Source organism: Pseudomonas sp. LBUM1662 (assembly GCF_059695915.1).
The window spans coordinates 4,526,906-4,583,520 of sequence record NZ_CP166793.1 but is presented as its reverse complement, the minus strand read 5'-3'; the positions used below and the strand labels follow the sequence as shown (position 1 = coordinate 4,583,520).

Genomic DNA, 56,615 nt, shown 5'->3' with positions numbered 1-56,615 from the left:
TGTCGCGTTTGATCGCCCCGCGAATATAAGCCGGCACGATCGCCCGCTGAATGTAGTCGGGCAGTCCACTGAACGCTGTTTCATGCTGGCGAACGTGCTGCACGAACGGCGAACCCCAGGGTGTCAGCGCCACCGGATCGATCAGGGTCAGGCTGCGGTAATCCTTGCCGTTGAGCAGGTGCGCGCGCAGCGCGGTGGCACCGCCGAAATCGTGAGCCACCACGTCCGGCCGCTCCAGGCCCCAGTGGTCGAGCAGGTTCGCCAGCAGGTCGTTCTGCACCCCCAGTGACACATCGCCGGCGATTTTCTCGGATTGCCCATAGCCCAGCAGGTCGAAGTAATGCACCCGGTGGGTGGTGATGAAATGCGGGGCGATGCGATGCCACACGTAAGACGAAAAGGGCGTGCCGTGCACAAACACCAGCGGCGGGCCGTCGCCCCGTACGGCGTAGCGAACGGAATGCCCGTTGAAGCGATAGGTCTGAGCCAGCGGCCAGTCAGTCCTCATGGGGATGTACTCTTGGCGTGTTCGAGCCAAAAAGCATAGGCATAAAAAAACAGCCGATGAAGGCTGTTTTTTGTATCGCTGACGAAACGCAGTACCCCTGTGGGAGCGGGCTTGCTCGCGAAAGCGGTGTGTCAGTCAATATAGATGTCGACTGACACACCGCTTTCGCGAGCAAGCCCGCTCCCACAGGGGTTATGTGGTGTTCTTTAGGGCGGGTTACTCGCCGTGATAGATGCAGCCGCTGGTGCACGTCTCGTGGATACGGATCGCGCTGAGTTCCGGCAGCAGTGGCTTCAGCTCCTTCCAGATAAACTTGGCCAGCACTTCGCTGGTCGGGTTTTCCAGGCCGGGGATGTCGTTCAGGTAGTTGTGGTCCAGGCGCTCGTACAGCGGCTTGAAGATCGCCTTGATTTCCGAGAAGTCGCGGATCCAGCCGGTGTGCGGATCGAGGTCGCCGCTCAAGTGGATCGCCACTTTGAACGAGTGACCGTGCAGGCGGCCGCACTTGTGGCCTTCCGGTACGTGAGGCAGGCGGTGGGCGGATTCGAACGTAAACTCTTTGAAGATTTCCACAGTGATTTTCAGCTCTGTCAGGTGGCGATCGCCGCGGCGATGTGGGCAGGCGGCGAGTTTACCAGAGCGCCGGACAAAACACTGACTAAAGGGTCAGCAAGCGCTCGCCGAGGCGACCATTGGCGGCCAGCTCCAGGAACTCGTCACCCAGGCGGCGGCTTTCGTCCATCGTCGTACGCCAGTATTTCTGCCGGCTCGGGGCATCGCCCATGAAGCGTTTAAAGTCGTTGCGGTCCGGCAGCTTGCCGTAGGGCAGACGCGCCAGGTAGTCCTTCGACGGCGCCAGCAACAGAACGTCCTGCAACCGTTCAGGGCAGGCTCGGCGCCATGGCAGGGCCTTGTCGAACCAGCCGGGAATGACCCGGTCGGTGAAGTGCGGATAGAGCACGATGTCGTTGCCGCTGTAGGGCAGGTCGAGGTGATAGTCCAGCAGACCGCCATCGCGGAACGTCCCCGCGCCTGCGCCCGGCAGATCGCGCACGCCTTCCATCACCATCGGGATCGAGCCCGAGGCGAGCAGGGCCTGGCGCAGGTTGCCGGCATTCAGCGCGACAAAGCGCGACGGGAAATCGTTGAGCGCATGGACCGGCGGGGCCAGGCGCGGGTCGTGAATGATCAGCCGTTCGAAGTGTCGCGAAAGCCGCGCGCGACCGCGCAGGTTATCGGCGATCACCGACGACAGGCCCAGCCCGAGAAGACCGCGATGATCGTCCGCGAGCAGGCCGTGGCTTTTGACCACCATGATGTTCAGGCGGTAATGGGCGTTGTCCAGAATCGACGCATCGCGACCGTCGAGCAGTTCATCGAGCATGCGCTGCGAACTCTGGCTGATCTGCGCCATGGTCACGCCCTTGTCGAAATTCTGCTCGGTGTAGAGGTGACCGAGACGCCGGATGCCTTCGGCGGCGTCCGGCAGACAGGCGCTGGCGAAGCGCCAGGAGCCGACCGATGCGCCAATCAAAGAACGCTCCCGTGGCGCGGCCGGCAGCCATTCGCCGAACAGCGCCAGGTCCAGACCTTGAATCCCCAAGGCTTTCGGCCCACCGGCAGCACCCGGCAGCGTGCCGACATCGGCGGCGCTCAAGCCGTTTTCACGAATGCGCGCGAAGGCACGAGGGCCGGCCTTGAGGGTCAGGGAAGGGAACTTGATGTGGATGGCGGGCATACCGGTCTCGATGTCTGGCAAGCGGGGGATTATAAACAGGTGAGTGATGCAAAACCTTCTGGATGAATGCAAACCCTGTGGGAGCCAGGCTTGCCGGCGAAGGCAATTTCAAGGACGCCTTCGCCGGCAAGCCTGGCTCCTACAGGATTTTGTGCAGGCCGGTGATGTCGCGTTGTCATTACCAATGATGGCAATTCAGTTTCAGTTAAGTTGTGATCGCTAAGGTGCCCCTCGTACGCAACACATAAAAATACGGAGACACCCCATGAAAACCCTGACTGCCCTGTTCACCGCGTCCATCCTCACCCTGACCGCCAGCCTCGCCCATGCCCGTGACCTGGGCCCCGATGAAGCCCTGCGGCTGCGCGACGCTGGTACCATTGTGTCTTTCGAGAAGCTCAACGCCACCGCTCTGGCCAAACACCCCGGTGCCAAGATCACCGAAACCGAGCTGGAAGAAGAGTACGGCAAGTACATCTATCAGGTTGAGCTGCGCGACCCACAAGGCATTGAGTGGGATCTGGAATTAGACGCTGTCAGCGGACAGGTTCTCAAGGATCATCAGGATACGTAATGAAGGTGTGTTCATTTTCACGCATGACGCTGGTGCTGCTGGCGTTCTGCTCAGTCGTCATGGCCCGCGACCTCGATCAGGACGAAGCCCTGCGCTTGCGCCAGCAGGGCGTGATCCTGCCGCTGGAGCAACTGTTGAAACAGGCGCTGGATCGCTACCCAGGCTCCAAACTGCTGGAAGCCGAGCTTGAAGAAAAACACGACGTCTACATTTATGAAGTCGAGTTGCTGACCGCCGAAGGGGTGGTCCGTGAACTGGACCTCGACGCCGCCACTGGCCAGTTACTGAAAGACAAGGAAGATTGATCGATGCGTTTGCTTCTGGTGGAAGACCACGTGCCGCTGGCCGACGAATTGATGGCCGGCCTCAACCGGCAGGGTTACGCCGTGGACTGGCTGGCCGATGGCCGCGACGCGGTGTATCAGGGCAGCAGCGAGCCTTATGATCTGATCATCCTCGACCTCGGCCTGCCGGGGTTGCCGGGGCTCGACGTGTTGGCGCAATGGCGGGCCGGTGGCCTGATGACCCCTGTGCTGATCCTCACGGCGCGCGGTTCCTGGGCCGAGCGCATCGAAGGCCTGAAGGCCGGCGCCGACGATTACCTGACCAAACCGTTCCACCCCGAAGAGCTGCACCTGCGGGTCCAGGCGTTGTTGCGTCGCTCCCATGGCCAGGCCAACCAGCCGACGCTCAAGGCCGCCGGGCTGCACCTGGATGAAGGCCGTCAGTGCGTGACCCGCGACGGTGCCGACATCCAGCTGACGGCGGCCGAGTTTCGCCTGCTGCGCTATTTCATGCTGCACCCCGAGCAGATCCTTTCCAAAAGCCACCTCGCCGAACACCTCTACGACGGTGAAACCGAGCGCGATTCCAACGTACTCGAAGTTCACGTCAACCACTTGCGACGCAAGCTTGGCAAAAGCGTGATCGAAACCCGTCGCGGCCAGGGTTACCTGTTCGGCGGACAAGCCCAGTGAGGTCGATTCAGCGCCGCTTGAGTCTGGGGCTGATCAGCGTGATGGTGGTCGTCGGCCTGGTGCTGGCGCAAACCAGCCTGTGGTTGTTCGAAAAGGGGCTGCAGCGCTACCTCGAAGACGGTTTGCGCAACGACAGTGAAAACCTGCTGGTGGCGCTGGTGCGCGGGCCGGCGGGGTTGCAACTGGATGAGAGGCACCTGTCACCGGCTTACCAACGGCCGTTTTCCGGGCATTACTTCCGTATCGATTTTGCCGACAAACATTGGCGCTCCCGCTCGTTGTGGGATCAGGAGCTGCCGCCACTCGATCATCCCGGCCTGCACAGCAACCTGCAACTGGGCCCGGAAGGCCAGCAATTGCTGGTGCTGCGTTCGGACTATCGACGGCTCGGGCAATCGATTTCGATCAGCGTGGCGCAGGACTACACGCCGGTGCGCGAGAGCTTCCGGCGCATGCAACAGGTCGGCCTGGGCCTCGGGCTGGCGGGGTTGCTGCTGATTCTGCTGCTGCAACGGATCACCGTGCGCCGCGCCTTGCGTCCACTGGAAAAGGCCCGTGAACAGATCGCCCAGTTGCAACAGGGCCAACGCTCGCAACTCGATGATCAAGTGCCGGTGGAACTGGAGCCGCTGGTGGCACAGATCAACCATTTGCTTGCGCACACCGAAGACAGCCTCAAGCGTTCGCGCAACGCCTTGGGTAACCTTGGGCATGCGCTGAAAACGCCGTTGGCGGTGCTGTTGAGCGTGGCTTCAAGCGAAAAGCTCGACGCTCACCCCGAGTTGCGCAAGCTGCTCAAGACGCAACTGGAACAGGTTCAGCAACGACTCAATCGCGAACTCAATCGCGCCCGGTTGTCCGGCGATGCGCTGCCGGGGGCGCTGTTTGATTGCGATGGGGAACTGCCGGGGTTGTTGGCGACGTTGAACATGATTCACGGCGAACACCTGAACCTGAGCTATCGCGCACCGGCCGGGCTGCAACTGCCGTGGGATCGCGAGGATCTGCTCGAATTGCTGGGCAATCTGCTGGACAACGCCTGCAAATGGGCGGATGCCGAGGTGCGGTTGAGCGTGGTCGAGACGGCTGAGGGGTTTGAGTTAAGCGTGGAAGATGACGGGCCGGGGATTCCCGAAGCGCAGCGTGATCAGGTGTTGAACCGGGGGACAAGACTGGATGAGCAGACGGATGGGCACGGGTTGGGGCTGGGGATTGTGCGCGACATCGTCGATACGTGGGGCGGGGTGATGAAGCTGGAGGAGAGCGAGTGGGGCGGCCTCAAGGTAGCCATCCAGTTACCCAAACGCTGACACCGATCTAAAGCCAAACCTGAAACGCTGTGGGAGCGGGCTTGCTCGCGAATGCGGTGTGTCAGTCGACATCTCTTCTGCTGAAACACCGCATTCGCGAGCAAGCCCGCTCCCACATTTTGATCGTCAGTGGGCGCGAAAACTGCGTTAAACCCTGAACTGATCCATCAAACTCTGCTGCTGATTCGCCAGGCTATTGAGCGACTGGCTCACCCGCGCCGACTCGTTCGCCTGCCCCGACAGCGACTCCGTCACATCGCGAATCGTCGCCACGTTGCTGTTGATCTCCTCGGCCACCGCGCTCTGCTCTTCAGCCGCAGACGCGATCTGCAGGTTCATGTCGCTGATCACCGTCACCGCCTCGCCAATCTGGCGCAGCGCCGTCACCGCTTGGCCCACTTGTTCGACGCTGCCTTGGGCCTGGCGATGGCTGTTGTTCATCGAGCCGACCACATCCTGCGTGCCGCTCTGTAACTGCTCGATCACCAGGCGGGTTTCTTCAACCGATTCCTGAGTACGTCGCGCCAGATTGCGCACCTCATCGGCGACCACGGCAAATCCACGTCCGGCCTCACCGGCACGGGCCGCTTCAATGGCCGCGTTGAGCGCCAGCAGGTTGGTCTGCTCGGCGATGGCGCGAATCACTTCCAGCACCGAGCCGATTTTCTCGCTGTTGGCCGCCAGGCCTTCCACTTGCACCATGGCCGCGCTCATGTCGGCGGCGAGGTTGTCGATGCTGGTTGTGGTCTGGTCGATCACGGTCAGGCCTCGGCGAGTCGCCTGGTCGGCATCCTTCGCCGCCTGGGCGGCTTGCGCGGCACTTCGGGCGACGTCCTGGGCGGTGGCGCTCATTTCGTGGGACGCGGTGGCGACTTGATCGACCTGACGGTATTGCTGCTCCATGCCGGCGCTGGTCTGCGTGGCGATGGCGGAGGATTGATCCGCAGTGCTGCGGGCGTCCTGCACCGAGCGTTTCACTTCGGCGATGATCGGTTGCAGCTTGTCGAGGAAGCGGTTGAACCAGCCGGCCAACTGGCCCAGTTCGTCCTGCTTGTCGTAAGCCAGACGCCGGGTCAGGTCACCTTCGCCGCTGGCGATGTCTTCGAGCATGTGCGCCACGCCGAGGATCGGCTTGGTCACGCTGCGCGCCATCAGCCACACCAGCAGCAAGCCAATCAGCGCGGCCAGCACACCGAGGCCGAGTTCCACCAGGGTGCCGCTACGGTTGCTGTCATCGAGTTGGTTTTTCAGGGCCTCGGCGGGGCCGACCAGGACTTTTTCCGGCACGTCGAGCAACACGCCCCAGGATTTTCCGCCGGGAATCGGCTGGAACGGCGACAGCACTTTCAGTTGCTGGTTGCTGTGCAGGCTTTCGGTTTTGCTACTGGCGGCGAGCATGCGAATCAACTCGGCGCCGTTGGTCTTGTCCACGGCGTCCAGGCGTTGGCTGAGTTTGCTGGCGTCCGGACTGTAACCGGCGAGCAAGCCGACCGGGCTGATGATGCTGACATTGGTCTGGCCGTCATAGAGCTTTTTGCTCGCGCCCTGACTCATGGCCTGCAGGCTGTTGAGGTTGATGTCCACCGACAGCGAGGCGATGACTTTGCCGTTGACCATCAGCGGGAACACGATGCTGGTCATCAGCACGTTCTGACCGTCGATCACATAGAAGTACGGTTCGATCACACATGGCTTGAGCGTGGTGCGCGGGCAGGTGAACCAGGCGTTGGCCGGCTCGCCGCTGGGGCCGGCGTTGGTGTCGGCCATGTCGCTTTCCGGCAGCGCCATCGACGTCACTTTGCCAGGCGTCGGTTGCGACCAGTACAGGGCAAACCGCCCCTTGTCGTTGCTGCCCAGCTCGGCCTGGCCGGCGAACAGATCGTCCTTGCCGTCCAGTGCGTTGGCTTCAAACACCAGCGACAGGCCAAGCAATTCCGGGTTGGCTTGCAGCGCCGACTTGACCTGGCGGGTCAGGTCTTCACGCAGGTCGAAGGCGTCCAGAAAACGTTTTTCCGCCTGATCGCGCAGGAACAGCACCTGACGCGAAAAACCGTGGCCGTATTGATAGGCGTCCATGAACTGCTGACGAATCACCAGCGCCTGGTTTTCACCCTGGGATTCGATCCGGGCCTGGGCGGCTTCGGTGAGCATCTCCATGCTCGAGGCTTTCACCATCTCGGAGCTGTGCTCCATGCGATAGAGCGAAAGACCCACCAGCAGGGTCACGATGCCCGCCAGGCATAGCCCGGCCAGCAGGGTGATTTTCCATTGGATGGAAAGTTGTCTGAGCGACATGGAGAGACGTCCTTATTCGATATTTATCTGAGACTTTGCACTGTAACGGCCGTGAATCCGCTTTCTTTAAACCCCGTGATATCCCCACGTATAACCCCTGCAGGAGCTGTGTAGGAGCTGTCGAGTGAAACGAGGCTGCGATCTTTTGATCTTGCTTTTAAGAAACCAAAGTCAAAAGATCGCAGCCTCGTTTCACTCGACAGCTCCTACACAGCTCCTCACAGCTCCTACAGAGGACCGTGTTGGCTTTGACAAGGCATGGCTGCTGCGGCACAGTGCGCGCCCTCTAATAAAACCCATTCTTCAATCCGCTGGCGGTTCTTCGCAGACTGCCGGCTGAGCTCATTTCGCTTGCCCTGAGGTAACGATGATTAATGCTGTAATTGCCGCGGTCGGCGTCATGCTGGTCCTCAGTCTGTCCCGCGTGCACGTAGTGATCGCGCTGATTGTCGGCGCCCTGGTGGGCGGCTTGACCGGTGGCCTGGGCATCGATGCCACCCTTAAAGCCTTTAATAGCGGCCTCGGCGGCGGCGCGACGGTCGCGTTGTCTTACGCCTTGCTCGGCGCGTTCGCCGTGGCGATTGCCAAGTCGGGCCTGGCCCATGCCCTGGCGGACAAAGCCCTGTTGATGGTTGATCGCCAACACGCCAGCGGCGGCCGTCAGGTCAAGTGGCTGCTGATCGGCTTGCTGTGGGTGGTGGCCATCGCTTCGCAGAATATTCTGCCGATACATATCGCCTTTATTCCGCTGCTGGTGCCGCCGCTTTTATATGTGCTGACCAAGCTGCAACTGGATCGCCGCTTGATCGCCTGCGTCATGACCTTCGGCCTGATCACACCGTACATGTTCCTGCCGGTGGGCTTCGGCAACATCTTCCTGAATGAAATCCTGCTGGCCAACGTTGCGCGCAGCGGCGTCGATATCAGCGGCATCAACGTCACCCATGCCATGGGCATTCCGGCCCTGGGCATGGTCGTCGGCCTCGCGGTCGCGTTTATCAGCTACCGCAAGAAACGCGTCTACGACCTGGAAAAGATCGAGAAAGTCGAGCAAGTCGCGGTGGAATACAACCCGCTGAGCCTGATGGTGGCTGGCGTGGCGATCGCGGCGGCGTTCATCATTCAGTTGCTGCTGGACTCAATGATCATTGGTGCGCTGGCGGGTTTCCTGATCTTTTCGGTGTCGGGCATCGTGAAGTGGCGCGACACCGACGACCTGTTCACTGAAGGCATGAAGATGATGGCGATGATCGGCTTCATCATGATCGCCGCCTCGGGTTTCGCTGAAGTGATGAAAGCCACCGGTGAGGTGCAAACGCTGGTTGAGGCGTCGGCGGCGTGGATCGGCCACAGCAAAGGTATCGGCGCGTTGTTGATGCTGCTGGTCGGCCTGCTGGTGACCATGGGCATCGGCTCGTCGTTTTCCACCGTGCCGATCCTGGCAGCGATTTTCGTACCGTTGTGCGTGCAGCTGGGGTTTAGCCCGATCGCGATCGTGTGCATCGTCGGCACGGCCGGCGCCCTGGGTGACGCCGGTTCGCCGGCCTCGGACTCGACGCTGGGCCCGACCTCCGGCCTGAACATCGATGGCCAGCATCACCACATCTGGGACACCGTGGTCCCGACCTTCCTGCACTACAACCTGCCGCTGCTGGCGTTCGGCTGGGTCGCCGCGATGGTTCTCTGACTTCACTTTCGTAGGAGCCAGGCTTGCCGGCGAAGGCGTCTTCAAAATCGCCTTCGCCGGCAAGTCGGATCGCCGCACCGCTGGCTCCTACAGTTTTTCGTTGGCGTGCCGTTAAAGCCTTTAACCACGCCAACAAAATCAAAAGAGTGAACCGTCATGCGCATGAGCCTGAAGGCTAAAGTCCTGTCCCTTGCCGTCCTCCCGGTGTTGCTCTTCGCGCTGGTCATCAGCCTGACCACGCTGTTCATTCTGCAGGAGCAGGCGCACAAGGAAGTCGAGGAAACCCGCCAGCGTCTGCTCAGCGATGCCAAGGCCACTCTGCAAAGCTACGTCGCCGTGGCCATGACCACGATCAAACCGCTTTACGACGCGGCCGCCCCTGGCGATGACGCGGCGCGGGCGCAGGTGATCAAGCTGCTGTCGAGCATCACCTACGGCAAGGACGGCTACTTCTTCGGCTACGACTCCAACACCGTGCGCCTGTTCAAGGCCAACAGTCCCGATGGCGTGGGCCAGAGCTTCAAGGACAACCGCGATCCGAACGGCGTCTACGTCAACCGCGACCTGGTGAAAGTCGCCAAAGACGGCACTCACTACCTGCAATACAGCTCGCCGTTGCCCGGCAACACCCAAGTGCTGGTGCCGAAACTGGGTTACACCGAATACCTGTCGAAGTGGGACATGGCGGTGGGTACGTCGGTGAACCTTGACGGTATCGAAGCGCAAGTCGCGCTGGTCGAAGCCAAGGTGCAAGAGCGGATGGAAGGCGTGGTGCTGACCATCGCCGGTATTGCGGTGGTGATGTTGCTGGTGATCGCGGCGGTCGGGCTGCTGCTGGCCAATACCATCCTGCGTCCGCTGAACCTGATGAAAGCCAACCTCGATGACATCGCGGCGGGCGAGGGCGACCTGACCCGTCGCCTGACCATCACCAGCCAGGACGAACTCGGCGAACTGGCCGGCTCGTTCAACCGCTTCGTCGACAAGATCCACAGCCTGGTGCGCCAGATCACCGAAATGACTTCGCAACTGACCGGCCTGGTGAATCAGGTTTCCGATCAGGCCCAGCGTTCGGATCAGGCCATGGAGCGTCAGCGTCACGAGACCGATCAGGTCGCCACGGCAATCAACGAAATGTCCGCCGCCGCTCAGGAAGTGGCGAAAAGTGCACAAAACGCGGCGGTGGCGGCTCAGCAGACCGACGAAGAAGGCCAGGCCGCCAAGCGTGTGGTGGCCGGCAGCATCGTGAAGATTCATGCATTGGTGGACGACATTCGTAGCAGCGGCGTGTCCCTCGACAGCCTGCAAAAAGACGTGTCATCGATTGTCAGCGTGCTGGGGGTGATTCGTTCGATTGCCGAACAGACCAACTTGCTGGCGCTGAACGCCGCCATTGAAGCCGCGCGTGCCGGTGAAGCAGGTCGTGGTTTTGCGGTGGTCGCCGACGAAGTGCGGGCGCTGGCCAGTCGCACGCAGATCAGTACTCAGGAAATCCAGGGCATGATCGACCGCTTGCAGGCCGGGACCCAATCGGCTGTGGAAGCGATGCGTCGTTCCAGCGAAGCAGGCGATGGCACCTCGGCCCAGGCCAATGAGGCGGGTGCATCGCTGGACACCATGGCTCAGTTGATCGGCACCATCAACTCGATGAACGCGCAAATCGCCAGTGCGGCTGAAGAGCAGACTGCCGTGGCCGAAGAGATCAACCGCAGCGTGCACCAGATCGCCGTGGCCGTGGACAACGTCGCCGACGAAACCCAACTCGGCGCCCAGACCTCACGCAGCCTCGCCGACCTCGGTCAGCGCCTGGGCAAACTGGTCGGGCAGTTCCGAATCTGACACCCCGAAAAACCTGTAGGAGCTGTGTAGGAGCTGTCGAGTGAAACGAGGCTGCGATCTTTTGACTTTGATTTTTTAGAAGCAAGATCAAAAGATCGCAGCCTCGTTTCACTCGACAGCTCCTACAGGGCCCGCGCTGTGTCAGGGGCGGTCCCAGTAGGGCACCGGGCCAAAGCATTCGACGAAGAAATCAATCACCGTCCTTACCTTCACCGATAACCGTCGGCTACCCGGCCATAGCACCGCAATCTGCTGCGGCTCAAGGCTGTTGGACACCTGATAGTCACCCAGCACCGGCACCAGCGTGCCGTTGCGCACCGCCTCACCAATCAGCCATGACGGAAACATCACCAGCCCCAAACCCTGTTCGGCGGCTTGCGTGAGCGTGTCGGCGTGGTTGCCGGTGATCGGCCCTTTGACTGAGTAGGGCGTCCAGTCCTGCTGCTCCTTGCGGAAAAACCAGCGTTGCTGACCGGTCACGCCCTTGTAGGCCAGGCACTGATGCACCGCCAGTTCTTCGGGATGTTGCGGCGTGCCATGGCGTTCGAGGTAAGCCGGGCTGGCGGCGACTTGAAAGCGATGGGGCGCCAGGATCCGTGCCTGCATGCTCGAATCGTGCAGCGGGCCGATGCGGAACAGCAAGTCGGCGCCTTCCTGCAACGGGTCGACGTAGCTGTCGGTTTGCTGGATATCCAGTTGCAGTTTCGGATAGCGCGCGCACAACTGGCCGAGCCACGGCGTCAGATGGCGTTGGCCGAAGACCACCGGCGCGTTGATCCGCACCAGTCCGCTGGGTTCGCTTTGCTGTTCCTGCAGGGCCTGTTCGGCTTCCTCCAGTTGCACCAGCACGAGCCGCGCATGGTGGCCGAGCATGCGTCCCGCTTCGGTGGGCGTGACGGCGCGCGTGTGGCGGTAGAGCAGTTGCTGATTCAGGGCTTGTTCCATCAACTGGATCTGCCGGGAAATCGAAGAGGGCGCCAGGCCCTCGCGGCGGGCGACTTCGGAAAAGCTGCCATGGTCGAGCACGGCGACAAACAGCCGAAGTGCCTTGAATCCCAGCTCATTGAGGCCGTGCATGATCATTCCTGCTGTGCGATTTGCGCAAAAGTGTTGTCAGGATGCTCCCATTTATCGCAAAGCAGCGCCAGCCGATAATGCGCGCCACAACGACTCCCTTGTAGGAGCGAAGCTTGCTCGCGAAGGCGGCGTGTCAGATGCCGAAAACGTCGACTGATACGACGCCTTCGCGAGCAAGCTTCGCTCCTACACGGGGCGTGTTCAACTGACTGGCAGGTTTTCCTTATGCAATCCTCTTCAATCGACATCGCTGCAGCGCCAGCGACCAAACCAGGGCTGCGGCTGTTGCTGCTGCCTCTGGTCATCCTCGCCGGCATGGGCCTTTCCGTGGAGGCTGGTTTGCTCGGGCCGCTCGGGGTTCAGGTCGGGCACTTGTGGGCGACGTTCAGCATCTTCGGTGTCGGCTCGGCGATTCTGTTTCTGCTGCTGTTGTTCAGCGGCAAGCAACAAGGTCCGGCGTTGAACACCTTGCCGCGCTGGCAGTTGATCGGCGGTTTCCTCGGGCCGATCTACGTGGTGGTGCTGACCCTGGCTACGCCGCACATCGGCATCGCAATGACGATGATCGCGATCCTCTCCGGGCAGGTCGGCAAAAGCGTGCTGATCGACCACTTCGGCTGGTTCGGCGCCACCCGCAAAAAGGTCAACGGTGAGCGTTGGCTGGCGTTGCTGCTGATTGTCGCGGCACTTGTTCTGATTGCTCGGGGTTGATGATGAATCTGATTATTTTGTTGGCCGTGGTCGTGGCTGCCGGTGCGGTGTTGAGTATTCAGGCGGCGATCAACGGGCGCCTGGGGGAAACCGTCGGCGTGTTGCGCAGCAGTCTGCTGACCTTCGCGGTGGGCGCGGTGGTCACCGGGTTGCTGATCCTGTTTTTCGAGCCGGCCCATGCCGTGAGCCTGCTGGATGTGCCGAAATGGCAGCTCAGCGGCGCCTTGTTCGGCGTGGTCTACATGATGGTCATGGTCGGCGCGGTGCCGCGGGTCGGCACGGCGGTGGCGACCGTGGCCGTGATCGTCGGGCAGTTGGGCATGGGGATGTTGATCGACAACTTCGGCTGGCTGGGTAACCCGGCGATCGAGTTGTCGAGCAGCCGGATGCTGGCGATGGTGTGCCTGGCGCTGGCGTTGTTCTTCATGTACCGCAGCAACACCCGCCAGGCATAACTCGCACTCCTGTAGGAGCTCCTACACTGGTATGACGGTGTCACAAATTCCGTATCCGACGACCACAACCCTGGAGTCAGACTCATGATCAGCAGTGACAGTAAATGCGACTGCCCCAAATGCGACTGCAAACTGGGCGAACACCCGATAGCGCGTCACGGCAAACACTATTGCTGTGAAGCCTGCGCCAAGCACCACGAACATGGCGAAGAGTGTGCGAGCAAGGGCTGCAAGTGCGCGCACGCCAAATAGGTCATCAATAGGAAGTGGAGCCACTCGGGCTCCACTTTTTATGTCTGGTACTTCCTCCCTGTGATCCTTAGCCAGCCGGTCGCCACGTCACATTTTCGATGCCGAATTTCTCCGCCAGCGGCTTGCTGGTTTTTTGCACCTTCTCTCGGCCAAAGCGGGGGATTCGTCCGACCCCTGCATCACAACTGGCCCAGTGCCAAGCCTCCGCGTTGTCCATTTTGTCCAGGCGGATAATGAAAGACTTCGGCGCGCCATGAAGGGTGTATTCAATGACGAAAAGTTTTGCGTTGTTCATAAAGCCCGTTTTCCTCCCTGTGGTAATACAAGGATCGTCGGGGTTACGGAAAATTCAGTTGGATTGTCAGACGGTTGCCGCCCGTAGCGACAAGGTCGCTGCCCCGTTACCATGCAAGACCTGAAAACCCCAATGATCATTGACCATGGCCCTTGCCGCCCCTCCAGACCTGAGTGACACCGATGTGCCCGTGCAACCGCTGGCGCGCACGTACCCGCGCGGCTTGTATATCGAGCCGCACGAGCATGTCTGGGGACAATTGCTGTACGCGATGAGCGGGGTGATGTGGGTCGAAACGCCCCACGAGGCGCTGGTCGTACCGCCGCAACGGGCGGTGTGGCTGCCGCCGGGCGTGCCGCACGGCATTCGTGTGGTCTCGGACCTGCAGATGCGCAACATCTACCTGCGGCCCTCGTTGGCGGCCACGCTGGATGACAGTGTTCAGGTGATCGAGGTAGGCGGACTGCTGCGTGAGTTGATTGTCGGGCTGGTGGAGCAGGGCGATGATGGCGCGCCCGAGTATTACGAAGCGTTGGTCGGTCTGGCGTTGCTGGAGCTTCGGCGAGCCAGGCGATCGCTGTTGAAAATCCCGTTGCCGGATGATTCCGACCGGCGCCTGATGAACCTGTGTCAGGCGGTCATGGCCGCGCCCTCGCTGGACATTCCCTTCGAGCAGCATGCGGAAAATGCCGGTGCCAGCGTGCGCACCCTGGCGCGGCTGTTCAAGGATGGCTTGGGCATGGGCTTCGCCGAATGGCGGCGACAGGTGCAACTGGCGACCGCGGCGGCGGAGTTGATTCAGGGTGTGCCCGTCAGCACGATTGCCCGTGAACTGGGTTATTCGCCGAGCAGCTTCAGCGACATGTTCCGCCGGGAACTGGGTGTCGCGCCTTCGCAGTTTTCGACGGGCCAACGCCACGTCCAGCCATAACGCAAACCTGTAGCAGAGCGAAACCCTGTGGGAGCGGGCTTGCTCGCGAAGGCGGTGTGTCAGACGCCGAAGATGTCGACTGGTACTCCGCCTTCGCGAGCAAGCCCGCTCCCACAGGGTTGCTACACAAATCGCATTGCATTCCGGTATCAGCGCTTTGGCCGATATTCAGAAGCACTTGGCCGATGCCCGCCGTCACCGCTCTCTAGACTTCAGGCATACCATGTTTGCCCACGGAGTCTGCCATGAGCTACCTCATCTCGCTGGTCATCGGTCTGGGCGTCGGCCTGCTCTACGGCGCACTGGATATTCGTTCTCCCGCCCCACCGGCCATTGCCCTGGTGGGCTTGCTGGGCATGCTCGCCGGCGAAAAGTTGTGGCCCATGGGCCGGCAGCTGGTGGCGGGCTGGGTCTCCTGAAACCCCTTTTTTATGCGATGGAAATTCCCATGAAAGCACTGCAATTCGACCAGACCGGCGACCTCTCGGCCCTGCGCTATGTTGATGTTCCAACCCCCGTAGCCGGTGCCGATGAAGTGCTGGTCCAGATCAAGGCAGCCGGCCTCAACCCCAGCGATGTAAAGAACGTGCTGGGGCGTTTTCCCTACACCACCTTGCCGCGGATTCCCGGTCGGGATTTCGCCGGTGTGGTGGTTGAAGGGCCACAGGCGCTGATCGGCCAGGAGGTCTGGGGCACCGGTCGTGAGCTGGGCTTTTTTGCCGACGGCTCCCATGCTCAATTCGTCAAACTGCCGGCCAATGGCGTGGCGCTCAAGCCCACCCATCTGAGTTTCGCCCAGGCCGCCAGCCTCGGTGTGCCGTACACCACGGCGTGGGATGCGCTGGAACGCAGTCTGGTGACGGCCGGAACGCGGCTGCTGGTGATCGGTGGCGGGGCGGTCGGCAGTGCCGCATTGGCGTTGGCCAAAGTGCGGGGTGCCCAGGTACTGGCGGCGGCGCGGCGGCCCGAGCAGGTCAAGGATTTGCAGGCGCAGGGGTATCAGACGCTGCAACTGGATAAACCGGACGAACTGGGTGCGCAGGTGAACGCGGTGTATGCCGGCGGCGCCGATGTGATTTTCGACACCACCGGTTTTTGGCTGCCTGAGTCGGTCCCGGCTTTGGCCGCTTTCGGTCGCATCGCGATCATTGCCGCGCCGGTAGACGGCTTGGTGCAACTGCCGGCGCTGGCGTTGTATCGCAAGGGTGGTTCGGTGGTGGGGATCAATTCGCTGTTGTACGGCGTGCAGGCGTGTGCGGCGATGCTTGATCAATTTGGCAAGTTCTTTGATCAAGGGTTGTTGCCGTTGCCGCAAGGGTTGTTTGAATCACCGTTGGCGCAGGGGTTGGAGCGGTATGCCGAGGTGAATCAAGGGGCTGGCGACAAGGTGATCTTGTTGCCGTAACCGGCATTGAGGGTGGGTGGCCTGGCTTCTTCGCGAGCAGGCCCGCACAGTCGTTCGAGGTGTCAGCGAAGGTTGTACTGGGTCAGTTTTTGCTCGAGATTTTCCCGCACCGACGGCCACTCCTCATCAATGATGCTGAACCGCACCGAATTACGCTTGCGCCCATCCGGCATGATCCGTTCGTGGCGCACGATGCCTTCCTGCTGCGCGCCAAGCCGCAAGATCGCATTGCGCGACTTCTGGTTGTTTTCATCAGTGGTGAATTGCACCCGCACGCAGTCCAGCACCTCGAAGGCGAAACGCAGCATCAGGTATTTGGCCTCGGTGTTGACGAAGGTTTTCTGCCAGCGCGCAGAGATCCAGCTGCTGCCGATTTCGAGCTTGCGGTTGAGGCGGTCGATTTTCCAGAAGCGTGTCGAACCAATGACCTCTCCCGTGTCCTTGAGCACGATAACGAAGGGCAGCACCGTGCCTGCCTCGCGGCCATCAAGGGCTTTTTTCAGGTAGCTGTCGACGGTGGTCGGGGAGGGCACGACGGTGACCGTCAGGTTCCACAGTTCGCCATCGCGCGCGGCATTCACCAGGGCGTCGGCATCGCTGGCTTGCAAGGCGCGCAGGGTGATTCGTTGACCGTCCAGGGTGTCCATGAGCGAGAGGTTCTCGGCATAAGAAGGTTGCAGGTGATGCGCGCCATTACAGGGGAGCGGCCGCCGATTGGCAATAGTGTGGCGCGATGAAGGACCATGGCTGCTATGGTCAATGGACGCTTGCCTGTGATGTACCCGATCAGGCAATCGATTGACAGGATCCCATGCATGGAATTGAGCGCCACGACCACCGCCGCCCCTGGGCGCCATACGCCGATCACACGGAGCCTGGTCTGGTCCGTCGGACTGGTATTTGTATTGGGGGTGCTGATCGCCCTCGTTGCCTTGTTCAGCATTGCCGGCCGGCTCGATGCCCAGGACCTGGCCAAAACCACGTTCTACACTCAGCGCGCGCTGGAAAATCGTATTTCAGCCTCGAAAAACTACGTCGCCAGTTATGCGACCTGGACGACTGCTTACGACCATCTCAACGGTGAAGTCGATGTGAAGTGGGCTTACGTCGAGCAGAACATGGGTAAAACCTTGTTCACCATGGATCATTACGACGGCGTCTTCGTGGTCGATCACCAGCGAACCAAATACGCCACGGTGCGTGGCCTTCAGGTGCAGGATGACGCGGCGGCCCTCCTTTCGATATCGATGCCGGCACTGATCGAGGAGGTTCGGGGGCAGGAAAGCCTGCTCGTCCCCATCAGCCGCTTCACGCTGTTCGAAGGCCAGCCCGCGCTGTTGACGGCTGCCGCCATCGTGCCCAACGACGAACGGCCTGCGGTCGATCCCAAAAGCACCTCGGTGCTGGTGTTCGTCGATCAATTAAGTCCGGAAAAGCTCAGCGCCTTGAGTGCCGACTACGGTTTGCATGACTTGAGCCTCACACCCGACAACACTCTCGCCCCCGGTCAGCCTGCGGTGGCACTCACGGACACCGGTTATAGCCTGGTGTCGCGGCTCGAACAGCCAGGTCATCAGTTGCTCTGGTCGCTGCTGCCGCCACTGGGCGGCGCGCTGTTGATTCTGACGTTGTTGACGGCGTGGTTCTTTCGTTATGTGTTGCGCACGTCCGGGCATGTGGATGCCAGTTACATCAACCTCGATTTGTCGAACCAGGCGCTGGAAGCCAGTGAAGAGCGTTTTCGTGCAGTGGCCGAGGCCGCTTCTGACTGGATCTGGGAAATAGACGACAAGCATCGCATCACGTACCTGTCAGGGCGCTTCGGCGCCGTCACCGGTTTTTCCGATCAGCAATGGCTGGGGCAGGACATCGAACAGTTGCTGTATTGCGATACCACGCCGTTGTCACTGTGGCTGAACAAACTCAACGAAGACCACAACGTCAGTCATCTGCGTTGTTCCTATCGCGACCAGTCGGGACAGCAACGTGTCTGCCGGGTGTCGGCACGACCGATCCACAGCAAAGGCGCGGTGCTGGGTTATCGCGGAACGGCCAGTGACATCACCGATGAAGTCGCCGCCCATGCGCAGATCCAGCATCTGTCGTTGCACGACGCACTCACCGGCTTGCCCAATCGCAACAAACTGGCGCGTTACCTCGAAGACGCGTTGGTGCTGAAGGAACATTCGGCACCGCTGACGTTGTTGATGCTCGACCTGGACAACTTCAAGCCGATCAATGATTCCCTCGGCCACCCGGCCGGCGATGCGGTGTTGCTGGAGGTGGCCTCCCGCTTGCGCGAGTGCACGCGGGACATAGACCTGGTTGCTCGACTGGGCGGCGACGAGTTTGTGCTGGTGCTCAACGGCATGGACATCCACACGGAAATCGACCGGATTTGCGAACGCATCCTCGAAAGCCTGCAGCAGCCGATTCACTATGACCATCACACGCTGCACATCGGCGCCAGCATTGGTATTGCCTTGAGCCGGCGTCAGGGGCACATGCCGGAGGAACTGATCCGCTGTGCCGACATCGCGCTGTATCAGGCCAAATCCGATGGCAAGAAAACCTGGTGCTACTTTGCGCCGCACATGAACGATCAGATCCAGCACCGCCGCAAACTCGAAAACGACCTGCGCCAGGCGATCAAGAACAACGAGTTCGTGATGCACTATCAGCCGCGTTATCACGTCGATGGCAAACAGATTGTCTCGGTCGAAGCGTTACTGCGCTGGCAGCATCCGGTGCAGGGGTTGCTGAGCCCTGACTCGTTTATTCCGTTGGCCGAGCAGACCGATCTGATCGTGCCCTTGGGGCGTTGGGTACTGCGCGAAGCGTGCGAGACAGCACTGACCTGGCCGGGTGAGTTGATGGTGTCGGTCAACCTGTCGCCCGTGCAGTTCATGCGCAGTGACGTGGTGGAGGATGTCAGGGAGGCGTTGATCCATAGCCGCTTGCCCGCCAGTCGACTGGAGCTGGAGATCACCGAGAACGTGATGCTCAACGACGTCGACGGCGCTCTCGCGACCATGAACTCGCTGAAGGAGCTGGGTGTGCGGCTGAACATGGACGACTTCGGCACCGGTTATTCGTCGCTGGGTTACCTGCGCACGTATCCGTTCGACGGGATCAAGATCGACAAGCGCTTCATCTCCTCCATGGGCGGCACCGGCAACGACCGCGCGGTGGTGCAGGCGATCATCAACCTGGGCAAGGCCATGGGCCTGACCGTGACCGCAGAGGGCGTCGAGACGCTGGAGCAACTGGATTTTCTGATCTCTGACGAGTGCCATGAGGTGCAGGGTTTCTACCTCAGCCGGCCGATGGAAAAACAGGCGCTGTTGCCGTTGCTCAAGGCGTCGCATGACGAGCATCCGGTGTAAGGGGTGGACCTTTAGTCGCCTGTTTTGTTTGTTATGGCAACTGAGATGGCGCCCCTCGGTCACAACTGGATATTGTCCATCCGTTGCGAGCCTCGGCCCATGAAAAATCTGAAAATCGCCACCTTCAACGTCAACGGCATGCGTGCCCGGCTGCCGAATCTGCTCGCCTGGCTTGAGCGAGAAAAACCGGACATTGCCTGCTTGCAGGAGCTCAAGTCGGTGGACAGCGCGTTCCCCGCCGCCGAGCTTGAAGCCATTGGCTACGGCGCTATCTGGCAAGGTCAGTCGTCGTGGAACGGGGTGGCGATTCTGGCGCGGGACGCGCAACCTCTGGAAAGCCGGCGCGGGCTGCCGGGTGATGACGCCGACACCCATAGCCGCTACATGGAAGCCGCGGTGCACGGGATTCTGGTGGGCTGCCTGTATTTGCCCAACGGCAATCCGCAGCCCGGGCCGAAGTTCGACTACAAACTGGCGTGGTTCGAGCGGTTGATCGCCTATGCCAAGGACCTGCAAAGCAGCGAACACCCGGTGGTGTTGGCCGGTGACTACAACGTGGTGCCCACCGACCTCGATATCTACAACCCGCGCTCATGGCTCAAGGACGCCTTGCTGCAACCGGAAAGTCGCGAGTGCTACCAGCGTTTGCTGGATCAAGGCTGGACCGATTCCCTGCGCCATCTCTACCCGGAAGATCGGCTCTACACCTTCTGGGATTATTTCCGGCAGCACTGGCAGAAAAACTCGGGGTTGCGTATCGATCATCTGTTGCTCAACCCGGCCCTGAGTCCTTATCTGCACGAGGCCGGGGTCGATGCCTGGGTGCGCAACGAACCGCACGCCAGCGATCACGCGCCGACGTGGATCCGCTTGAGTTCGCGTAAACGGCGTTGATCTTCAGGTGGCGGGCGATTGGCTAAATCAATTGTCAGTCCGACCGCTTTATCCCTTATACATGGCGCCCATCGGCGGAGAGATCCGCGGCCCCATGCATAAGGACCGAGCAATGAGCGAGCCACGCCTGACGAATACAGGGTCATATCTGCAACGACTGGGTTTCGACGCGCCCCCGGCGCCAACCCTGGACACCCTGCGCCAACTTCAACTGCGCCACACCGGGGCTTTCCCGTTCGAAAACCTCACCACGCTGTCCGGCGAGCCGGTACTCATCGATTTGCCATCCATCGAACAGAAAATCCTGCACGAGGGTCGAGGAGGGTACTGCTACGAACTTAACTGCGCGTTTCTGGCGTTGCTTCAAGAGCTGGGCTTCGACGCACGGGGCATCACCGGTCGGGTCGTGATGGGCCAGCCCGAAGGCGCCTGGACTGCCCGCACGCACCGCTTGAGCCTGGTCACGCTGGATGGCGTGCGCTACATCACCGATGTCGGCTTCGGCGGCATGGTGCCCACCGCACCGCTCCTGCTCGACAGCGATGCTGCACAACCCACACCCCACGAACCGTATCGCATCGAGCGCCATGCAGACGGCTACACCCTGCGCGCCAATGTCGGCGGCGAGTGGCGGCCGATGTACATCTTCGACCTGCAACGCCAGGAAGACATCGATTACGCCGTCGGCAACTGGTACGTCTCGACCCACCCCGAGTCATCGTTTGCCAAGCAACTGATGGTCGCGCGCACCGGAGATGGCTGGAGGCGCACGTTGAACAACGGCAGTTTTGCGATTCATCGGGTGGGCGCCGAGAGCGAACGGCGGCAGGTCACGGATGTGGCGGAGTTGATTGAGGTGCTGGCGCGTGAGTTCGGGATTCGCGTGCCGGAGCATGCGGGGTTGAGGAAAGTGCTTGGGCAGTTGATTCAGGCGATATAGCCGTCGTCCAGGAGGGCAGAGTCAAATCATCTGCCCTTTTCCTTTGAATAGGGACCAGGCTCCGTCCCTCCCTCGGATTTGGAGCCAGCACATACTCAAGGCTCAATCACACGATGGATTTCGCTCAAGACCTCTGACAGTTTTTTCTCCAGGGTCTTCAGTTCAGATGCGGTTACACCTTCTTTGAAATGCCCGGCACTCGCCACCGCGGCGTACTGATCGTGACCGGTGGTTTTTTCTCTATTGTTGAGCAGCGCCTGGCGCAGCGTGTTGTTGATCACCGTCTGATAGCCATACCCCTCGCTCTCGGCCACGGCGCGCGCCGCCTCAATGACGACGTCATCGAGCATGATGGTGATTCGGGTTTTGCCTTTGCTGGAGGCAACCGCTCCCCGCTTGGCATTGCTGAAGTCGTATTCATCTTTCATCGGTCAATCCTCCATATAACGACGACGCTCGTTTTTGCTGGCGAGGCGCGCGGAAATGATTCGTACGAAATTCGGATCGCGATAGGTGTACGCAACGACCAGCAATCGAGCCTTGGCATCCATTCCCATGACGATCCACCGCTGTTCATCGTGATGGTTGTCCTGAATCGTCAGTGCTCGTTCGTCATAAAACACCGGTTCTGTTTCGGCCAGACTGATGCCGCGATGCTTTAATTTGTTGGCCGCGTTTTTTGCCTTGTGATACTGAATTTCGAATGACTTCATTATGCATACTTTATATGTATAAGCGAGAGGCGTCCGTGCCGGCGGTCGCTTGGAATTCAGAAGGCTAGCGGGCGGGGGAGAGCTCGGATGAAGGATGTATTTCAAGATTTTTTCAGGGGGCAAACGGCGTAGCCACAGGGCAGGATGGACACATGTCCATAATCTGACTGGTGAGTTGTATACAACTCTATAGACATTTGTCCTGAGTCTTGCATACAGTGTGCGCATAACAAAAAACCAGGGAACCCCCCAACCATGAAAACGCCCCATGTTTCACACCAACGGCCTGAGGACGAAAACCTCGGGGTCGGCGCGAATATGGCTTACGGCCTGCAACATGTTCTGACCATGTACGGCGGCATCGTCGCGGTGCCTTTGATCATCGGCCAGGCGGCCGGGCTCTCGCCAGCGGACATCGGTTTGTTGATTGCTGCTTCATTGTTTGCGGGGGGCTTGGCGACATTGCTGCAGACCCTCGGTTTACCGTTTTTCGGGTGTCAGTTGCCGCTGGTACAGGGCGTGTCCTTCTCGGGCGTCGCGACGATGGTGGCAATTGTCAGCAGCGGCGGGGAGGGTGGCTTTCAATCGATTCTCGGGGCGGTGATTGCCGCGTCGTTGATCGGGTTATTGATCACGCCGGTGTTCTCGCGAATCACCAAGTTCTTCCCGCCGCTGGTGACGGGCATCGTGATCACCACCATCGGCCTGACGCTGATGCCGGTGGCCGCACGCTGGGCCATGGGTGGCAACAGCCACGCCCCGGACTTCGGCAGCATGGCCAATATCGGTCTGGCAGCGGTGACGCTGGTGCTGGTGCTGCTGCTGAGCAAGATCGGCAGCGCGACCATCTCCCGCTTGTCGATCCTGCTGGCGATGGTCATCGGCACGGTCATCGCGGTGTTCCTCGGCATGGCGGACTTCTCGTCAGTCACGCAAGGCCCGATGTTCGGCTTCCCGACACCGTTCCATTTCGGCATGCCAACGTTCCACTTCGCCGCGATCCTGTCGATGTGCATCGTGGTCATGGTGACCCTGGTGGAAACCTCGGCGGACATCCTCGCCGTCGGTGAAATCATCGACACCAAAGTTGACTCCAAACGCCTGGGCAACGGCCTGCGGGCCGACATGCTGTCGAGCATGATCGCGCCGATCTTCGGCTCCTTTACCCAAAGCGCCTTCGCCCAGAACGTCGGGCTGGTGGCGGTGACCGGCATCAAGAGCCGTTTCGTGGTCGCCACCGGCGGCTTGTTCCTGGTGATCCTCGGTCTGCTGCCGTTCATGGGCCGGGTTATCGCCGCAGTACCGACCTCGGTACTCGGCGGCGCCGGCATCGTGCTATTCGGCACCGTGGCAGCCAGCGGTATTCGCACGCTGTCCAAGGTTGATTACCGCAACAACGTCAACCTGATCATCGTCGCCACCTCCATCGGCTTTGGCATGATCCCGATCGCCGCACCCAACTTCTACGACCACTTCCCAAGCTGGTTCGCGACCATCTTCCACTCGGGCATCAGCTCCTCGGCGATCATGGCCATCGTGCTCAACCTGGCCTTCAACCATCTCACTGCCGGTAACTCGGATCAGCAATCGGTGTTCGCGGCCGGTACTGAACGGGTTCTGCGTTACCAGGACCTGGCGGCGTTGCGTGAAGGGGATTACTTCAGCGAAGGCAAACTGCGTGACTGCGACGGGAATGAAATTCCGGTGGTGGAAGCGGCGCATGATTCGGGCGAGCATCGAGCGGCTCACGCTAAAAGTGGTGAGCATGTTTGATCGTTGTATTGCTTAAAAGCGGGTAGATCCAAAGATCGCAGCCTCGTTTCACTCGACAGCTCCTACAGAAATACGCGATCCCCTGTAGGAGCTGTCGAGTGAAGCGAGGCTGCGATCTTTTCTTTCGGCCACAAAAAAGCCCCTGAACCTTTCGATTCAGGGGCTTTTCGATGTTTCTGTCTGGCTCCACGACCTGGACTCGAACCAGGGACCCAGTGATTAACAGTCACTTGCTCTACCAACTGAGCTATCGCGGAATGGCGTGTATGTTACTGATTCAAAAAGAGAAGTCAAGCGTCTGTTAACAACTTGATGGATTCATCGAGACGGACGGTGGTTTATCGGTCGTGGGCGGTTACCAGAATCGCCTCAGAGGTCTACCATGGCCGCCCGGAAGTGGTTACACGCGCTGCCGGCCATTCGCCGAAAAGGTACGTGCCATGAATCACCCAATCCTCACCCCTCAAAACAACGGGGTGTTCGCATGAGCATCGCTCAGATCAGCCTGCCCAAAGGTGTCGGCCCGCATGCCGAGAAGCTGTTTGACGCGATCACTCAGGCCAGCACCGCTGACGATCTGAACCGCGCGGGCGGCAAGGCTGAAGGCTTCGTCCTCGGCCTGGAAAGCGCCAAAGCGATCAAGAGTCAGGTCGCTGAAGCGCTCTACGTCGCCTATGACGACGCCGCCAGTCAGCGTGCGACCGAACTGGCTTAACCGCCGAAGGTCACCGTGGCGAGCATCAGTTTGGCGTATAGCATCGTGGCGCCCAGTTGCACCAGCCACAAGGCCAGGCCGCCGAGAAATACGCCAGCAGCCACTTGCAGCACCAGGTTATTGCTGCGTTTGGCCGGGACGCGGGGAGTGAAGTCATTCAGATCGTCCAGGTCATCACGCTCAGCGCGCAGGTCATCGTTTTTCATGTGGGCTCTCTTCAGAATGCTCGGGTGTACACATAATCTGTAGGAGCGAGGCTTGCCCGCGAAGGCGTCAGCACTGACGCTAAAAGCTTCGCGGGCAAGCCTCTCTCCTACAGGTGCATCGTTGTGTGGAGTTTAGAGGGCGCCGATAGCGCTTTGACACTTATCTGCGACAAATAAAAAACGGGAAGCCCCAAGGCTTCCCGTTTTTCGTATCACGCAACGACTCAGATCACCGCAACGATGGCCTTGGTCACCGCATCAATGTTGCTCTGGTTCAGCGCGGCCACGCAGATGCGGCCGGTGTCCAGGGCGTAGATGCCGAACTCGCTGCGCAGACGGGTGACTTGTTCAACCGTCAGACCGGAGTAGGAGAACATGCCGCGCTGACGACCGACGAAGCTGAAATCACGCTGCGGCGCGTTTTTCGCCAGCAGGTCGACCATCTGGGTGCGCATGCCGCGAATCCGCAGGCGCATTTCCGCCAGTTCTTCTTCCCACTGGGCGCGCAGTTCCGGGCTGTTCAACACAGCGGCGACGATGCTTGCACCGTGGGTCGGCGGGTTGGAGTAGTTGGTGCGGATCACGCGTTTGACTTGCGACAGCACGCGCGCACTTTCTTCTTTCGATTCGCTGACGATCGACAGGGCGCCAACGCGCTCGCCGTACAGCGAGAAGGATTTGGAGAACGAGCTTGAGACGAAGAACGTCAGGCCCGACTCAGCGAACAGACGCACGGCAGCGGCGTCTTCGTCGATGCCATCACCGAAACCCTGGTAGGCCATGTCGAGGAACGGCACGTGACCTTTGGCTTTCACCACGTCGAGGACGTTTTTCCAGTCTGCCGGGCTCAGGTCCACGCCAGTCGGGTTGTGGCAGCAGGCGTGCAGCACAACGATCGAGCCGGACGGCAGGGCGTTCAAGTCTTCGAGCAGGCCGGCACGGTTAACGTCGTGGGTTGCGGCGTCGTAATAGCGATAGTTCTGAACCGGGAAACCGGCGGTTTCGAACAGGGCGCGGTGGTTTTCCCAGCTCGGGTCACTGATCGCCACGACAGCGTTCGGCAGCAGTTGCTTGAGGAAGTCGGCACCGATTTTCAGGGCGCCCGTGCCGCCAACGGCCTGGGTGGTGATAACGCGGCCAGCGGCAATCAGTGGCGAGTCATTGCCAAACAGCAGTTTCTGCACAGCCTGGTCGTAGGCGGCAATGCCGTCGATCGGCAAGTAGCCACGGGACGCGTGTTGAGCGACGCGAATCGTCTCGGCTTCGACAACGGCGCGCAGGAGTGGAATTCGCCCCTCCTCGTTGCAGTAAACACCGACCCCCAGGTTGACCTTGGTGGTACGTGTATCGGCGTTGAATGCTTCGTTGAGGCCCAGGATTGGATCGCGTGGTGCCATTTCGACAGCGGAGAACAGGCTCATTTTTGCGGCGGCTCTGAATGGAGAGTGGAGGGACGTGTCGCGCTCCAGCCGAATGCACTAGAGCGGTGCACAAACGGGGAGCTAGTATAGAGGCCATCTGCGATTGATGGCGACAGACGATTCGGCTTTTAGGCTAAGTTTTTTCGATTATTTTTCGACCGTTAGTCGAATGGCGGCATCAAAGACTTCAAGGGATGTAGGACGTTTGCCTTGAAAGCGCAGGCAATCGGCACCACATTGAGCACAATCCAGTTTTTTCCTCGGGCGACGTGAGTCGTTTGCGGCCTATCTCGTTGCTGCCGGTTTGACCGCGCTGGCGCGATACCCTGCTTCGAGAATCGAGAGGTATGCATGTCTGAATTCCAGCTAGTCACCCGCTTCGAGCCCGCCGGCGATCAGCCGGAAGCCATCCGCCTGATGGTCGAGGGCATCGAAGCCGGGCTGGCGCACCAGACGTTGCTCGGTGTGACCGGCTCGGGCAAGACCTTCAGCATTGCCAACGTGATCGCCCAGGTGCAGCGTCCGACCCTGGTGCTGGCGCCGAACAAGACCCTCGCCGCGCAGTTGTACGGCGAGTTCAAGGCGTTCTTCCCGAACAACGCCGTCGAATACTTCGTTTCCTACTACGACTACTACCAGCCTGAAGCCTACGTGCCGTCGTCGGACACCTTCATCGAGAAAGACGCCTCGATCAACGACCACATCGAGCAGATGCGGCTGTCCGCGACCAAAGCGTTGCTGGAGCGCAAGGACGCGATCATCGTCACCACGGTGTCGTGCATCTACGGTTTGGGCAGTCCGGAAACCTATCTGAAGATGGTGTTGCACGTGGATCGCGGCGACAAGCTCGACCAACGTGCGTTGCTGCGCCGCCTCGCAGACCTGCAATACACCCGCAACGACATGGAATTTGCCCGGGCAACTTTTCGGGTGCGCGGCGATGTCATCGATATCCACCCGGCGGAATCCGATTTCGAAGCGATCCGCATCGAGCTGTTCGATGACGAAGTCGAGAGCCTGTCGGCCTTCGATCCGCTGACCGGCGAAGTGATTCGCAAGCTGCCGCGCTTCACCTTCTACCCGAAAAGCCACTATGTGACGCCTCGGGAAACCTTGTTGGGCGCCGTCGAAGGAATCAAGGTCGAATTGCAGGAACGCCTGGACTACTTGCGCACCAACAACAAACTGGTGGAAGCCCAGCGCCTGGAACAGCGCACCCGTTTCGACCTGGAGATGATCCTCGAGCTGGGTTATTGCAACGGCATCGAAAACTACTCGCGCTATCTGTCGGGCCGCGAATCAGGCCAGGCACCACCAACGTTGTTCGACTACCTGCCGGCTGATGCCTTGCTGGTGATCGACGAATCCCACGTCAGCGTGCCGCAGGTCGGCGCCATGTATAAGGGCGACCGTTCCCGTAAAGAAACGCTGGTGGAATACGGCTTCCGCCTGCCGTCAGCGCTGGATAACCGGCCGATGCGTTTCGACGAGTTCGAAAGCATCAGTCCGCAGACCATTTTTGTTTCGGCAACGCCGGGCAATTACGAGGCGGAACACGCCGGTCGCGTGGTCGAGCAACTGGTGCGCCCGACCGGCCTGGTGGACCCGCAAATCGAAATCCGCCCGGCGCTGACCCAGGTCGACGATCTGCTCTCGGAAATCGGCAAGCGCGTGGCGCTGGAAGAGCGGGTGCTGGTCACCACGCTGACCAAGCGCATGTCCGAAGACTTGACCGATTACCTTGCCGACCACGGCGTGCGCGTGCGTTACCTGCACTCGGACATCGACACCGTGGAACGGGTCGAAATCATCCGTGATTTGCGTCTGGGCACGTTCGATGTGCTGGTGGGGATCAACCTGCTGCGCGAAGGCCTGGACATGCCGGAAGTCTCGCTGGTGGCGATTCTCGATGCGGACAAGGAAGGTTTCCTGCGTTCCGAGCGTTCGCTGATCCAGACCATTGGCCGGGCGGCGCGTAACCTCAATGGCCGGGCGATTCTCTATGCGGATCGCATCACCGGCTCCATGGAGCGGGCGATCGGCGAGACCGAGCGTCGTCGCGACAAGCAGATTGCCTTCAACCTGGCCAATGGCATCACACCGAAGGGTGTGTTCAAGGACGTGGCCGACATCATGGAAGGCGCCACCGTGCCCGGTTCGCGCAGCAAGAAGCGCAAAGGCATGGCCAAGGCCGCCGAAGAGAGCGCCAAGTACGAAGCCGAATTGCGCTCGCCGGGCGAGATTGCCAAGCGCATTAAAGGCCTGGAAGAGAAGATGTATCAGCTGGCCCGCGACCTGGAATTTGAAGCAGCGGCGCAGATGCGTGATGAGATCAGCAAGTTGCGGGAGCGGTTGATTACTGTCTGATATTTGCAGCGAATGTATGGGCCTCTTCGCGGGCAAGCCTCGCTCCTACGAGTTTTGCGGCGCTCACATTTTTGGTGCGGCGCCACAAAACCTGTAGGAGCGAGGCTTGTCCGCGAAGGCGTCTGAAAGAACACCGCAGCCAGGGGCTAGTGCGCCTCGCCAGCCTTCAACCCCGCCGGTAACTTCTTGGTCAACAGCACCGCCAACATGCTCACCCCCAACGCAATCCCGACAAAGTGAAACGCATCGTTGTACGCCATGATCGACGCCTGCTGATGTGCAATCTCGCTTAGCTTGCCCAGCGCCGCCGTCTCACTGCCAAACCGGTCCGTCATCGACGCCATCCGCTCCGCCACCTGCGGATTGCTCGGCACGATGGATTCACGCAGATAATCAAAATAGGTCTTGGTCCGCGCATCCAGCAACGTCGCGAGGAGGGCGATGCCGATCGCGCCACCGAGGTTGCGCAGGATGTTGAACAGGCTCGATGCCGACCCCGCGTCCTGCGGCAGGATGTAAGCGGTGGCGATCAGCGAGATCGTCACCATGATCAGCGGCTGGCCCAGCGCCCGGATAATCTGGATCTGGTTGAATTGCGGCCCGGCAAAGTCCGGGTTCAGCACCCCCGACGAAAAACTCGCCAACCCGAACAGGCCGAAGCCCAGCGTGCACAGCCATTTCGGCGACACGTATTTCATCAACTTCGGGACCAGCGGAATCAGAAACAGCTGCGGCACGCCCATCCACATGATCACTTCACCGATCTGCAGGGCGTTGTAGTTCTGGATCTGCGCCAGGTACAGCGGCAACAGGAAGATCGAGCCGTACAAGCCGACGCCCATCCCGAGGCTGGAAATACTCGATAAACCAAAGTTGCGATTACCCAGGATGCTGAGGTTGATCAGCGGATTGGGTTTGGAGAACTGCACGATCACAAACGTAATCAGACTGACCAGCGCGATGCTGCCCAGGGTCACGATCAGGTTCGATTCCAGCCAGTCCTTGCGATGACCTTCCTCCAGAAACACCTGCAAACAACCGAGGCCGACGCCGAGCGTGAGGATGCCCATGTAGTCGGTGCTTTTGAGCAATTCCCAGTGCGCTTCTTTCTTCTCCAGACCGTACATCAGGCCGGCGATCATGATCAGGCCCGGCGGAATGTTGATGTAGAAGATGTATTCCCAGCCCCAGTTTTCCGTCAGCCAGCCGCCCAGCGTCGGGCCGATAGAGGGCGCGAACGTCGCGGTCATGGCAAACATCGCCATGCCTTTGGCGCGGTGGTGTTCCGGGAGTTTGATCAGGGTGAGAGTGAATGCCAGCGGGATCAGCGCGCCGCCGGTGAAGCCCTGCAAGGCGCGGAAAATGATCATGCTCTCAAGGCTCCAGGCCATTGAGCAGAGCAAGGAGGCAACGAGAAATCCCAAAGAAACCCAGACCGCCAGACGTCGTGCCGACAGCAACTGCACCAGCCACGCCGTCAGCGGAATCATGATGATTTCCGCCACCAGATACGAGGTGGAAATCCACGAGCCTTCTTCCAGCGTCGCCGACAGTGCGCCCTGAATGTCCTTGAGCGACGAGTTGGTAATCTGGATATCCAGCACGGCCATGAAGGCGCCGAGCATCACGCTCATCACCGCAATCCAGTCCCGCCGGGTCGGTTCGCCGACCGGGCGGATCAGTTGATCACCGGCCATCGTCAGGGGTGTCTTTGATGTTCACTTTGGCGGTGACCGACATGCCCGGGCGGATCTTGCCGTGCAGCGGGTTGTCCGCGGCGAAGGTCAGTTTGACCGGAATCCGTTGCACGACTTTGGTGAAGTTGCCCGTGGCATTGTCCGGGGGCAACAGACTGAACTGTGCGCCCGAGGCGGCGAACAGGCTGTCGACCCGCGCATCGATGGGCGTGTCGCTGTAGGCGTCGAAGGTCAGCTTGGCCTTCTGGCCGGGCTGCATGTGACCGATCTGGGTTTCCTTGAAGTTGGCCTGAATCCAGATGTCCTGATCCGGGACGATCGACATCAGGTAAGCGCCGGCCTGCACGTATTGGCCTTCGCGAGCCGCACGCTGGCCGATCAAGCCGCTGATGGGCGCGTGGATTTCGCTGCGGGTCAGGTTCAGTTCGGCTTGGGCAAGATCGGTTTTGGCGTTAGCAATCATGGCATCGAGGCGCTTGATCTCGGCGCTCAGGGAATTGACTTGCTGGCGCTGACTTTGGGCGTCGGCCTGAGCCTTGGTCACTTGCGAGCGGGCGATGTGGTTGTCGGCGGAGAGGGTGGTCACCCGTTCTTCGGATACGTACCCGGGTTTGCGCAGGGTTTGCGCGCGGGACAAGTCGATTTGCGAACGCCCGAGGCTGGCCTGGCTGGAGGCCACTTGCGCCTCGCTCGCGGCGATCAGGCTGGCTTGCTGTGTCAGTTTGCTCTGGGCTTGCAGGCGTTCGGCCTGGCGGGTGGCGAGGGTGGCGTTGGCACGGTCGACGGCGAGGTGGAAGTCATCGCCTTCGAGTTTGATCAGCAACTGGCCTTTCTCGACGTGCTGGTTGTCCTGCACCAGCACCTGATCGATGCGCGCGCCCAGTTGGCTCGAGACACGGGTGATCTCGCCCTGCACATAGGCGTTGTCGGTGCTTTCATAAAACCGCCCCTTGAAGAACCACTGGGCGAAAAAGCCCCCGGCAATCAGCAGGACGATCAGCAGGAAAATAAACAGGCGACGCTTGAGTTGGGCAGGCATGGGGCAAACTGTAGTCGAGAAATTGTAAGGAAAGTTATCAGCAGCTGAATCTGGCATACAGTCGATAGTGGGTAAATGCCATCGGCTGATAATCCGTCATTCATCGCGGCTCAGGCCCGTTGTAGACGCAACGTTGGCTTAAATGCCCTGCTGACTGGAGCCGGGCGGGTATCGCCTGTTACCATTCGCCCTTTGTTTTATCTTCATTTCGAGACTTGCCATGACCACCGTCCGCACGCGCATCGCGCCATCGCCTACCGGGGACCCCCACGTAGGTACCGCTTACATCGCTTTGTTCAACTACTGCTTTGCCAAGCAGCACGGCGGTGAGTTCATCCTGCGGATCGAAGACACCGACCAGTTGCGCTCGACCCGCGAGTCCGAGCAGCAGATTTTCGACGCCTTGCGCTGGTTGGGCATCGACTGGAGCGAAGGCCCGGACGTTGGCGGCCCGCACGGCCCGTATCGTCAAAGCGAGCGCGGCGACATCTATCAGAAGTACTGCCAGCAGCTGGTCGAAATGGGCCATGCCTTCCCGTGCTTCTGCACCGCCGAAGAGCTGGACCAGATGCGCGCCGAGCAAATGGCTCGCGGCGAAACCCCTCGTTACGACGGCCGTGCGCTGTTGCTCTCCAAAGAAGAAGTCGCGCGCCGCCTGGCTGGTGGCGAACCGCATGTGATCCGCATGAAAGTGCCGAGCGAAGGCGTTTGCGTGGTGCCGGACATGTTGCGTGGCGACGTTGAGATCCCGTGGGATCGCATGGACATGCAAGTGCTGATGAAGACCGACGGCCTGCCGACGTACTTCCTGGCCAACGTGGTCGATGACCACCTGATGGGCATCACCCACGTGCTGCGCGGCGAAGAGTGGCTGCCATCGGCACCGAAACTGATCCTGCTTTACGAGTACTTCGGCTGGGAACAACCGGAGCTGTGCTACATGCCGCTGCTGCGTAACCCGGACAAGAGCAAGCTGTCCAAGCGCAAGAACCCGACCTCGGTGACGTTCTACGAGCGCATGGGCTTCATGCCGGAAGCGATGCTCAACTACCTCGGCCGCATGGGCTGGTCGATGCCGGACGAGCGCGAGAAGTTCTCGCTGCAGGAAATGGTCGATCACTTTGACCTGAGCCGTGTCTCTCTCGGCGGGCCGATTTTCGACATCGAGAAGCTGTCGTGGCTCAACGGCCAATGGTTGCGTGATCTGCCGGTGGAAGAGTTCGCTTCGCGCTTGCAAACCTGGGCGCTGAACCCCGAATACATGATGAAAATCGCACCGCACGTGCAGGGCCGCGTCGAGACGTTCAGCCAGGTTGCACCGCTGGCCGGTTTCTTCTTTGCCGGTGGCGTGAACCCGGACGCCAAGCTCTTCGAATCGAAGAAGCTCTCGGGCGACCAGGTGCGTCAGCTGATGCAACTGATCCTGTGGAAGCTGGAAAGCCTGCGTCAGTGGGAAAAAGACAGCATCACCGCGACGATTCAAGCCGTGGTCGAATCCCTCGAGTTGAAGCTGCGTGACGCCATGCCGCTGATGTTCGCCGCGATCACGGGTCAGGCCAGCTCGGTGTCGGTGCTGGATGCGATGGAAATCCTCGGCCCGGACCTGACCCGTTTCCGTCTGCGCCAGGCCATCGACCTGCTGGGCGGCGTGTCGAAGAAGGAAAACAAGGAGTGGGAAAAACTCCTGGGCAACATCGCCTGATAAACACGGTCCTGTAGGAGCGTTGCTTGCTCGCGAAGAACGATGACGCGGTGTGCCAGATACACCGAGGCGTCCTATTCGCCGGCAAGCCTGGCTCCTACAGATCCACGTATACCCCGTTTTTCCGGGGGGAGGGCGGTAAGTGATTGTTATGGCGACAAAAAATTTTGAAATTTGTTGAAAATAAGTTTGACAGCCTTTCGATGCGCCATTAAGATTCGCCCCGTCCTCAGCGATGAGGGGCTATAGCTCAGCTGGGAGAGCGCTTGCATGGCATGCAAGAGGTCGACGGTTCGATCCCGTCTAGCTCCACCAATTTACACTTCAAGGTCTGGCCACACCGGCCTTGAAGCGATCAACACTCAGCGTTGATCTGTTGTATAGAAGGGTTTGCGTCCCCTTCGTCTAGTGGCCTAGGACACCGCCCTTTCACGGCGGTAACAGGGGTTCGAGTCCCCTAGGGGACGCCAGTTTTACAGAAGCGATGTTGTAAGATGTCGCTCCGCCGCGAGGCGAAAAATCCGGGGCTATAGCTCAGCTGGGAGAGCGCTTGCATGGCATGCAAGAGGTCAACGGTTCGATCCCGTTTAGCTCCACCAATTTTACAGTTCAAGGTCTGGCCACACCGGCCTTGAATCGATCAGCTCTCAGCACTGATCAGTTGTATAGAAGGTTTTGCGTCCCCTTCGTCTAGTGGCCTAGGACACCGCCCTTTCACGGCGGTAACAGGGGTTCGAGTCCCCTAGGGGACGCCACGATTACCCGCTCTGCGGGATTTTATAAGGGTCATTCAATTATTGAATGGCCCTTTTGTTTGTCTGGCGTTTGGCCAAATCCCCCATTTCTTTCAAACTGTTCTTCAGACCAGCGGTCACATCCACGACTTGCGGAAAATTATTATGAGAATAATATTCTAGTCGTAATATTCGGAGGCAACGATGAACGATAAAAAAGCTCAAACCCGCGAACGCATTCTCAAGGCCGCCAGCGCAGCGCTGATTCAGCGCGGCCCGGCCGAACCGAGCGTGGGCGAAGTGATGGGCGCAGCCGGCCTGACGGTTGGCGGCTTCTACGCGCACTTCGAAAGCAAGGACGCAATGATGCTGGAAGCGTTCAAGCAACTGCTCGGTCACCGCCGTGGCTTGATCGCCGACATGGACGCCGAGTTGACCGGCGAAGAGCGTCGCGCGTTGGTTGCCGCGTTTTACCTGTCACGCAAACACCGTGATTCCTCTGATTCGGCGTGCCCGATCCCGGCGTCTGTCGGTGAGCTGGGGCGCCTGCCGGACGCGTTTCGCGTGGCACTGAATGAACATGTGGAAATGATGGTCGCGCAGTTGGCGGCCAGCCCGGAAGACACCGACAAAGCCCTGGCCGACATGGCCCTGATGGTCGGTGGTCTGGCTCTGGCACGGGCGCTGGGGCCAGGCGAGTTGTCCGATCGATTGCTGCGCGCCGCCAAGTCGGCGGTGCTATGACCTGAAGGCGCTGGCCTGAGGAGTGAGAGCGATGAGCACGTTGAAGTGGGTTCGTGGCGTTAATGGCACCTTGGGCTGGTTCGCACCGAAACTGGTGGCGAGCAAAATGCGACTGGCGTTCATGACGCCGCGGGATTTTCCTCCGCGTGATTGGGAATTGCCGCTGCTGGCCAAATCCGAACGGATCACCTTGCGCTTCGGTCTCTCAGCTCTGCGTTGGGGGCAAGGTCCGGCCGTGTTATTGATGCACGGCTGGGAAGGCCGGCCGACGCAGTTTGCGAGCCTCATCACGGCGCTGGTCGATGCCGGCTACACCGTGGTTGCGCTGGACGGTCCGGCGCATGGTCGCTCACCGGGCAGCGAAGCGAATGTCGTGCTGTTTGCCAGGGCCATGCTCGAAGCGGCTGCCGAGTTGCCGCCGCTGCAAGCGGTCATCGGTCACTCCATGGGCGGCGCCAGTGCGATGCTCGCCGTGCAGTTGGGCTTGCGCACCGAAACCCTGGTCACCATCGCCGCGCCGGCGCGGATTCTCGGCGTGTTGCGTGGCTTTGCCCGTTATGTGCGGCTGCCGCCGAAAGCGCGTTCGGCGTTCATTCGTCAGGTCGAGAAAGACGTCGGCATGCGCGCAGCAACACTGGATGTTGCGCACTATCAGCTCGACATGCCTGGCCTGATCGTCCATGCCGAAGATGACAACTTCGTCCCGGTCAAGGAATCCCAGTTGATTAACGAGGCCTGGTTCGACAGCCGTCTGTTACGTCTGGAAGAGGGTGGTCATCAACGGGTGCTGGCGGATCCTCGGGTGATTGATGGCGTGCTATCACTGCTGGCCGGTCGCAGCCTGCAATCGCGCCAATCGGCCTGAGCATCCGTTACACTGCCCCGGTCGAAATCATCTGACCGGGAGTGGGGCATGGGCTGGGATCGGGCAACGCCATTTATCATTGATCTGGAAGTCGGCGCCGAGGACATCGACGGGCTGGGGCACGCGAACAACGCGGTGTACGTGACCTGGCTCGAACGCTGTGCCTGGCGCCACTCTCAGCGGCTGGGCCTGGATCTGGTCGAGTACCGTCGGCTGGATCGGGCGATGGCGGTGGTGCGGCACGAGATCGATTACCTGGCCGCAGCCTATGAGGGCGACGAGTTGCAATTGGCAACCTGGATTGTCGATTGGGATCAACGCCTGAAAATGACCCGCCACTTCCAGTTGAAGCGCCCCAGCGACAACACCACGTTGCTGCGCGCGCAAACCACCTTCGTCTGCATCGAACTGTCCACCGGCAAGCCCAAACGCATGCCCGCCGAATTCATCGAAGGCTACGGCCCGGCGTTGCAAGTCACGATTTAATTGATGCCTTCGCGGGCAAGCCTCGCTCCTACGGGGATCATTGAACCTGTAGGAGCGAGGCTTGCCCGCGAAGGCGCCCGGTCAGACGAAATACCTTCTGCGCCCTGAAACCAGTAAACTGCCGCACGTTTTTCGTCGAGTGTGTTTTTCATGCAAATTGCTTTGGCGCCCATGGAGGGGTTGGTCGACAACATCCTGCGGGACGTGCTGACCCGTGTGGGCGGTATCGATTGGTGCGTGACCGAATTCATTCGGATCAACGATCAACTGCTCACGCCTGCCTATTACCACAAGTTCGGCCCGGAATTGCTGACCGGTGCCCGTACCGCGTCCGGCGTTCCGTTGCGGGTGCAGTTGCTCGGTTCCGACCCTGTGTGCCTGGCTGAAAATGCCGCGCTGGCCTGCGAATTGGGTTCCGAGGTCATCGACCTGAACTTCGGCTGCCCGGCCAAGACCGTCAACAAGTCCCGTGGCGGCGCCGTCCTGCTGAAAGAACCTGAACTGCTCAACCAGATCGTTGAACACGTGCGCCGCGCCGTGCCTGCGCACATTCCGGTCACCGCAAAGATGCGTCTGGGCTTCGACAGCCCGGACGGTTCGCTGGTCTGCGCAACAGCGCTGGCCGAAGGCGGCGCGGCGCACATCGTGGTTCACGCGCGGACCAAAACCGACGGTTACAAGCCGCCTGCTCATTGGGAATGGATCCCCCGGGTGCAGGAAGTGGTCAAGATTCCGGTGTTCGCCAATGGCGACATCTGGAGCGTCGAAGACTGGCGCCGTTGCCGCGAAATCAGCGGCGTGGAAGACATCATGCTCGGTCGCGGCCTGGTGTCGCGCCCGGACCTGGCCCGGCAAATCGCCGCGGCGCGGGCCGGTGAAGACGTGGTCGAGATGACCTGGGCAGAGTTGCTGCCGCTGATTCAGGACTTCTGGCTGCAAGCCAAGGCGCAGATGACCGCACGCCAATCGCCGGGCCGTTTGAAGCAGTGGCTGGCGATGCTGACACGCAATTATCCTGAAGCGGTTGAGCTGTTCACCGTCCTTCGCCGGGAAACCGAACTGGATCAAGTCTCGCGTTTGCTGGGGCTGCAGGTGGCCGAAGCGGCCTAAGAAAATTCTAAAAAAATCTGAAAATAATCTCTTGAAAAGCAATCGGCGATCCCTATCTAGGGATTACGCGATGCCGAATTCGGGTCGCGGAGACAAAAAAACTTGCTGATATGTTTTCAGGAGATTTGAATCATGAGTACTGCATTTTCGATGGCGCCACTGTTCCGTTCCTCAGTGGGTTTCGACCGTTTTAACGACCTGTTCGAAACCGCCCTGCGCAACGAGCCAGGCAGCACTTACCCACCCTACAACGTGGAAAAACACGGCGACGACCGATACCGCATCGTCATAGCGGCCGCCGGATTCCAGGAAGAAGACCTGGAACTGCAAGTGGAAAAAGGTGTGCTGACCATCAGTGGCGGCAAGCGTGACGTGAACGAAGACGTCACCTATCTGTACCAGGGCATCGCACAGCGTGCCTTCAAACTGTCCTTCCGTCTGGCGGACCATATCGAAATCAAGGCCGCCGGCCTGAGCAACGGTTTGTTGAGCATCGACCTGTTGCGGGTCATTCCGGAAGAGGCGAAAGCCAAACGCATCCCGATCAACGGGACGCAAAAAACCGCTCTGCAGTAATAAATCAGAGCAATAAGAAGGGCGCCATTTGGCGCCCTTTTTTTGTACCCGTCATTTGAGGAGTTTCTGAAACTCCTCCACCGGCAACGGCCGACTGTGCAAATACCCCTGATAAAAATGGCAGCCCAGCCCCTGTAAAAACTCCAGTTGCTCCGGTGTTTCCACTCCTTCGGCGATCACTTTCAGTTCCAGGCTGCGGGCCATGGCCACGATGGCGCGGATGATTTCGGCGTCGTTGGGGTCGGTGGTGGCGTCGCGGATGAACGACTGGTCGATTTTCAGCGTGTCGACCGGCAGACGCTTGAGGTAGGTCAGCGAGGAATAACCGGTGCCGAAGTCGTCCATCGCAAAGCTCACGCCGAGTTTTTTCAGGCGCCGCATTTTGTTGATGGTGTCTTCCAGGTTCTGGATGACGATGCCTTCGGTGATTTCCAGTTTCAGCAGCGAGCAGGGCAGGCCGTGGCTGTTGAGGCTGTGTTCGATGCGTTCGACGAAATCGTTTTGACGAAATTGTCTTGGACTGATGTTTACGCAGAGGCTGAAGCTGAGCGGGTTCACCAAGCCTTTGGCAACCAGTTTTTTGAAGGCGCCACAGGCTTCGTCGATGATCCAGGTGCCGACTTCCAGAATCAGCCCGCTGTCCTCCAGCACCTTGATGAATTCGGTGGGCGATTGCGGGCCGAGTTCCGGGTGGTCCCAGCGCACCAGCGCCTCGGCCCCAACAATGCGGTTGCCCCGGGCGTCGACTTGGGGCTGGTAATGCACATGAAACTCGCCCCGGGAAAGCGCCAGGCGCAAATCGGTTTCCATGCGCAAGCGCTCGCTGGCCGCCTTCTGCATGGTGTTGTGATACATCTGCGCGGTGTTGCGGCCCGAGTCCTTGGCGCGGTAAAGCGCAATGTCGGCGCGTTTGAGCAGATCGGTCGGGGTCGAGCCATGGTCAGGAATCAGTGCGATGCCGATGCTCGGCGTCACTTGCAGGCGCTGGCCATCGAGGAACATCGGCTCCGACAGCAGTTCGCGCAAGGTGTCGGCCAGGTCACTGACCTGGGCGCTGACTTCGTTGCGCGAGCCCTCGAGGCCGCTGAGCAGCACCACGAATTCATCGCCCCCCAGGCGCGCGACGGTGTCTTCCATGCGCACGCTGGCTTCAAGGCGTGCCGTGATGATTTTCAATACCGTGTCGCCCACCGGATGACCGAGGGAATCGTTGATGTGCTTGAAGTGATCGAGGTCGAGGAACAGCAGCGCGCCGCGCAGGTTGTGGCGCTTGAGCAGGGCGATCTGCTGGCTCAGGCGATCCATCAACAGTGCACGGTTCGGCAGGTTGGTCAGCGGGTCGTGGTAGGCCAGATGACGGATCTGCGCTTCGGCATTTTTCAACAGGCTGACGTCCCGGGCGGTCAGCAGCAGGCACGCGGTTTCGTTGAGGGTGATCGGCTCCACCGAAACTTCGACGGTCAGCAACTCGCCACGCTTATTGCGGCCGAGCATTTCCTGATGGTGCACGCGGCCCTTGAGTTGTATCTCGGCCAGCAGTGCCGAGCGTTGTTTCTCTTCGGCCCAGATGCCGACCTGATACACCGTGCGGCCGACCACTTCGTCGGCGCGGTAGCCGGTCAGGCGGCAGAAACCATCGTTGACCTCCAGGTAGCGCCCGGTATCGCGCTCGGTGATGGTGATCGCATCAGGGCTTGAGTGGAACGCCTTGGCGAACTTTTCTTCGCTGGCCTTCAGTGCTGCTTCGGAACGCTGCTGTTGGGTAATGTCGCGCAGGGTCGTGACGATGCATGGCTGGTCGCCCACGCTGATCTGTCGGCTGGAAATCACGCAGGTCAGGGATTGCCCGTCTTTATGCTGGGCGACGATCGCGACATTGTTCAGTCCCTGTTCGCGGATGACTTGTTCGATCCGTTGCAGGCTTTTCGCCGACGCGTCCCACAGGCCGATTTCGTCGGCGCTGCGATCAATCACTTCGGCGGCGCTCCAGCCAAAGGTCTGGGTGAAGCTGGAGTTGATCTCGATGAATTGGCCGGTGTCCTGGCGCGTGACGCAGATCGGGTCCGGACTGACCTGAAACAGCGTGGCGAACTTCTCTTCGGAGGCCACCAGCCGTTGTTCGCGCTCCACTTGATCGGTGATGTCCAGCAAGGTGCCGGCCATGCGCAGCGGCGCGCCGTTTTCATCGCGGTAGAGGCGGGCGCGACTTTCCAGGTAGCGTGAACTGCCGTCCGGGAGCTGCACGCGATAGGTCAGCTGATAATTGCCGGCCGGCCCTTCGCGCAGGCTGCGATAAGCGTCGCGCATGGAGCCGCGTTCTTCGTCGGGTACACCTTCGAAAAACGCGTCGAAGGACTCATGGAAGGGTTTGGCCTCCAGCCCGTGCAATTGCGCGGCCCGGGCCGAGCCGTAAAGCATGCCGCTGGGAATGTGCCAGTCCCAAGTGCCGAGTTGCGCCGAATCCAGCGCCAGGTCGAGGCGTTCCTGACTGTCTTTCAGCGCGTGTTCGGCGGCTTTGCGTTCCGTGGTGTCGAGGAAGGTGGAGAGCAGGTACGGCTGGCCCTCGAGTTCGACTTTCTGGGCGCTGAGGATGCCGTCGTGGATCTGGCCGTTGCTGGCGCGAAACTGCACCTCCATGCTGGTCAGTTCGCCCTTGGCCTTGGTCGCCTTGACCAGCACCTCGCGTTGTTCCGGATGCACCCAAAGGCCCAGTTCGACAGTGGTTCGGCCAATGGCGTCCTGCACCGGCCAGCCGAACAGGCTTTCGAAATACTGGTTGGCTTCGGTAATCAGGCCGTCTTCCTGGCGGGTCAGCAACACCATGTTCGGGCACAGGTGAAACAGCGTGGCGAAACGCTTTTCCGAGCTGCTCAGCGCCTGTTCGCGCTGGCGCTGGTGGGTGATTTCGCGAATCACCCCAATCATCCGTGGCCGGCCGTGCTTGTCCGGCAGCAGGCTGCCGTTGATCTCCAGCCAGTGCAGGCTGCCGTCGGGCCAGCGGATGCGGTGGTGCATCGCCTGTTCCAGCGGGGCGCCGGCAATCACCGCGTGGAACGCGCGGATGGTTTTGGCCCGATCCTCCGGGGGCAACAAGTCGAGGTATTCCAGATCGGCCGGCAACGGTTGCCGGGGATCGAAGCCGAACAACGCCTGGGTGCCCCGCGACCAGCTGATCTGACCGCGTTCGATGTCCCAATACCAGGCGCCCAGGCGCGCGCCGTTAAGGGCGGCCAGCAACTGCGGCGCACTTTCCCAGCTCTGCTCGGACCGTTTCGGGTCAAGCGCCTGAATACGGGGCATCGGCGGAATACGGTCAACAGATTTCGGCATTGGCAGGCCTTGGGCTGAATTGGGCGTTAGGCACAGGGGTTCGCGGCTCGATGGCGGTAGCGCACGTTAGCCTTGAGTCCCTGGCAGATCGATTTGTGCATCCAGCAAGGCCATGAAGGCCCGTGCCGCGTTCGACAGCGTCCGTTCGGTGTGCAAGATATAGCCTAGCTGGCGAGTCAGTTGTATGCCCGGCAAAGGTATTCGCGCAACTTGATCATCGAGCATCGTGCGTGGCAGAACACTCCAGGCCAGGCCGATCGAGACCATCATCTTGATGGTTTCCAGATAATTCGTGCTCATGGCGATGTTCGGCGTGAGGCCTTGGGCTTCGAACAGCCGATGGACGATGTGGTGAGTAAAGGTGTTGCTGCCAGGGAACACCGCCGGATGCAGGGCAATGTCCGCGAGGCTGACCGCTCCGTTGCTGACCAGTGAATGCTCCGGGGCGACCACGAAATCCAGCGGGTCATCCCACACCGGCGTGGCCTTGACCAGTGCGTGGGGCTCCGGCGCGAGGGTGATGACGGCCAGTTCCGCGCGGCCATGGAGGATTTCTTCGTAGGCCACTTCCGAATCGAGGAACTGAATATCCAGCGCCACTTGTGGGTAGCGCCGGGTGAATTCCCTTAATAAGGGCGGCAAACGGTGCAGACCAATGTGGTGACTGGTGGCCAGCGTCAGGCGCCCGGTCACTTCGCCGGTCAGATTGGTCAAGGCGCGGCGGGTGTCATCCAGCACATTGAGAATCTGATAAGCCCGCGGCAACAGGGCGCGACCGGCCTCGGTAAGGCCGACTTCACGGCCCAGGCGATCGAACAGCCGCACCTTCAATTGCTGCTCAAGCCCGGCGATGCGCTTGCTGATCGCCGGTTGCGTCAGGTGCAGCCGTTCGCCCGCGCCGGAGAAGCTTCCGGTCTCGGCAATCGCGATAAAGGCATTGAGGTTGGCGAGGTCCATTGCGGTATTCCAGTTGGTTATCCAAAGCATAAAAAATATGAATTTGAGTTATTTAATGTAACCCCCTAGGATCGACCTCACAAGCCAAAGGGTTATTGAAACGTTCAAAGCCCGGGGCATAGAAACAAGCTGATGAGGAAAACGTCTGATGGCCGGCAAAACGCTCTACGACAAGCTCTGGGATTCGCACTTGGTCAAGCAGCGCGACGATGGCTCTGCCTTGATCTACATCGATCGTCACATCATCCACGAAGTGACCTCGCCGCAAGCCTTTGAAGGCCTGCGTCTGGCCGGGCGCAAGCCGTGGCGCATCGATGCCAACATCGCGACCCCGGACCACAACGTACCGACCACCCCGGAGCGCAAGGGCGGCATCGAAGCCATTGCCGACCAGGTCTCGCGTTTGCAGGTTCAGACCCTCGACGACAACTGTGATGAATACGGCATCGTCGAGTTCAAGATGAACGACGTTCGCCAAGGCATCGTCCATGTCATCGGCCCGGAGCAGGGTGCAACCTTGCCGGGCATGACCGTGGTCTGCGGCGACTCCCACACCTCGACCCACGGCGCGTTTGGCGCGCTGGCTCACGGTATCGGCACCTCCGAGGTCGAGCACGTGCTCGCCACCCAGTGCCTGGTCGCCAAGAAAATGAAGAATATGCTGGTGTCGGTCGAAGGCAAATTGCCGTTCGGCGTGACCGCCAAGGACATCGTCCTCGCCGTGATTGGCAAGATCGGCACCGCCGGCGGTAACGGCCATGCCATCGAGTTCGCTGGCAGCGCGATTCGCGATCTGTCGGTCGAAGGCCGCATGACCATTTGCAACATGTCCATCGAAGCCGGCGCTCGCGTAGGCCTGGTGGCGGCTGACGAAAAAACCGTGGCCTACGTGAAGGGCCGTCCATTCGCCCCGAAAGGCGCGGAGTGGGACTTGGCTGTCGAAGCCTGGAAAGACCTGGTGACTGATAAAGACGCCCAATTCGACACCATCGTCGAACTCGACGCGACCCAGATCAAGCCGCAAGTCAGCTGGGGCACTTCGCCCGAGATGGTGTTGGCCGTGGATCAGAATGTTCCCGATCCTGCGAAGGAAATGGACCTGGTCAAACGTGGCTCTATCGAACGCGCTTTGAAATACATGGGTTTGACCGCCAATCAGGCGATCACCGATATCCAGCTGGACCGCGTGTTCATCGGTTCCTGCACCAACTCGCGGATCGAAGATTTGCGTGCTGCCGCCGTGATCGCCAAGGGCCGCAAAGTCGCTTCGACCATCAAGCAGGCCATTGTGGTGCCGGGCTCGGGTCTGGTGAAGGCTCAGGCTGAATCGGAAGGCCTGGACAAGATTTTCCTCGACGCCGGTTTCGAATGGCGTGAGCCGGGTTGCTCGATGTGCCTGGCGATGAACCCGGACCGTTTGGAGTCGGGTGAGCATTGCGCCTCGACCTCCAACCGCAACTTCGAAGGCCGTCAGGGCGCCGGTGGTCGTACCCACCTCGTGAGCCCGGCCATGGCCGCCGCCGCCGCTGTGAACGGTCGTTTCGTCGACGTCCGTGAATTGATCTAAGGAGCGCAGCATGAAAGCTTTTACCCAGCACACTGGTCTCGTCGCGCCTTTGGATCGTGCCAACGTCGACACCGACCAGATCATCCCGAAGCAGTTCTTGAAGTCGATCAAGCGCACGGGTTTCGGCCCGAACCTGTTCGATGAATGGCGCTACCTGGATGTGGGGCAGCCGTATCAGGACAACTCCAAGCGCCCGCTGAACAAGGACTTCGTCCTCAACGCCGAGCGTTATCAAGGCGCCAGCGTGTTGCTGGCCCGCGAGAACTTCGGTTGCGGCTCCAGCCGTGAACACGCGCCGTGGGCGCTGGAAGAATACGGTTTCCGCAGCATCATCGCGCCGAGCTACGCCGACATCTTCTTCAACAACAGCTTCAAGAACGGCTTGCTGCCGATCATCTTGAGCGATGCTGAAGTGGATGAGTTGTTCGAGCAGGTTGAAGCGAATCCTGGCTATCAGTTGCAGGTTGATCTGCAAGCCCAGACCGTGACCCGTCCAGATGGCAAGGTGCTGCGCTTCGAAATCGACGCGTTCCGCAAGCATTGCCTGCTCAATGGCCTGGACGATATTGGTCTGACCTTGATGGACCACGAGGCGATTGCGACGTTTGAAGCCAAGCACCGGGCGAGCCAGCCTTGGTTGTTTCGCGACGCTTGATTTTGCGTAAGGCGTGATGACGACTTCGCGGGCAAGCCTCGCTCCTACGGTTGAAATATGACCCCCTGTAGGAGCGAGGCTTGCCCGCGAAGAGGTCCGCCCAGACACCCCAAGACTCACCCCAAAAGGAAGTCCCCATGACCAGCTCCGCCCAGCACAGCCAGGTAGTCCAAAAGCAATTCGGTGAACAGGCCGCCGCCTACCTGAGCAGCGCCGTACACGCTCAAGGCACCGAGTTCGCGCTGCTACAGGCTGAACTGGCCGGGCAGGGCAATGCACGAGTGCTGGACCTGGGGTGCGGCGCCGGTCACGTGAGTTTTCACGTGGCGTCGCTGGTCAAGGAAGTCGTGGCCTACGACCTGTCCCAGCAGATGCTCGACGTGGTCGCCGCAGCCGCCGTCGACCGTGGTTTGAGCAATGTGACCACTGTCAACGGTGCCGCCGAGCGCCTGCCGTTTGCCGATGGCGAGTTCGACTTCGTCTTCAGCCGTTATTCGGCGCACCATTGGAGCGATCTCGGCCTGGCCCTGCGCGAAGTCCGCCGGGTGCTGAAACCGGGCGGCGTGGCGGCGTTCGTCGACGTGTTGTCACCGGGCAGTCCGCTGTTTGACACTTACCTGCAGAGCGTCGAAGTGCTGCGCGACACCAGCCATGTGCGCGATTATTCCGCCGGCGAGTGGTTGCGTCAGGTCAGCGAAGCAGGGTTGCATACCCGCAGCACCACGCGTCAGCGGCTGCGTCTGGAGTACACGTCCTGGGTCGAGCGCATGCGTACACCCGAGGTAATGCGCGCGGCCATCCTCGAGTTGCAGCAGTCGATGGGCAATGAAGTGCGCGAATATTTTGAGATTGAGGCCGATGGTTCGTTCAGTACAGATGTGCTGGTACTGATTGCCGAACGATAGAATTTTTCCGGGTGTGCCCAAGGGCACACCGACTGATGACATGAGGAAAGCATGAGCAAGCAGATTCTGATTCTCCCAGGTGACGGTATTGGCCCGGAAATCATGGCCGAAGCGGTCAAGGTGCTGGAGCTGGCCAACGACAAGTACAGCCTGGGCTTCGAACTGAGCCACGACGTGATCGGCGGCGCCGCCATCGACAAGCACGGTGTGCCACTGGCCGACGAAACCCTGGACCGTGCACGCGTGGCCGACGCTGTGCTGTTGGGCGCCGTGGGCGGCCCGAAATGGGACACCATCGAGCGTGACATCCGCCCTGAACGCGGCCTGCTGAAGATTCGTGCGCAACTGGGTCTGTTCGGCAACCTGCGCCCGGCGATCCTCTACCCGCAACTGGCCGAGGCCTCGAGCCTCAAGCCAGAAATCGTGGCGGGCCTGGATATCCTGATCGTCCGTGAGCTGACCGGTGGCATCTACTTCGGCGCGCCACGCGGCGTTCGCACCCTGGAAAGCGGCGAGCGTCAGGCCTACGACACGCTGCCGTACAGCGAAAGCGAAATCCGCCGCATCGCCCGTGTCGGTTTCGACATGGCCATGGTGCGCGGCAAGAAGCTGTGCTCGGTGGACAAGGCCAACGTGCTTGCCTCCAGCCAACTGTGGCGTGAAATCGTCGAGCAAGTGGCCAAGGATTATCCGGAAGTCGAACTGAGCCACATGTACGTCGACAACGCCGCCATGCAACTGGTGCGTGCGCCGAAGCAATTCGACGTGATCGTGACCGAGAATATGTTCGGCGACATTCTGTCCGACCAGGCATCGATGCTCACCGGTTCCATCGGCATGCTGCCGTCGGCGTCGCTGGATACCAACAACAAGGGCATGTACGAGCCGTGCCACGGTTCGGCGCCGGACATCGCCGGCAAGGGCATTGCCAACCCGTTGGCGACCATTTTGTCGGTGTCGATGATGCTGCGTTACAGCTTCAACCAGTCGGGCGCGGCGGACGCGATCGAGAAGGCCGTCAGTCTGGTTCTGGACCAGGGCCTGCGCACGGGCGACATCTGGTCGGCCGGTTGCACTAAAGTCGGTACGCAGGAAATGGGTGACGCAGTAGTCGCCGCGCTGCGGAATCTGTAATCTCTCGGGCCCGCTGCCACTTTCACTCTTGAAAGCAGCGGCCCACTTTTTAAAGAAGGTGTAGTTGCGATGAAACGTGTAGGTCTGATCGGTTGGCGCGGTATGGTCGGTTCCGTGCTCATGCAGCGGATGCTGGAAGAGCAGGATTTCGATCTTATTGAGCCGGTGTTTTTCACCACTTCCAATGTCGGTGGCCAAGGCCCGTCCGTGGGCAAGGACATTGCTCCGCTCAAGGACGCTTACAGCATTGAAGAGCTGAAAACCCTCGACGTGATTCTGACCTGCCAGGGTGGCGACTACACCAGCGAAGTCTTCCCGAAACTGCGCGAAGCCGGTTGGCAGGGTTACTGGATCGACGCCGCTTCCAGCCTGCGCATGCAGGATGACGCAGTGATCGTGCTGGATCCGGTGAACCGCAAGGTCATCGACCAGCAGCTCGACGCGGGCACCAAGAACTACATCGGCGGCAACTGCACAGTCAGCCTGATGCTGATGGGCCTGGGCGGTCTGTTTGAAGCCGGTCTGGTCGAGTGGATGAGCGCCATGACTTATCAGGCGGCCTCCGGTGCCGGCGCGCAGAACATGCGTGAACTGATCAAGCAAATGGGCGCGACCCACGCCGCTGTCGCCGATCAACTGGCCGACCCGGCCAGCGCGATCCTCGACATCGACCGCCGTGTCGCCGAAGCCATGCGCAGCGACGCGTACCCGACCGAAAACTTCGGCGTACCGCTGGCCGGCAGCCTGATCCCGTGGATCGACAAGGAACTGCCGAACGGTCAGAGCCGCGAAGAGTGGAAGGCCCAGGCCGAGACCAACAAGATTCTCGGTCGCTTCAAGAGCCCGATCCCGGTCGATGGCATCTGCGTGCGCATCGGCGCCATGCGTTGCCACAGCCAGGCGCTGACCATCAAGCTGAACAAAGACGTGCCGATCGCCGACATCGAAGGGCTGATCAGCCAGCACAACCCTTGGGTCAAACTGGTGCCGAACAACCGTGACGCCAGTATTCAGGAACTGAGCCCGACGAAAGTCACCGGCACCCTGAACGTACCGGTTGGCCGTCTGCGCAAGCTGAACATGGGCACGCAGTACGTCGGCGCGTTCACCGTCGGCGACCAGTTGCTGTGGGGCGCGGCCGAACCGCTGCGCCGCATGCTACGGATCCTGCTTGAGCGTTAATCGATTGAAGTAAACAAAGAGCCCGCGCCTTGAAAGAGGTGCGGGTTTTTTTTGGAAGGTGTTTCGTCAGGAAGGGCCTCTTCGCGGGCAAGCCTCGCTCCTACAGGAATCGCGGTCGTTACAAAATTTCGCGACCGACACAAAACCCGTAGGAGCGAGGCTTGCCCGCGAAGAGGCCAGAACAGCCACCACAAATCCCTGGCTGAATTGCCTGCATGCCCCCCACCCGGTAAAGTGCCGCTCCCCCCGTTTCGCCAGAGGTAAAACCATGAGCCAGTCCTTTGATATTGCCGTGATCGGTGCCACCGGTACTGTCGGCGAAACGCTCGTGCAGATTCTCGAAGAGCGCGACTTTCCGGTCGGCAACCTGCACCTGTTGGCCAGCAGCGAGTCTGCCGGGCATTCGGTGCCGTTTCGCGGCAAGAACGTGCGGGTGCGGGAAGTCGATGAATTCGATTTCAGCAAAGTCCAGCTGGTGTTCTTCGCGGCCGGCCCGGCGGTGACCCTGAGTTTCGCCTCGCGTGCCCGTGCGGCCGGTTGCTCCTTGATTGACCTGTCCGGCGCGCTGCCGGCGGATGAAGCACCGCAAATCGTGCCGGAAGCCAACGCCCAGGTACTCGCCGGTTTGAAAAAACCGTTCCAGGTCAGCAGCCCAAGCCCGTCGGCCACCACGCTGGCCGTGGTGCTGGCGCCGTTGCTCGGTTTGCTCGACCTGCAACGCATCAACCTGACCGCCAGCCTGGCCGTCTCCGCCCAAGGCCGCGAAGCCGTGACCGAGCTGGCCCGGCAAACCGCGGAGCTGCTCAACGTGCGCCCGCTGGAGCCAACCTTCTTCGATCGGCAAATGGCCTTCAACCTGCTGGCCCAGGTCGGCAAGCCTGATGAACAGGGTCACACGCTGCTGGAAAAACGCCTGGTGCGTGAGCTGCGTCAGGTCATGGCGCTGCCTTTATTAAAGATTTCCGTCACTTGCATTCAAGCCCCGGTGTTTTTTGGCGATAGCTTTAGCGTGACCTTGCAGTCAGCGAGCGCTGTGGACCTGGCGAAAGTCAACGCGGCGCTGGAAGACGCACCGGGTATCGAACTGGTGGAAGCCGGCGATTACCCGACGGCGGTGGGCGATGCGGTAGGGCAGGACGTGGTCTATGTTGGTCGGGTTCGCCAGGGTATTGACGACCCGTCGGAACTTAATTTGTGGCTGACGTCAGATAACGTACGTAAAGGCGCCGCGCTCAATGCTGTGCAGGTGGCTGAATTGTTGATAAAAGACCTGCTGTAAAAGATACTTGGCAACAATTTTTCGAATGAGTCCTGCCGAGCGCTATGCTTGGCCGGATTGCTGATGGCGAGCCACCCTGCGGGGCTTTCCGGGGCATTAATGAAACGATCGCGCGTGACGACCCTTCGTCGCCGCGCGCAATGCCTTACGGCAGCGGCTATCAACACCTTCTCGCTGGCCGAGGAATGTTCAAACAAAGGATGAGGCTATGGTTCAAGTTCGCAAACTGGTGTTAGCAATAGCGGCCGCCTCGGCGCTGTCCTCCGGTATGGCGCATGCCCTCGGGCTCGGGGAATTGACCCTGAAGTCGACGCTGAACCAACCTCTGGTGGCGGAAATCGAGCTGCTCGACGTCAAGGACCTCACCGCCGCGGAAGTGGTGCCGAGCCTGGCTTCGCCGGAAGATTTCGCCAAGGCCGGTGTTGATCGCCAGGCGTTTCTTAACGACCTGACCTTCACGCCCGTGCTCAACGCCAGCGGTAAAAGCATCCTGCGTGTAACGTCCAGCAAACCACTGTCCGAACCGATGGTGAAATTCCTGGTTCAGGTAATGTGGCCCAACGGTCGTCTGCTGCGCGATTACAGCGTGCTGCTCGATCCGTCCAAATTCTCCCCGCAGACCGCTGAAGCGGCTGCGCAGCCTGCGCCGACCCAAGCGGTCACTGCGCCGGTCACCGGTGCTACCCCGCCGGCCCAATACACCACCACGCCGCGCGATACCCTGTGGGAAATCGCCGCGAAGGCGCGTAATGGCGGGTCGGTCCAGCAAACCATGCTGGCTATCCAGGCGTTGAACCCCGATGCCTTTATCGACGGCAACATCAACCGGCTGAAAACCGGTCAGGTGCTGCGCATGCCCGATCAGGCGCAGAGCACCAACCTGCCGCAACCCAAGGCAATCGCTGAGGTCGCGGCACAGAACACCGCGTGGCGCCAGGGGCGTCGATATGTGGCGAAGCCCGCCACCGGGCAGCAGCAACTCGATGCCACCAAGCGTGGCCGCGCTGACGCTGCTCCGACGCAAGCGGCGAAAGACAACCTGAGCCTGGTTTCTGCCGACACCGGCAAAGGCCGTGGCAAAGGCGCCGCCGGTGATACCAAAGCCTTGGGCAACAAACTGGCCGTCACCCAGGAAAGCCTCGACACGACCCGTCGTGACAATGCCGAACTGAAAAGCCGCATCACCGATCTGCAAAGTCAGATGGACAAGCTGCAGCGCCTGATCGAGCTGAAGAACAATCAATTGGCCAAGTTGCAGGCTGAAGGCGCGGCGGAAGCGCCGGCTGCTGCGGCGACCGCTCCGGCAATGTCTGTCGAGTTGGCTGCCAACCCTGCGGCAACGCCGACGGAAGTGGCACCTGCTCCGGTTGCGCCTGCTCCAGAGGCAGCGGCACCTGAAGCTGCTCCAGCGCCAGTGCCCGCTGAACCCGCGGTCGAGCCGACGCCAGTCGCCTCCGAAGACCAGAAATTCAACGAGCTGCTGACCAATCCGGTCCTGCTGGGGCTGGTGGGCGGCGGTGCAGTGGTTCTGTTGCTGTTGCTGCTGTTGCTGGCACGTCGCCGCAAGGCTCAGCAAGAAGCCGAGAAACACCTGCGCATGGCGCGTGCCCTGGAAGAAGAGAAGGAATTCTCTGTCGAGCAGGACCTGCCGGAAAGCAGCTTCGAAGGCCTTGAAGTTCCGCCGCCGAGCGTGACGCTCGCTCCTGCGCCGATACCTACGCCACCCCCTGCGCCAGCCCCTGTCCCGGACGTAATGACGACGCCGATCGCTGCGCCACTGGTATCGCCAGCAGCCGACCGCGACGACGACGTACTGACCAAGGCTCAGTCGCACATTGCCGCCGGTCGTTTGAACCAGGCAGCCGCGTTGCTCGAGGACGGCATCAAGCAAGAACCACAACGCAGCGACCTGCGCCTGAAACTGATGGAAGTCTACGGCCAGCAGGGCGATCGCGATGCATTTGTCGCCCAGGAGCGCCAGTTGGTGGCCAACGGTGACAACTTTGCCCAGGTCGAGAAGCTTAAAACCCGCTTCCCGGCCATGGCCATTGCGGCGGCGGGTGGTCTCGCCGCTGCCGCCATCGCCGCCGAGCTGGACGCGCAGTACGTCAAGGACCTGCTCCTCGACGAGCCGCAAGCACCGGCCGATGACTTGGACAGTGCCTTCGACTTGAGCCTGGATGATCTGGAAGCCGCTTCTCCAGCGGTGGTTGAACCAGAACCGGAATCTGTCGCTGACCTTGAAGAATTCCCGCTCGACGACGACCTGAGCTTTGAGTCGGTGTTGAAGGAACAGACCGAAATCAAGGAAAACCTCGACGACCTGTCGGACTTCGATCTGGACATGGATCTGGGCGCAGACCCATCGCCGGCAATCCTCGCGGAAGACGACTTCCTGCTCGATCTCGACGAGGGCGTGAAGGACTTGCCTGTTGAGCCTGCGAAACCTGAAGTTCCGCAGGATGATCTGGAATTGCCCGCCGATTTCGACTTGTCGCTGGCTGATGAAATGGACGCGACACCGGCCGAACCTGATGTTCCGGACGCCTTTGCAGCGGAGCTGGAAGACGTCAACGCCGAGCTGGATCGTCTGTCCCAGAGCATGGGTGAGCCGACCTTTACCGCAGAAGACGCAATGGCTTCGGCGGCGGACGAGCCGGATTTCGACTTCCTCTCCGGCACCGATGAAGTCGCCACCAAGCTCGATCTGGCCCAGGCCTACATCGACATGGGCGACAACGACGGCGCTCGGGACATCCTCAATGAGGTGGTGGCCGAGGGGAATGCTGGCCAGAAGAGCGAAGCCAAGGAGATGCTTTCGCATCTGGCTTGAGTAGTCGGTAGGCAGTAAACAGAACGGCAGCCCATTGAGGCTGCCGTTTTTTTTTCGTTTCCCGAATGTTCGATGGTGCCTGTCAGGGCGTCTTCGCGAGCAAGCCCGCTCCCACAGGGATTAGTGTCAGACACAAATAGTGCGGCGTCACGATCCTTGTGGGAGCGGGCTTGCTCGCGAAGGGGTGTCACATTCAACACCGCATCGACTGTTGCACTGGCATCCCGGTGCCACGGCCTTATAATGCCCGCCTTTGCGCACATCAGCAGGCTGTTACTCCTTGGCAAATATAGATAACCCGGCCGCCGAACTGGCGGCCGACGGCTTTTTCCGGATCGCGCTGGGCGTTGAATACAAAGGCTCGCGTTATCGCGGCTGGCAGCGCCAGGCCTCTGGCGTGCTCACCGTGCAGGAAACCCTCGAAAAGGCCTTGTCCAAAGTCGCCGACTCACCGGTTTCACTGCTCTGCGCCGGGCGCACGGACGCCGGCGTGCATGCCTGCGGCCAGGTGGTGCATTTCGATACGCAGGTCGAGCGTTCGATGAAGGCCTGGGTCATGGGCGCCAATATCAACTTGCCCCACGACGTCAGCGTCAGCTGGGCCAAGGTCATGCCGGCGCATTTTCATGCGCGCTTCAAAGCCATCGCCCGGCGTTATCGCTACGTGATCTACAACGATCAGATCCGCCCGGCACATTTGAACGAGGAAATCACCTGGAACCACCGTCCGCTCGACGTCGAGCGCATGGCCGAAGCCGCCCAGTATCTGGTCGGCACCCATGATTTCAGCGCTTTCCGCGCCGGTCAGTGCCAGGCCAAGTCGCCGATCAAGGAGCTTCATCACCTGCGGGTCACACGCCACGGCAAGATGATCGTGCTGGATATTCGCGCCAGTGCCTTCCTGCACCACATGGTGCGCAACATCGCCGGCGTATTGATGACCATCGGTGCCGGCGAGCGCCCGGTGGAGTGGATGAAGGAAGTGCTGGAGAGCCGTATCCGGCGTTCTGGCGGGGTGACGGCGCATCCGTTCGGCCTGTATCTGGTGCAGGTCGAGTATCGCGACGAGTTCCAATTGCCTGAGCGTTACATTGGCCCACACTTCCTCACCGGCTTCTCTGAACTTGACGGCTGACGCCCTCGAACGCATTTGTTACCATCCGGGACTTTCTCGGATTTGCCCTGAGGTTTTATCGACATGTCAGCCGTTCGCAGCAAGATTTGTGGGATCACCCGCATAGAAGATGCGTTGGCAGCGGTCGAAGCCGGGGCGGATGCCATCGGGTTTGTGTTTTATGCCAAGAGCCCGCGGGCGGTAACGTTTCAGCAGGCACGCGACATTATCAAGTTGCTGCCGCCGTTCGTGACCACTGTGGGCTTGTTCGTCAACACCAGCCGCTGCGAGTTGGGCGAACTGCTCGACGCCGTGCCGCTGGACCTGTTGCAGTTCCATGGCGACGAAACCGCGGCCGACTGCGAAGGCTGGCACCGTCCGTACATCAAGGCGCTGCGGGTCAAGGCCGGCGATGACATTGCGGCGGCATGCGATGCGTTTCCAAGTGCCAGCGGTATCCTGCTCGATGCCTATGTTGAAGGTGTTCCCGGCGGAACCGGTGAGGCGTTCGACTGGTCTCTGATACCGCAGGGCTTGAGCAAGCCGATCATCCTTGCTGGCGGCCTGACGCCGGATAACGTGGCTGAGGCAATCGCCCGGGTTCGGCCTTACGCGGTGGACGTCAGCGGTGGGGTAGAGGCGAGCAAGGGCATCAAGGATCACGCAAAGATTCAGGCATTCATCAAAGCGGTACGCGGTTGATGTGACGGCTGGCACACTGCCGCCGTCCACACGCATGGCTGAGGATTTTTGGGTTGTACGCCGGTCGCGTTTCGCTGACCCGACCATCCACTGATCATCGTTACACACATGAATTTAGCTCAAGGGCATACGCGGGGCTGCGAACCAGAGCGTTCGGGCCGCCGGTACTGGAGAAAGAAAGCATGAGCAACTGGTTAGTAGACAAACTGATCCCTTCGATCATGCGTTCCGAGGTCAAGAAGAGCTCGGTGCCTGAAGGTCTGTGGCACAAATGCCCGTCTTGCGAGGCTGTGCTGTATCGTCCGGAGCTGGAAAAGACCCTGGACGTTTGCCCCAAGTGCAACCACCACATGCGTATCGGTGCCCGCGCGCGCATTGACATCTTCCTCGACGCTGAAGGCCGTGCCGAACTGGGCGCGGACCTGGAGCCGGTTGACCGTCTGAAATTTCGCGACGGCAAGAAGTACAAGGATCGCCTGACCGCTGCCCAGAAGCAGACCGGCGAGAAAGACGCACTGATCTCCATGAGCGGCACCTTGCTGGGTATGCCAGTGGTGGTTTCTGCTTTCGAATTCTCCTTCATGGGTGGTTCGATGGGCGCCATCGTCGGTGAGCGTTTTGTCCGCGCCGCCAACTACGCGCTGGAAAATCGCTGCCCGATGATCTGCTTTGCCGCCTCCGGTGGTGCGCGGATGCAGGAAGCCCTGATCTCCCTGATGCAAATGGCCAAGACCTCTGCGGTACTGGCGCGTCTGCGTGAAGAAGGTATTCCGTTCATCTCCGTACTGACCGACCCGGTCTACGGTGGTGTTTCCGCCAGTCTGGCGATGCTGGGCGACGTGATTGTCGGTGAGCCGAAGGCCCTGATCGGTTTCGCCGGTCCGCGCGTGATCGAGCAAACCGTGCGTGAAAAACTGCCGGAAGGCTTTCAGCGCAGCGAGTTCCTGCTGGAACACGGTGCGATCGACATGATCATTCACCGTCAGGAACTGCGTCCACGCCTGGGCAACCTGCTGGCACAGATGATGGGCCTGCCGACGCCGAAATTCGTTGCCGCACCTATCGAACCGATCGTGGTTCCACCGGTACCTGCCAACCTATGACCGAACGTACCCTTGGCGAGTGGCTCGCCTACCTTGAGCAGTTGCACCCTTCGGCCATCGACATGGGCCTTGAGCGCTCGCAACAGGTAGCGTCCCGCATGGGACTGGGCAAACCGGCGCCTCGGGTGATCACGGTCACCGGCACCAACGGCAAAGGTTCGACCTGCGCATTCGTGGCTTCGTTGCTGCGGGCGCAGGGCCTGAATATCGGTGTCTACAATTCTCCGCACTTGCTGCGTTACAACGAGCGGGTGCAGGTCAATGGCGTCGAAGCGACTGACGCCGCGCTGTGCGAAGCCTTTGCAGCAGTCGAGGCAGGCCGTGGCGACACGTCCCTGACGTACTTCGAAATGGGCACCCTGGCGGCGTTCTGGCTGTTTCAACAGGCAGCACTTGATGCCGTGGTGCTGGAAGTCGGCCTGGGCGGGCGTCTGGACACGGTCAACGTGGTCGATGCCGACATGGCGCTGGTCACCAGCATCGGTGTCGATCACGCCGATTACCTGGGCGATACCCGCGAATCCGTGGCTTTCGAGAAGGCCGGCATCTTCCGTCAGGGCGCGCCTGCGCTCTGTGGTGATCTGAATCCTCCGCAACCGCTGCTGGATAAAGCGCGCGAGCTGTCTTGCCCGTTTTTCCTGCGTGGCCGCGATTTTGATCTCGGTGTCACCGATCACAATTGGCAATGGCGCGGTCTTGACGCTCAAGGGCAGGTGGTCGAGTTACGCGATCTGCCGCTGCTCGATTTGCCAATGGAAAACGCTGCGCTGGCCTTGCAGGCTTACCTGTTGCTCGGATTGCCGTGGGTGGATGCGCAGATTATTGAAGCCCTGACAGCGACGCGGGTGGTCGGTCGTCTCGATCGTCGTCAGTTCGACTGGCAGGGCAAGCGCCTGAACCTGTTGCTGGATGTGGGGCATAACCCGCATGCGGCCGAGTATCTGGCGCGCCGTCTGGCCAGCCGTCCGCCGGTCGGCAAGCGCCTGGCGGTGTTCGGATTGTTGGCGGACAAGGATCTGGATGGTGTTGTCGGTGAATTGAATGCTAGTGTCCAGCAATGGGCTGTCGCGCCGCTGGATTCACCGCGTGCGCGCCCGGTTGCGGATTTGCAGGCGGCGTTGCAGAACCTTGGCGCTGCGGTAACGTCCTATGACAGCGTGGCCGCCGCCCTGGAAGGGCAGTGCGCGCTGGCGACGAGCGACGACGAGATTCTGTTGTTCGGATCATTTTATTGTGTTGCCGAGGCCCTTGAATGGCTGGCCCGGCGCTCCACGGAGGAAGCGGCAAATGGCATTGCTGGATAAGGCATACAAACAGCGCATGGTTGGCGCCCTGGTTCTGGTGGCGCTGGCGGTTATTTTTCTGCCGATGCTGTTTTCCCGCCAGGATGAGCAGCGTCAGGTGACCGTCGAAGCCCCGGCTGCGCCGCAAGCACCGTCGGTGCCGCAAGTGCAGGTCGAGCCGGTGGTGGTGCCTGAGCCACAAGCGCTGCCTCAAGAACCTGTGCCGAGCGATGATGAAATCGCTCAGCAAGAAGCAGCGCCGTTGACGCCGATTGCACCGAGTGCGCCGGTGGCGCCTGCACCTGCACCTGTCGCCAAACCGGCCGCACCGGCTCCGGTGCCTGCTTTGGCAGCCAAGCCTGCAACTGCGCCTTCTCAGCCAATCTCCGCTGCACCGGGCAAGCCGGACACGACTCAAAGCCGCGTCGATGCCAACGGCCTGTCGGTCAGCTGGTCGGTGCAACTGGCCAGCCTGTCGAGCCGGGCCAGTGCCGAAAGCCTGCAAAAAGACCTGCGCAGCCAGGGCTATAACGCCTACATCCGTACAGCCGATGGCAAGAATCGGGTGTTTGTCGGACCGCTGATCGAGCGCGCCGAAGCCGATCGTCTGCGCGACTTGTTGGGCCGCCAGAAGAACCTCAAGGGTTTTGTGGTGCGTTTCCAGCCTGAACGCAACTAAAACTATCGCCCCGATTTGAAATGCACTGACAATCGCAGCTTACCGATAGCCATGGGCTCTGCTAAAATGCGCCGCCTTATCCGTCTGTAGGCTGCACTGTGCCATTTACCTGGGTTGACTGGGCGATCGTTGCAATCGTCGCCATCTCCGCATTGATCAGTCTGAGCCGCGGCTTCGTCAAAGAAGCATTATCGCTGGTGACCTGGATCATTGCAGGAGTCGTCGCCTGGATGTTCGGTGGTGCATTGTCCGAGCACCTCGCCGGATACATCGAAACGCCATCGGCTCGTGTGATCACGGGCTGTGCCATCATGTTTATCGCCACGTTAATCGTAGGCGCAATGATCAATTATCTTATCGGCGAGTTGGTTCGCGTCACCGGGTTGTCCGGGACCGACCGATTCCTCGGCATGGCCTTCGGCGCTGCGCGTGGCGTGTTGCTGGTGGTCGTGGCGGTCGGGCTGTTGAGC

General features: G+C 60.5%; 51 protein-coding genes, 5 tRNA genes and 2 pseudogenes (2 of these 58 running past the window's edge). 41 read left to right on the top strand and 17 right to left on the bottom strand.

Going from position 1 to position 56,615, the window contains the following annotated elements; translation table 11 throughout:
• From ACA049_RS20820 to ACA049_RS20810, 3 genes are all read right to left on the bottom strand, one after another.
• A protein-coding gene (locus ACA049_RS20820) for an alpha/beta fold hydrolase (RefSeq protein WP_497329442.1) crosses the window boundary here: on the bottom strand, nt 1-508 show its 5' portion. The gene continues 326 nt to the left of window position 1, outside the view; 508 of the gene's 834 nt are visible here — the first part of the coding sequence; its start codon is at nt 506-508; its stop codon lies off the left edge, out of view.
• A gap of 216 nt (nt 509-724) precedes the next feature.
• Nucleotides 725-1,081 carry a 6-carboxytetrahydropterin synthase QueD gene (gene queD / locus ACA049_RS20815; RefSeq protein WP_008152165.1) on the bottom strand — a complete coding sequence of 119 codons (357 nt, stop codon included), beginning with the start codon at nt 1,079-1,081 and terminating at the stop codon, nt 725-727.
• Nucleotides 1,082-1,166: 85 nt separating this feature from the next.
• Entirely contained in the window at nt 1,167-2,246 is a 1,080-nt protein-coding gene (locus ACA049_RS20810) for a patatin-like phospholipase family protein (protein WP_497329440.1), read from the bottom strand.
• A 265-nt stretch (nt 2,247-2,511) separates the two neighbouring features.
• On the opposite strand from ACA049_RS20810, the gene ACA049_RS20805 reads away from it, so the two are divergent.
• From ACA049_RS20805 to ACA049_RS20790, 4 genes are read left to right on the top strand one after another with little or no spacing between them, the layout of a single operon-like run.
• Nucleotides 2,512-2,820, top strand: a complete 309-nt coding sequence (locus ACA049_RS20805) for a PepSY domain-containing protein (protein WP_010458554.1) — start codon at nt 2,512-2,514, stop codon at nt 2,818-2,820.
• Entirely contained in the window at nt 2,820-3,125 is a 306-nt protein-coding gene (locus tag ACA049_RS20800) for a PepSY domain-containing protein (RefSeq protein WP_497329438.1), read from the top strand. Before ACA049_RS20805 ends, ACA049_RS20800 begins: the two co-directional genes overlap by 1 nt.
• A gap of 3 nt (nt 3,126-3,128) precedes the next feature.
• A complete protein-coding gene (locus tag ACA049_RS20795) occupies nt 3,129-3,797 on the top strand; it encodes a response regulator transcription factor (protein WP_219096497.1) in 669 nt (222 codons plus the stop codon).
• On the top strand, nt 3,794-5,107 hold the full coding sequence (locus tag ACA049_RS20790; RefSeq protein WP_497329436.1) for a sensor histidine kinase: 1,314 nt from the start codon (nt 3,794-3,796) through the stop codon (nt 5,105-5,107). Before ACA049_RS20795 ends, ACA049_RS20790 begins: the two co-directional genes overlap by 4 nt.
• Before the next feature lie 147 nt (nt 5,108-5,254).
• On the opposite strand, the pseudogene ACA049_RS20785 reads toward ACA049_RS20790, so the two are convergent.
• Nucleotides 5,255-5,845, bottom strand: a pseudogene (locus ACA049_RS20785) (methyl-accepting chemotaxis protein); the annotation flags it as partial.
• Between the two features lie 267 nt (nt 5,846-6,112).
• A pseudogene (locus ACA049_RS20780) lies at nt 6,113-7,183 on the bottom strand (methyl-accepting chemotaxis protein); the annotation flags it as partial.
• A gap of 589 nt (nt 7,184-7,772) precedes the next feature.
• Here ACA049_RS20780 and ACA049_RS20775 point away from each other — a divergent pair.
• Entirely contained in the window at nt 7,773-9,089 is a 1,317-nt protein-coding gene (locus tag ACA049_RS20775; RefSeq protein ID WP_497336924.1) for a Na+/H+ antiporter family protein, read from the top strand.
• Between the two features lie 156 nt (nt 9,090-9,245).
• Nucleotides 9,246-10,928: a methyl-accepting chemotaxis protein CtpM gene (ctpM, locus tag ACA049_RS20770; RefSeq protein WP_497329434.1), complete on the top strand. Its 1,683-nt coding sequence runs from the start codon at nt 9,246-9,248 to the stop codon at nt 10,926-10,928.
• Nucleotides 10,929-11,069: 141 nt separating this feature from the next.
• On the opposite strand, the gene ACA049_RS20765 is transcribed toward ctpM, so the two are convergent.
• Nucleotides 11,070-12,005, bottom strand: a complete 936-nt coding sequence (locus ACA049_RS20765) for a LysR family transcriptional regulator (RefSeq protein ID WP_497329432.1) — start codon at nt 12,003-12,005, stop codon at nt 11,070-11,072.
• Nucleotides 12,006-12,230: 225 nt separating this feature from the next.
• On the opposite strand from ACA049_RS20765, the gene ACA049_RS20760 reads away from it, so the two are divergent.
• The 3 genes from ACA049_RS20760 (at nt 12,231) to ACA049_RS20750 (ending at nt 13,423) form a co-directional block, all read left to right on the top strand.
• Nucleotides 12,231-12,716 carry a DMT family transporter gene (locus tag ACA049_RS20760; protein WP_497329430.1) on the top strand — a complete coding sequence of 162 codons (486 nt, stop codon included), beginning with the start codon at nt 12,231-12,233 and terminating at the stop codon, nt 12,714-12,716.
• On the top strand, nt 12,716-13,171 hold the full coding sequence (locus tag ACA049_RS20755; protein WP_497329428.1) for a DMT family transporter: 456 nt from the start codon (nt 12,716-12,718) through the stop codon (nt 13,169-13,171). Before ACA049_RS20760 ends, ACA049_RS20755 begins: the two co-directional genes overlap by 1 nt.
• Before the next feature lie 84 nt (nt 13,172-13,255).
• Nucleotides 13,256-13,423, top strand: a complete 168-nt coding sequence (locus ACA049_RS20750; protein WP_497329426.1) for a metallothionein — start codon at nt 13,256-13,258, stop codon at nt 13,421-13,423.
• A 67-nt stretch (nt 13,424-13,490) separates the two neighbouring features.
• Here ACA049_RS20750 and ACA049_RS20745 read toward each other — a convergent pair whose 3' ends face one another.
• Nucleotides 13,491-13,718 carry a DUF6555 family protein gene (locus ACA049_RS20745; protein ID WP_010458578.1) on the bottom strand — a complete coding sequence of 76 codons (228 nt, stop codon included), beginning with the start codon at nt 13,716-13,718 and terminating at the stop codon, nt 13,491-13,493.
• A gap of 145 nt (nt 13,719-13,863) precedes the next feature.
• Between ACA049_RS20745 and ACA049_RS20740 the strand changes: the two genes are divergently transcribed.
• From ACA049_RS20740 to ACA049_RS20730, 3 genes are all read left to right on the top strand, one after another.
• Nucleotides 13,864-14,649 carry an AraC family transcriptional regulator gene (locus tag ACA049_RS20740; protein WP_497329424.1) on the top strand — a complete coding sequence of 262 codons (786 nt, stop codon included), beginning with the start codon at nt 13,864-13,866 and terminating at the stop codon, nt 14,647-14,649.
• A gap of 245 nt (nt 14,650-14,894) precedes the next feature.
• A complete protein-coding gene (locus ACA049_RS20735; protein ID WP_497329422.1) occupies nt 14,895-15,068 on the top strand; it encodes a DUF1427 family protein in 174 nt (57 codons plus the stop codon).
• Between the two features lie 29 nt (nt 15,069-15,097).
• Complete coding sequence (locus tag ACA049_RS20730) at nt 15,098-16,054, top strand: quinone oxidoreductase family protein (RefSeq protein WP_497329420.1); 957 nt, start codon at nt 15,098-15,100, stop codon at nt 16,052-16,054.
• A gap of 62 nt (nt 16,055-16,116) precedes the next feature.
• Here ACA049_RS20730 and ACA049_RS20725 read toward each other — a convergent pair whose 3' ends face one another.
• Nucleotides 16,117-16,701 (bottom strand): GNAT family N-acetyltransferase, encoded by a 585-nt coding sequence (locus ACA049_RS20725; protein WP_497329418.1) that lies wholly within the window; start codon nt 16,699-16,701, stop codon nt 16,117-16,119.
• A 168-nt stretch (nt 16,702-16,869) separates the two neighbouring features.
• Here ACA049_RS20725 and ACA049_RS20720 point away from each other — a divergent pair, with 168 nt between their 5' ends.
• The 3 genes from ACA049_RS20720 (at nt 16,870) to ACA049_RS20710 (ending at nt 21,274) form a co-directional block, all read left to right on the top strand.
• Complete coding sequence (locus tag ACA049_RS20720; protein WP_497329416.1) at nt 16,870-19,440, top strand: bifunctional diguanylate cyclase/phosphodiesterase; 2,571 nt, start codon at nt 16,870-16,872, stop codon at nt 19,438-19,440.
• A 99-nt stretch (nt 19,441-19,539) separates the two neighbouring features.
• Complete coding sequence (locus ACA049_RS20715) at nt 19,540-20,334, top strand: exodeoxyribonuclease III (protein ID WP_497329414.1); 795 nt, start codon at nt 19,540-19,542, stop codon at nt 20,332-20,334.
• Between the two features lie 112 nt (nt 20,335-20,446).
• Entirely contained in the window at nt 20,447-21,274 is an 828-nt protein-coding gene (locus tag ACA049_RS20710) for an arylamine N-acetyltransferase family protein (RefSeq protein WP_497329412.1), read from the top strand.
• A gap of 95 nt (nt 21,275-21,369) precedes the next feature.
• Here the strand turns inward: ACA049_RS20710 and ACA049_RS20705 are convergent, their stop codons facing one another.
• Both ACA049_RS20705 and ACA049_RS20700 read right to left on the bottom strand, forming a co-directional pair.
• Complete coding sequence (locus ACA049_RS20705) at nt 21,370-21,702, bottom strand: BrnA antitoxin family protein (protein WP_497329410.1); 333 nt, start codon at nt 21,700-21,702, stop codon at nt 21,370-21,372.
• A gap of 3 nt (nt 21,703-21,705) precedes the next feature.
• Nucleotides 21,706-21,987 (bottom strand): BrnT family toxin, encoded by a 282-nt coding sequence (locus ACA049_RS20700; protein ID WP_497329408.1) that lies wholly within the window; start codon nt 21,985-21,987, stop codon nt 21,706-21,708.
• A 255-nt stretch (nt 21,988-22,242) separates the two neighbouring features.
• On the opposite strand from ACA049_RS20700, the gene ACA049_RS20695 reads away from it, so the two are divergent.
• Nucleotides 22,243-23,760, top strand: a complete 1,518-nt coding sequence (locus tag ACA049_RS20695) for a nucleobase:cation symporter-2 family protein (protein ID WP_497329406.1) — start codon at nt 22,243-22,245, stop codon at nt 23,758-23,760.
• Nucleotides 23,761-23,941: 181 nt separating this feature from the next.
• Here the strand turns inward: ACA049_RS20695 and ACA049_RS20690 are convergent.
• Nucleotides 23,942-24,017, bottom strand: a tRNA-Asn gene (locus ACA049_RS20690).
• 227 nt (nt 24,018-24,244) lie between these two features.
• Here ACA049_RS20690 and ACA049_RS20685 point away from each other — a divergent pair.
• Nucleotides 24,245-24,475: a hypothetical protein gene (locus ACA049_RS20685; RefSeq protein ID WP_322216334.1), complete on the top strand. Its 231-nt coding sequence runs from the start codon at nt 24,245-24,247 to the stop codon at nt 24,473-24,475.
• On the opposite strand, the gene ACA049_RS20680 is transcribed toward ACA049_RS20685, so the two are convergent.
• On the bottom strand, nt 24,472-24,681 hold the full coding sequence (locus ACA049_RS20680) for a hypothetical protein (RefSeq protein ID WP_497329404.1): 210 nt from the start codon (nt 24,679-24,681) through the stop codon (nt 24,472-24,474). The genes ACA049_RS20685 and ACA049_RS20680 overlap by 4 nt on opposite strands.
• 224 nt (nt 24,682-24,905) lie before the next feature.
• A complete protein-coding gene (locus ACA049_RS20675) occupies nt 24,906-26,102 on the bottom strand; it encodes an amino acid aminotransferase (protein ID WP_109633237.1) in 1,197 nt (398 codons plus the stop codon).
• Nucleotides 26,103-26,453: 351 nt separating this feature from the next.
• Here ACA049_RS20675 and uvrB point away from each other — a divergent pair, with 351 nt between their 5' ends.
• The gene (uvrB, locus tag ACA049_RS20670) at nt 26,454-28,469 is read left to right on the top strand and encodes an excinuclease ABC subunit UvrB (RefSeq protein ID WP_497329402.1); all 2,016 of its coding nucleotides are present in this window, start codon (nt 26,454-26,456) and stop codon (nt 28,467-28,469) included.
• 146 nt (nt 28,470-28,615) lie between these two features.
• Here uvrB and ACA049_RS20665 read toward each other — a convergent pair whose 3' ends face one another.
• Together ACA049_RS20665 and ACA049_RS20660 are read right to left on the bottom strand one after the other, a co-directional pair.
• Nucleotides 28,616-30,166 carry an MDR family MFS transporter gene (locus ACA049_RS20665; protein ID WP_497329400.1) on the bottom strand — a complete coding sequence of 517 codons (1,551 nt, stop codon included), beginning with the start codon at nt 30,164-30,166 and terminating at the stop codon, nt 28,616-28,618.
• Complete coding sequence (locus ACA049_RS20660; protein WP_497329398.1) at nt 30,156-31,205, bottom strand: HlyD family secretion protein; 1,050 nt, start codon at nt 31,203-31,205, stop codon at nt 30,156-30,158. The genes ACA049_RS20665 and ACA049_RS20660 overlap by 11 nt, the downstream gene beginning before the upstream one ends.
• Before the next feature lie 220 nt (nt 31,206-31,425).
• On the opposite strand from ACA049_RS20660, the gene gltX reads away from it, so the two are divergent.
• From gltX to ACA049_RS20610, 10 genes are all read left to right on the top strand, one after another.
• Nucleotides 31,426-32,907 (top strand): glutamate--tRNA ligase, encoded by a 1,482-nt coding sequence (gene gltX, locus ACA049_RS20655; protein ID WP_497329396.1) that lies wholly within the window; start codon nt 31,426-31,428, stop codon nt 32,905-32,907.
• A 239-nt stretch (nt 32,908-33,146) separates the two neighbouring features.
• A tRNA-Ala gene (locus tag ACA049_RS20650) sits at nt 33,147-33,222 on the top strand.
• A 79-nt stretch (nt 33,223-33,301) separates the two neighbouring features.
• Nucleotides 33,302-33,377 (top strand) — tRNA-Glu (locus ACA049_RS20645).
• Nucleotides 33,378-33,430: 53 nt separating this feature from the next.
• A tRNA-Ala gene (locus tag ACA049_RS20640) sits at nt 33,431-33,506 on the top strand.
• A gap of 80 nt (nt 33,507-33,586) precedes the next feature.
• Nucleotides 33,587-33,662: transfer RNA gene (locus ACA049_RS20635), tRNA-Glu, on the top strand.
• A 183-nt stretch (nt 33,663-33,845) separates the two neighbouring features.
• Nucleotides 33,846-34,385 (top strand): TetR/AcrR family transcriptional regulator, encoded by a 540-nt coding sequence (locus ACA049_RS20630; protein WP_008151286.1) that lies wholly within the window; start codon nt 33,846-33,848, stop codon nt 34,383-34,385.
• A 31-nt stretch (nt 34,386-34,416) separates the two neighbouring features.
• On the top strand, nt 34,417-35,250 hold the full coding sequence (locus ACA049_RS20625; RefSeq protein WP_497329394.1) for an alpha/beta fold hydrolase: 834 nt from the start codon (nt 34,417-34,419) through the stop codon (nt 35,248-35,250).
• 48 nt (nt 35,251-35,298) lie between these two features.
• Nucleotides 35,299-35,736, top strand: coding sequence for an acyl-CoA thioesterase (locus tag ACA049_RS20620; protein WP_497329392.1), 438 nt, complete (start codon nt 35,299-35,301; stop codon nt 35,734-35,736).
• Between the two features lie 150 nt (nt 35,737-35,886).
• Nucleotides 35,887-36,846, top strand: coding sequence for a tRNA dihydrouridine synthase (locus tag ACA049_RS20615; RefSeq protein WP_497329390.1), 960 nt, complete (start codon nt 35,887-35,889; stop codon nt 36,844-36,846).
• Nucleotides 36,847-36,978: 132 nt separating this feature from the next.
• The gene (locus ACA049_RS20610) at nt 36,979-37,422 is read left to right on the top strand and encodes an Hsp20 family protein (RefSeq protein ID WP_497329388.1); all 444 of its coding nucleotides are present in this window, start codon (nt 36,979-36,981) and stop codon (nt 37,420-37,422) included.
• A 51-nt stretch (nt 37,423-37,473) separates the two neighbouring features.
• On the opposite strand, the gene ACA049_RS20605 is transcribed toward ACA049_RS20610, so the two are convergent.
• Nucleotides 37,474-40,752 carry a PAS domain S-box protein gene (locus tag ACA049_RS20605; protein WP_497329386.1) on the bottom strand — a complete coding sequence of 1,093 codons (3,279 nt, stop codon included), beginning with the start codon at nt 40,750-40,752 and terminating at the stop codon, nt 37,474-37,476.
• A gap of 66 nt (nt 40,753-40,818) precedes the next feature.
• The gene (locus ACA049_RS20600) at nt 40,819-41,709 is read right to left on the bottom strand and encodes a LysR family transcriptional regulator (protein ID WP_497329384.1); all 891 of its coding nucleotides are present in this window, start codon (nt 41,707-41,709) and stop codon (nt 40,819-40,821) included.
• 148 nt (nt 41,710-41,857) lie between these two features.
• Here ACA049_RS20600 and leuC point away from each other — a divergent pair, with 148 nt between their 5' ends.
• From leuC to ACA049_RS20535, 13 genes are all read left to right on the top strand, one after another.
• Entirely contained in the window at nt 41,858-43,276 is a 1,419-nt protein-coding gene (gene leuC, locus ACA049_RS20595; protein ID WP_497329382.1) for a 3-isopropylmalate dehydratase large subunit, read from the top strand.
• 10 nt (nt 43,277-43,286) lie between these two features.
• Nucleotides 43,287-43,931 (top strand): 3-isopropylmalate dehydratase small subunit, encoded by a 645-nt coding sequence (gene leuD / locus ACA049_RS20590; protein ID WP_497312498.1) that lies wholly within the window; start codon nt 43,287-43,289, stop codon nt 43,929-43,931.
• A 137-nt stretch (nt 43,932-44,068) separates the two neighbouring features.
• Entirely contained in the window at nt 44,069-44,836 is a 768-nt protein-coding gene (locus ACA049_RS20585) for a class I SAM-dependent methyltransferase (protein ID WP_497329380.1), read from the top strand.
• A 51-nt stretch (nt 44,837-44,887) separates the two neighbouring features.
• Entirely contained in the window at nt 44,888-45,970 is a 1,083-nt protein-coding gene (gene leuB, locus ACA049_RS20580) for a 3-isopropylmalate dehydrogenase (RefSeq protein ID WP_497329378.1), read from the top strand.
• Nucleotides 45,971-46,039: 69 nt separating this feature from the next.
• Nucleotides 46,040-47,152, top strand: coding sequence for an aspartate-semialdehyde dehydrogenase (gene asd, locus ACA049_RS20575; protein ID WP_462026531.1), 1,113 nt, complete (start codon nt 46,040-46,042; stop codon nt 47,150-47,152).
• A gap of 268 nt (nt 47,153-47,420) precedes the next feature.
• On the top strand, nt 47,421-48,431 hold the full coding sequence (locus ACA049_RS20570) for an aspartate-semialdehyde dehydrogenase (protein ID WP_497329376.1): 1,011 nt from the start codon (nt 47,421-47,423) through the stop codon (nt 48,429-48,431).
• A gap of 208 nt (nt 48,432-48,639) precedes the next feature.
• Nucleotides 48,640-51,264, top strand: a complete 2,625-nt coding sequence (locus ACA049_RS20565; RefSeq protein ID WP_497329374.1) for a FimV/HubP family polar landmark protein — start codon at nt 48,640-48,642, stop codon at nt 51,262-51,264.
• Between the two features lie 280 nt (nt 51,265-51,544).
• The gene (gene truA / locus ACA049_RS20560; protein WP_497329372.1) at nt 51,545-52,399 is read left to right on the top strand and encodes a tRNA pseudouridine(38-40) synthase TruA; all 855 of its coding nucleotides are present in this window, start codon (nt 51,545-51,547) and stop codon (nt 52,397-52,399) included.
• 63 nt (nt 52,400-52,462) lie between these two features.
• Nucleotides 52,463-53,080 (top strand): phosphoribosylanthranilate isomerase, encoded by a 618-nt coding sequence (locus ACA049_RS20555; protein ID WP_497329370.1) that lies wholly within the window; start codon nt 52,463-52,465, stop codon nt 53,078-53,080.
• Nucleotides 53,081-53,262: 182 nt separating this feature from the next.
• Nucleotides 53,263-54,183, top strand: a complete 921-nt coding sequence (gene accD, locus ACA049_RS20550) for an acetyl-CoA carboxylase, carboxyltransferase subunit beta (protein ID WP_010456031.1) — start codon at nt 53,263-53,265, stop codon at nt 54,181-54,183.
• The gene (gene folC, locus ACA049_RS20545) at nt 54,180-55,487 is read left to right on the top strand and encodes a bifunctional tetrahydrofolate synthase/dihydrofolate synthase (RefSeq protein WP_497329368.1); all 1,308 of its coding nucleotides are present in this window, start codon (nt 54,180-54,182) and stop codon (nt 55,485-55,487) included. The genes accD and folC overlap by 4 nt, the downstream gene beginning before the upstream one ends.
• Entirely contained in the window at nt 55,471-56,145 is a 675-nt protein-coding gene (locus tag ACA049_RS20540; protein ID WP_497329366.1) for an SPOR domain-containing protein, read from the top strand. The genes folC and ACA049_RS20540 overlap by 17 nt, the downstream gene beginning before the upstream one ends.
• A 98-nt stretch (nt 56,146-56,243) precedes the next feature.
• On the top strand, nt 56,244-56,615 hold the 5' portion of the coding sequence (locus ACA049_RS20535) for a CvpA family protein (RefSeq protein WP_497329364.1). It continues 189 nt past the right edge of the window; only the first 372 of its 561 coding nucleotides appear in the window; the start codon lies at nt 56,244-56,246; its stop codon lies off the right edge, out of view.

Coding starts and splice junctions, on each gene's coding strand:
- ACA049_RS20810 (WP_497329440.1), bottom strand. CDS start 2,246: ATGCCCGCCATCCACATCAAGTTCCCTTCCCTGACCCTCAAGGCCGGC.
- ACA049_RS20805 (WP_010458554.1), top strand. CDS start 2,512: ATGAAAACCCTGACTGCCCTGTTCACCGCGTCCATCCTCACCCTGACC.
- ACA049_RS20800 (WP_497329438.1), top strand. CDS start 2,820: ATGAAGGTGTGTTCATTTTCACGCATGACGCTGGTGCTGCTGGCGTTC.
- ACA049_RS20795 (WP_219096497.1), top strand. CDS start 3,129: ATGCGTTTGCTTCTGGTGGAAGACCACGTGCCGCTGGCCGACGAATTG.
- ctpM (WP_497329434.1), top strand. CDS start 9,246: ATGCGCATGAGCCTGAAGGCTAAAGTCCTGTCCCTTGCCGTCCTCCCG.
- ACA049_RS20765 (WP_497329432.1), bottom strand. CDS start 12,005: ATGCACGGCCTCAATGAGCTGGGATTCAAGGCACTTCGGCTGTTTGTC.
- ACA049_RS20760 (WP_497329430.1), top strand. CDS start 12,231: ATGCAATCCTCTTCAATCGACATCGCTGCAGCGCCAGCGACCAAACCA.
- ACA049_RS20755 (WP_497329428.1), top strand. CDS start 12,716: ATGATGAATCTGATTATTTTGTTGGCCGTGGTCGTGGCTGCCGGTGCG.
- ACA049_RS20750 (WP_497329426.1), top strand. CDS start 13,256: ATGATCAGCAGTGACAGTAAATGCGACTGCCCCAAATGCGACTGCAAA.
- ACA049_RS20745 (WP_010458578.1), bottom strand. CDS start 13,718: ATGAACAACGCAAAACTTTTCGTCATTGAATACACCCTTCATGGCGCG.
- ACA049_RS20740 (WP_497329424.1), top strand. CDS start 13,864: ATGGCCCTTGCCGCCCCTCCAGACCTGAGTGACACCGATGTGCCCGTG.
- ACA049_RS20735 (WP_497329422.1), top strand. CDS start 14,895: ATGAGCTACCTCATCTCGCTGGTCATCGGTCTGGGCGTCGGCCTGCTC.
- ACA049_RS20730 (WP_497329420.1), top strand. CDS start 15,098: ATGAAAGCACTGCAATTCGACCAGACCGGCGACCTCTCGGCCCTGCGC.
- ACA049_RS20725 (WP_497329418.1), bottom strand. CDS start 16,701: ATGGACACCCTGGACGGTCAACGAATCACCCTGCGCGCCTTGCAAGCC.
- ACA049_RS20720 (WP_497329416.1), top strand. CDS start 16,870: ATGGAATTGAGCGCCACGACCACCGCCGCCCCTGGGCGCCATACGCCG.
- ACA049_RS20715 (WP_497329414.1), top strand. CDS start 19,540: ATGAAAAATCTGAAAATCGCCACCTTCAACGTCAACGGCATGCGTGCC.
- ACA049_RS20710 (WP_497329412.1), top strand. CDS start 20,447: ATGAGCGAGCCACGCCTGACGAATACAGGGTCATATCTGCAACGACTG.
- ACA049_RS20705 (WP_497329410.1), bottom strand. CDS start 21,702: ATGAAAGATGAATACGACTTCAGCAATGCCAAGCGGGGAGCGGTTGCC.
- ACA049_RS20700 (WP_497329408.1), bottom strand. CDS start 21,987: ATGAAGTCATTCGAAATTCAGTATCACAAGGCAAAAAACGCGGCCAAC.
- ACA049_RS20695 (WP_497329406.1), top strand. CDS start 22,243: ATGAAAACGCCCCATGTTTCACACCAACGGCCTGAGGACGAAAACCTC.
- ACA049_RS20685 (WP_322216334.1), top strand. CDS start 24,245: ATGAGCATCGCTCAGATCAGCCTGCCCAAAGGTGTCGGCCCGCATGCC.
- ACA049_RS20680 (WP_497329404.1), bottom strand. CDS start 24,681: ATGAAAAACGATGACCTGCGCGCTGAGCGTGATGACCTGGACGATCTG.
- ACA049_RS20675 (WP_109633237.1), bottom strand. CDS start 26,102: ATGAGCCTGTTCTCCGCTGTCGAAATGGCACCACGCGATCCAATCCTG.
- uvrB (WP_497329402.1), top strand. CDS start 26,454: ATGTCTGAATTCCAGCTAGTCACCCGCTTCGAGCCCGCCGGCGATCAG.
- ACA049_RS20665 (WP_497329400.1), bottom strand. CDS start 30,166: ATGGCCGGTGATCAACTGATCCGCCCGGTCGGCGAACCGACCCGGCGG.
- ACA049_RS20660 (WP_497329398.1), bottom strand. CDS start 31,205: ATGCCTGCCCAACTCAAGCGTCGCCTGTTTATTTTCCTGCTGATCGTC.
- gltX (WP_497329396.1), top strand. CDS start 31,426: ATGACCACCGTCCGCACGCGCATCGCGCCATCGCCTACCGGGGACCCC.
- ACA049_RS20630 (WP_008151286.1), top strand. CDS start 33,846: ATGAACGATAAAAAAGCTCAAACCCGCGAACGCATTCTCAAGGCCGCC.
- ACA049_RS20625 (WP_497329394.1), top strand. CDS start 34,417: ATGAGCACGTTGAAGTGGGTTCGTGGCGTTAATGGCACCTTGGGCTGG.
- ACA049_RS20620 (WP_497329392.1), top strand. CDS start 35,299: ATGGGCTGGGATCGGGCAACGCCATTTATCATTGATCTGGAAGTCGGC.
- ACA049_RS20615 (WP_497329390.1), top strand. CDS start 35,887: ATGCAAATTGCTTTGGCGCCCATGGAGGGGTTGGTCGACAACATCCTG.
- ACA049_RS20610 (WP_497329388.1), top strand. CDS start 36,979: ATGAGTACTGCATTTTCGATGGCGCCACTGTTCCGTTCCTCAGTGGGT.
- ACA049_RS20605 (WP_497329386.1), bottom strand. CDS start 40,752: ATGCCGAAATCTGTTGACCGTATTCCGCCGATGCCCCGTATTCAGGCG.
- ACA049_RS20600 (WP_497329384.1), bottom strand. CDS start 41,709: ATGGACCTCGCCAACCTCAATGCCTTTATCGCGATTGCCGAGACCGGA.
- leuC (WP_497329382.1), top strand. CDS start 41,858: ATGGCCGGCAAAACGCTCTACGACAAGCTCTGGGATTCGCACTTGGTC.
- leuD (WP_497312498.1), top strand. CDS start 43,287: ATGAAAGCTTTTACCCAGCACACTGGTCTCGTCGCGCCTTTGGATCGT.
- ACA049_RS20585 (WP_497329380.1), top strand. CDS start 44,069: ATGACCAGCTCCGCCCAGCACAGCCAGGTAGTCCAAAAGCAATTCGGT.
- leuB (WP_497329378.1), top strand. CDS start 44,888: ATGAGCAAGCAGATTCTGATTCTCCCAGGTGACGGTATTGGCCCGGAA.
- asd (WP_462026531.1), top strand. CDS start 46,040: ATGAAACGTGTAGGTCTGATCGGTTGGCGCGGTATGGTCGGTTCCGTG.
- ACA049_RS20570 (WP_497329376.1), top strand. CDS start 47,421: ATGAGCCAGTCCTTTGATATTGCCGTGATCGGTGCCACCGGTACTGTC.
- ACA049_RS20565 (WP_497329374.1), top strand. CDS start 48,640: ATGGTTCAAGTTCGCAAACTGGTGTTAGCAATAGCGGCCGCCTCGGCG.
- ACA049_RS20555 (WP_497329370.1), top strand. CDS start 52,463: ATGTCAGCCGTTCGCAGCAAGATTTGTGGGATCACCCGCATAGAAGAT.
- accD (WP_010456031.1), top strand. CDS start 53,263: ATGAGCAACTGGTTAGTAGACAAACTGATCCCTTCGATCATGCGTTCC.
- folC (WP_497329368.1), top strand. CDS start 54,180: ATGACCGAACGTACCCTTGGCGAGTGGCTCGCCTACCTTGAGCAGTTG.
- ACA049_RS20540 (WP_497329366.1), top strand. CDS start 55,471: ATGGCATTGCTGGATAAGGCATACAAACAGCGCATGGTTGGCGCCCTG.